Genomic DNA, 57,671 nt, shown 5'->3' with positions numbered 1-57,671 from the left:
GGCGCCGACGTCACCGAGATCGGCCTGTGCTCGACCGACGAGCTGTACTTCGCCAGCGGCGCCCTGAACCTGCCCGGCGCGATGTTCACCGCCTCGCACAACCCGGCCCAGTACAACGGCATCAAGATGTGCCGGGCCGGCGCCGCCCCCGTCGGCCAGGACTCCGGCCTCGCCGACATCCGCGCGCTGGTCGAACGCTGGACCACCGAGGGCGCCCCCGAGCCGGCCGCGACACCCGGCACCGTCGGCCGGCGCGACGTCCTCGGCGACTACGCGGCCCATCTGCGCACCCTCGTCGACCTGTCCGGCATCCGCCCGCTGAAGGTCGTGGTGGACGCCGGCAACGGCATGGGCGGCCACACCGTCCCCACCGTCTTCGAGGGACTGCCCCTCGAACTCGACGCCATGTACTTCGAGTTGGACGGCTCGTTCCCCCACCACGAGGCCAACCCGCTGGACCCCGCGAACATCGTCGACCTCCAGGCGCGGGTCCGCGAGGTCGGTGCCGACCTGGGCCTGGCCTTCGACGGCGACGCGGACCGTTGCTTCGTCATCGACGAGAACGGCGACCCCGTCTCCCCGTCCGCGATCACCGCCCTGGTCGCCGCCCGCGAACTGGCCAAGCACCCGGGCGGGACGATCATCCACAACTGCATCACCTCCTGGTCCGTCCCGGAGGTCGTCAAGGAGAACGGCGGCACACCGGTCCGCACCCGCGTCGGGCACTCCTTCATCAAGGAGGAGATGGCCAAGACCGGCGCGATCTTCGGCGGCGAGCACTCCGCGCACTACTACTTCCGCGACTTCTGGAACGCCGACACCGGCATGCTCGCCGCCCTGCACGTCCTGGCGGCCCTCGGCGGCCAGGACGGCCCGCTCTCCGGGCTGGTCGCCCAGTACGACCGGTACGCGGCCTCCGGCGAGATCAACAGCACCGTCGCCGACCAGGCCGGCCGCCTCGCCGCGATCAAGACCGCCTACGAGGGCCGCCCCGGCGTCACCCTCGACGAGCTGGACGGCCTGACCGTCACCGCCGACGACTGGTGGTTCAACGTACGCCCCTCGAACACCGAACCGCTGCTCCGCCTGAACGTCGAGGCCCGCGATGCCGCGACCGCCGAACGGGCCCGCGACGAGGCCCTGGCGATCATCCGCGGCTGAGCCCGCCGAGCCCCGACCGAAGACCGGCTCCGGTGGTGGGGCCGGGTGGCCCAAGCCCCCGACCCCACCACCGCACCTGCCCTCCGGGCAGGCCGTCCCCCGCCGTCCGGCGGTACGCTGGCCACGCCGCACCCACCCCGAAGGAGCACCCTCCATGCCGGTCGAAGCCAGCTTGATCGAGATCCTCGCCTGCCCGGCGTGCCACGCCCCGCTGGAGGACCGGACCGAGGCCGACCCCGCGGAGCTGGTCTGCACCTCCGGGGACTGCGGCCTCGCCTACCCCGTCCGCGACGGCATCCCCGTACTCCTCGTCGACGAAGCCCGCCGCCCCGCCTGACCCGGGCACCGCCGGGCCCGCCCCGGCACCGCCCGGCGCAATCCCGCCCGCACCGGCGATCGGAGGCCGCGCCCACCATGCTCGACGAGTCACTCCTCGACACCCCCGACGCACTGGCCGGTGCCGACCGGTTCGGACTGCTGCGCGGCGTCGCCGAATCCGGCGCCCGGGTCCGCACCGCCGCCCGCGGCGCCGCCGAATCCGGCATCCCGGAACTGACGCCCGACGGGCGGCCGCGCGCCGTCCTCGTCGCCGGCCCCGGCCCCGTCGCGGCCGGCGTCGCCGACCTCCTGCGCGCCCTCAGCGGCGGCACCAGCCCGGTCGGCCTCATCCAGCCCACCGGCGTCGCCCCGCTGCCCGGAGCGCTGCGCTGGACACTGCCCGGCTGGGCCGGCCCCCTGGACCTGCTGCTGCTCGCCGGCCCCGACGCCGCCGACCCCGGCCTCGCCGAACTGGTCGAACAGGCCTACCGCCGCGGCTGCTCCGTCGTCGCCGTCACCCCCGCCGGCGGCCCGCTCTACGACGCCGTCATCCAGGCCCGCGGCCTCGCCGTCCCGCTCGCGACCACGTCCTACGACGCCGAATTCGACGTCGAGGGCGCACCCCCGGCCGCCCCCGGCACCCTCTGGTCGGTGCTGATCCCGCTGCTCGCGCTCGCCGACCGGATCGGCCTGCTCAGCGCCCCACCGGACGCCCTGGGCAAGCTCGCCGACCGCCTCGACGAGATCGCCGAACGCTGCGGCCCGGCCATCCCCACCTACACCAACCCCGCCAAGGCGCTCGCCGCCGACCTCGCCGACTCCCTCCCGCTGATCTGGACCGAGGGCACCATCGCCGGCGCCGTCGGCCGGCACTTTGCCACCGAACTGGCCGGGCTCGCGGGCCGCGCCGCCCTCGCCGCCGAGCTGCCCGAGGCGCTCACCACCCACCGCGCCCTGCTGGCCGGCGCGCTGGCCGCCGGCGCCGACCCCGACGACTTCTTCCGCGACCGGGTCGATCAGCCCGCGGTGATGCACGCCAGGGTCGTACTGCTGCGCGAGGACGAGCCCGGACCGCTCTCCGCCACCAGCGCCGCGCACGCCCTCGCCGAGGAGCGCGACACCGCCGTCAGCGAATTGCAACCGGACACCGGCAGCGATCTGGAGAAGGCCGCGGAACTCCTCGCCATCGCAGATTTCGGTGCCGTTTACCTGGCGCTCGCCGGCACCGAGTGACCTTTGACGGCCGGCCGCGCACCCGCCGCGGCCGAACACCCCGTCCACCACGTACGACCCATCCGGTCACGTACGACGCGTAAGGAAGCGACAGCCCCCATGGACCGCCTCGCCAACACCGTGCGCCCCTACGCCTGGGGCTCCACCACCGCCATACCGGAACTCCTCGGCACCGCGCCGACCGGCGAACCCCAGGCCGAGCTGTGGATGGGCGCCCACCCCGGCGCCCCGTCCCGCATCGACCGCGGCGCCGGCCCCGTCTCCCTGGCCGAGGTGATCGACGCCGCCCCCGAGACCGAACTGGGCCCCGACACCGTCCGCGCCTTCGGCCCCCGGCTGCCCTTCCTGCTCAAGGTCCTCGCCGCCGGCGCACCGCTCTCCCTCCAGGTCCACCCCGACCTGGCCCAGGCCAAGGAGGGCTTCGCCGACGAGGAGCGGCGCGGCGTCCCCATCGACGCCGGCCACCGCAACTACAAGGACGCCAACCACAAGCCCGAGCTGATCTGCGCGCTCACGCCCTTCGACGGCCTGTGCGGCTTCCGCCACCCCGCGCGGACCGCCGACCTCCTCGAAGCCCTCGATGTCGACGACCTCAAGCCGTACGTCGACATCCTGCGCGCCAGCCCCGAGGAGGACGCGCTGCGCGAGGTCCTCACCGCCGTCCTGAGCGCCGAGCACCACGAGATCGCCCGCACCGTCGAGCGCGCCGCCCTCGCCGCCGAACAGCTCGCCACCAAGGGCGGCGAGCACGCCGACGCCTACGCCGCCTACGCCGGCCTCGCCCACCACTTCCCCGGCGACCCCGGCGTCCTCGCCGCCATGCTGCTCCACCACGTCCGGCTCCAGCCCGGCGAGGCGCTGTTCCTCGGCGCCGGCATCCCGCACGCCTACCTCAGCGGTCTCGGTGTCGAGCTGATGGCCAACTCCGACAACGTGCTGCGCTGCGGCCTGACCCCCAAGCACGTGGACGTCCCCGAACTGCTGCGGGTGGTCCGCTTCGAGGCCGGCGACCCGGGCGTGCTGCGCCCCGAGGCGGTCGACGGGGAGGAGACCTACGAGACCCCCATCGACGAGTTCCGGCTCTCCCGCTTCGTCCTGGCCCCCGGCGCCGCCCCCCGCCCGCTGCACTCCCGTACACCGCAGGTCCTGCTCTGCACGGCGGGCACGGTCCGGCTGCACAGCGCCGCCGGGGACACCGCGGCCGAGCTGACCCTGGCGCCCGGCGAGTCCGCGTTCGTACCGGCCGATGAGCGGCTCACGCTCTCCGGGGAGGGCACCCTCTTCCGCGCGACGGTCGTCGCGTAGGGGAGTAGCCGCCCGGGGCCGCGGGGAGGCAGGGGCGAGCAGCGCAATCCGTCCGGCAGGTGGCCTCGTGGCGGCCGCCCGCCGCCGGGCTGCAACAATGACCGCCGCACGGCATTAAAGGGGCGGTAAAGAGGCGAGCCCCGTCGACGGAAGGGACATGCGGCACCTATGAGTGCATCAGGCGGGACAAAGGCGATCGTTGCGGCGCTGGGCGCCAACCTGGCGATCGCCGCAGCGAAGTTCGTGGCCTTCGCCTTCAGCGGCTCGTCCTCGATGCTGGCCGAAGGCGTCCACTCCCTCGCGGACTCCGGAAACCAGGGCCTGCTGCTGCTCGGCGGCAAGAAGGCCAAGCGCGCGGCGACCGCCGAGCACCCCTTCGGCTACGGCCGCGAGCGCTACATCTACGGCTTCCTGGTCTCCATCGTCCTGTTCACCATCGGCGGCGTCTTCGCCCTTTACGAGGGCTACGAGAAGATCCACGAACCGCACGCGCTGGACAACTGGGTCTGGCCGGTCGGCGTCCTGGTCTTCGCGATCATCGCCGAGGGCTTCTCCTTCCGTACCGCCATCAAGGAGTCCAACGAGCTGCGCGGCAAGCAGACCTGGGCCCAGTTCGTCCGCCGTGCCAAGGCCCCCGAACTGCCGGTCGTCCTGCTGGAGGACTTCGGCGCACTGGTCGGCCTGGTCCTCGCGCTGGGCGGCGTCGGCCTCACCCTGGCCACCGGCAACGCCGTCTGGGACGGCATCGGCACCATGTGCATCGGCGCGCTGCTGGTGCTGATCGCCCTGGTCCTGGCCGCCGAGACCAAGTCGCTGCTGCTCGGCGAGGCGGCCGGCCCCGAGCAGATCGCCAAGATCCGTGAAGCCGTCGTCGACGGCGAGGTCGTCACCCGCGTCATCCACATGCGCACGCTCCACCTCGGCCCCGAGGAACTGCTGGTCGCCGCCAAGATCGCGGTCCGCAACGACGACACCGCCGCCCAGGTGGCCCAGGCCATCGACGCCGCCGAGGCCCGCATCCGCGAGGCCGTCCCGATCGCCCGCGTCATCTACCTGGAACCGGACATCTACGACGAGACCGCTGCGGCAGCAGCCGCAGCCGACACGACGAAGACCTCAGACGGTCACTGAGACCTCCCGACGGCCCCTGAGCACCGAGCCGGACGGCGCAGGCCGCGGCAAGGCCCCCGCACTCCCCAGGAGCGCGGGGGCCTTGCTGTCCGGGCGCGCGCTGAAGGGGACTGCGCCTGCTGCGGGACTACCGCAGGCCGCCGCCACTACGGCTCCCAGCCCGTCGACCACAGCCACACGACTCCCAGCCCATCGATCACGCCCGCACGACGCCGCGCCCGTACAGCTCCACACGTGCAGGCCATGCTCGTGCGGTTCTGCGTCTGAAGGCCACGCCCGCACGACTCCACGCCTGAAGGCGACGGTCGTACGACCCCACGCCCGTACGTCCCCACGCCCGCACGCCCCCACGCCCGGCGACCACGTCCTGTCGATCACGTGGCGAGATCCCGCCGACCACATGGCAAGCCGTGGCGAGCCCAGGAATACCGCCCCAGGCCCACCACGTTCTGGCCCGCAGGGGGCCCTCGCCTCCCCTACGGGATCCGTTCGCCCCCGCCCTAGTGGATCTCCCCCAGGACCCCCTACTGGATCTCTCCCAGCACCCGCAGAATCGCCGCCTCGTCCTCCGCGCCCTGCAACCGGGCCCGGAAGTCGCCGTCCATCAACTTCCGCGACAGCAGCGCCAGGATGCGCAGATGCTCATCCCCGGCCGCCTCCTGAGGCACCGCGATCATGAAGACCAGCTTGGCGAGCGTCCCGTCCAGCGAACCCCAGTCGATACCGTCCGCCGACCGCGCGAAGCCGACGACCGGAGCGGTCACCGCATCCGTCTTGGCGTGCGGGATGGCGATCTCCTCACCAAGCCCGGTGGTGCCCTGCGCCTCCCGAGCCAGCGCCACCCGCACCAGCTCGTCCACGTCCGCCACCCTGCCGGTACCGGCCGCCAGCTCGGCCATCTCCCGGATCGCGGCCTCCTTCTCGCCGGCTACGAGCTGCCGTCTGACGGTCCGCTCCGTCAGATAGCCGGACAGCACCTCGGTGCCGGCCGCGCCGCCGTCCGTATGGTCATCGGCGTCACCCTCGATGCCCCCACCCCCGGCGCCCTCACCCTCCGTACCGTCGCCGCCCGCCCGCTCACCGGCCGGCACCACCGCCCCGACCGTACGAGGCTCCGCCGCCACGCCACCACCGGCCGCGCCCCCGCCGCCGGCACCGACCCCAACGACCACCGGCTCCACCGCCGAATCACCAACAACGGCGGCATTACCAGCAACAGCGGCACCGGCCTCCGCCGCCCCGCCCTTCCTCCGCTCCGCGACGTCCACCAGTGTCACCGTCGTCAGCGCCGTCACCACGGTCCCGATCACCACGGCGAGGAAGAACATCGGCACCCCGCCGACCGCACCCAGCACCGCCACGATCGGCCCGCCGTGCGGCACCGCGTCCGTCACCCCGGCCATCCCCGCTACCGCACCGGCCACCGCGCCACCGAGCATGTTCGCCGGAATGACCTGCGCGGGCCGCGCCGCGGCGAACGGGATCGCGCCCTCGGAGATCCCGAACACCCCCATGAACAGCGCCGCCATGCCCGTCTCCCGCTCCTGCTCGGAGTACAGGCGCCGGCGGACCAGCGTGGCCAAGCCCTGCCCCAGAGGCATCACCGGGATCGCCGCGGCACACATGCCCATCACGGTCTGGTTGCCGGACGCGATCAGCCCCGCACCGAACAGGAACGCGGTCTTGTTGACCGGACCGCCCATGTCGAACGCGATCATCAGCCCGAGGATCGCGCCGAGCAGGATCGCACTCGACCCGGTCATCCCGCCCAGCCAGCTGGTGAGGTGCGTGAACACCCAGGAGATGGGCTTGCCGATGACGTAGATGAAGAACAGCCCGAGCGTTGTCGTCGCCACGATCGGGATCACGATGATCGGCATGATCGGCTGGACGAACCTGGGGACCTTGACCTTCTTGATCCACTGCACCAGATAGCCGGCCAGGAAGCCGGTGACGATCGCACCGATGAACCCAGCGCCCGCCTTGGAGTCGTACAGCGCGCCCGTATTGGCGATCCAGCCGCCGATCATGCCCGGCACCAGCGCCGGCCGGTCGCCGATCGCATAGGCGATATAGCCGGACAGGATCGGCACCATCAGCGTGAAGCCGATGACGCCGACGTCGTTGACGTGCTTCCAGAACGAACCGTCCGGGATCACCAGCCCGCCGTCGGCCTGCGGATGCCCGCCCAGCGCGAGCGAGATCGCGATCAGCAGCCCGCCGACCACCACGAACGGGATCATGTAACTGACCCCGTTCATCAGCGCCTTGTAGCCGACGCTGCGCTCCTTGCCGCCCCCGGGTTCCGCGGCCGCCCCGGTCCCCTCGCCCTCGTGGACCGGCGCGCTCCGGACCCGCTCGATCAGCCGCTCGGGATGGTGAATGCCCTCGGCCACACCGACCGCCAGCACCCTCTTGCCGACGAACCGGCTCCGGTCGACGTCCTTGTCCGCGGCGATGATGATCCCGTCGGCCTCTCTGACATCGTTGTCAGACAGTACGTTCTCAGCCCCGATGGACCCCTGCGTCTCCACCTTGATCTCATGGCCGAGCGACTCGGCGGCCTGGGTCAGCTTCTCCGCGGCCATATACGTGTGGGCGATGCCGGTCGGGCAGGCGGTCACTGCGAGCAGTCTCAGCCCCTGCCCGCCCCTCCCCGCACCCTGGGGCGCCCCGGCTGGACTGGTCGTCACGTGGTTCTCCTTACGCACATGCGCGCCGTCGTACAGACGTTCCGGTGTTCGCGCGCTCCAGGCATCCTGCATGACGTCCCGGCCGGGGCAAACCCCTCTGACACCCCGGCTTGCGGCGGCCCGGACCCGTCCGCCGCCGCCCTCCACCCCGGCCGCCGGACACCCGCCACCGCGCCCCTCCGTGGCCGGGACCGCACCGGTTCGGCCCATCCGGGCTGGGGTTCACTGGGCCGATCGGTGTAGATTCGTGCCCAGTGCCAGACGTCGCTGCTGATGGCGGTCGGTCGGCCCGCCCCGCGGACCGGCCGAGGGAGAGAGGGCCTCCGACGGACTGCGCTGCGGCCAGGGGAGAGGTGTGTCCGCTTCCGCGTACGCTCTTCCCCCAGCTCAAGCTGGGCCCCGGCCCGCGCCGCAGACTGCCAGCCCATCCACCTCGACGCTCGAGGAGCAGCCCGCATGACGACAGCAGCCACCGGCCAGGACTTCAAGGTCGCCGACCTCTCCCTCGCCGCCTTCGGCCGCAAGGAGATCACCCTCGCCGAGCACGAGATGCCCGGCCTGATGGCGATCCGCAAGGAGTACGCCGCCGCCCAGCCGCTGGCCGGCGCCCGCATCACCGGCTCCCTGCACATGACCGTGCAGACCGCCGTCCTGATCGAGACCCTGGCCGCCCTCGGCGCCGAGGTCCGCTGGGCGTCCTGCAACATCTTCTCCACCCAGGACCACGCCGCGGCCGCCATCGCGGTCGGCCCCGACGGCACGCCGGACAGCCCCAAGGGCATCCCGGTCTTCGCCTGGAAGGGCGAGACCCTCGAAGAGTACTGGTGGTGCACGGAGCAGGCGCTGACCTGGCCGAACTCGCCCACCGGCGGCCCGAACATGATCCTCGACGACGGCGGCGACGCCACCCTCCTGGTCCACAAGGGCGTCGAGTACGAGAAGGCCGGCAAGGTCCCCGCCGTCGAGACCGCCGAGAGCGACGAGCACCGCGCCATCCTGGAGCTGCTCACCCGCACCCTCGCCGAGGCCCCGCAGAAGTGGACGAACCTGGCCTCCGAGATCCGCGGCGTCACCGAGGAGACCACCACCGGCGTGCACCGTCTCTACGAGATGCAGCGCGACGGCGACCTCCTCTTCCCGGCGATCAACGTGAACGACGCCGTCACCAAGTCGAAGTTCGACAACAAGTACGGCTGCCGGCACTCCCTCATCGACGGCATCAACCGCGCCACCGACGTCCTGATCGGCGGCAAAACCGCCGTGGTCTGCGGCTACGGCGACGTCGGCAAGGGCTGCGCGGAGTCCCTGCGCGGCCAGGGTGCCCGCGTCATCATCACCGAGATCGACCCGATCTGCGCCCTGCAGGCCGCCATGGACGGCTACCAGGTCGCCACCCTCGAAGACGTCGTCGAGACCGCCGACATCTTCATCACCACCACGGGCAACAAGGACATCATCCTGGCCTCCGACATGGCGCGGATGAAGCACCAGGCGATCGTCGGCAACATCGGTCACTTCGACAACGAGATCGACATGGCCGGCCTGGCCAAGCTCCCCGGCATCGTCAAGGACGAGGTCAAGCCCCAGGTCCACACCTGGACGCACCCGGACGGCAAGGTGCTGATCGTGCTGTCCGAGGGCCGTCTGCTGAACCTGGGCAACGCCACCGGGCACCCGTCCTTCGTGATGTCCAACTCCTTCGCGGACCAGACGCTGGCCCAGATCGAGCTGTTCACCAAGCCGGAGGAGTACCCCACCGACGTCTACGTGCTCCCCAAGCACCTCGACGAGAAGGTCGCCCGTCTCCACCTCGACGCCCTGGGCGTCAAGCTGACCGAGCTCCGTCCGGACCAGGCCGCCTACATCGGCGTGCAGGTCGAGGGTCCGTACAAGCCCGACCACTACCGCTACTGAGCCCGGGCGTGCTCACGGCTGATCAGCACTGCTGATCTCCCGGCGCACTCCCACAGCAACCGGTAACCCAGGCCCTCGCCACTCACGGCGGGGGCCTGGCCCGTAAGGACCCCGCACCCACCCGTCCCCCCACCTGCCGGCCACCCCACCCGCCGGCCGCCGCTCGAAGGACTGCACTCCCATGCCCCGCGGCCACTACTCGCTCCACGACCCGCACGATCACACCCCCCTCGGTGAAGAGCACTTCCACTGCGCCACCGGCCCCTCCGGCTGGCGCTATGTCTCGCAGATCACCAACCCCGCCGGCGACCACGTCGGCTCCGTCGACCTCACCCTCGACGACCTCGGCCGACCCATCCGCCTGGAACTCCACGCCTCCGCCTGGCAGGTCCGCGGCGCCGCCCTGGACGGCGTCACCTGGGTACGCACCGACCCGACCGGCGAACACGCCACCGAAGGCAACGTCCCCGCCCACGCCTTCACCGGCGCGTCCCCCGCGTTCCTCATCGCGACCGCCCGGCTGCTGCGCCCCACCCTCGGCGGCGGCGCCATCCGCACCCGCCTCGTCGCCTTCACACCCCCCGTGCTCGCCCCCCGCACCCTCGATCAGTCCTGGGCCCTGCTCGCCAGCACACCACACGCCACTGACAACACCCCCCTCATCGCCGACGAATACCAGGTCAACGACCTCGAAACCGGTGAGCAGCACACCGTCCACATCGCCGGCGACGTAGTCCTCTCCGCCCCCGGCATCGAGCTCGAATCCCTCGAATCGCCACCGTCGACGTTCACCTGACCGCCCCGCCCTCCCGCAGCCGCCCGACGCCCGTCCTCGACGGCCGCGACCTCACACCGGCGGGGCGAACCCCGTACGCGGCGGTCGTCCACCCGCGTCGCCGATCCCCGCGCCGTTGCCGCCCTCCCGAACCGGCGGTCCCACAACCCCCGCACCGCCCGCGGCCGGCACTGTCCCTCCAGCCCCAGCCACCTCGGCTCCACCTCCACGTCCGCCGCCACCAGGCAGCGCCCAAGCCCCACCCGGCGCCGGTGCCGACGCCCCGTCCCCGCTCCCCACCACCACGGGTCCGGACACCCCCGCATCCCCGGCAACCCCCGCCGACGCACTGACCCCCACCGACGCACCGGCCACCGAAGGCACACCGGCCCAGGCCCCCGCGTCCCCGCTCCCGGGGGCGGCCACACCGGCCCCGGCCGGCGTCCCGAACGTCCGCCGCGCCTCCCGTGCCTGCCGCTCCGCGATCACCGCTCCCAGATACGCCGCCGGGTGCATCCCCGCCGGCCCCGGCACCCCGGTGAACCCCCGCAGGTCCTCCGCCAGACGCCCCGCCATCGCCGCACCGACCTGCGGATCCAGCTGCCCCATCCGCGCCAGGTACTGCCGCACGGTCAGCCACCACCCATCGGGCACCCGCGACAGATCCAGCGCCCCGAGCTCCGCCGCCAGCCAGGGAGGCGGAGGCGGCAGCGCACTCCCCACCTGCGCCGCGGGCATCCGCTCCCGGATGACCAGCGTCCCGGCGAACACATCCCCCATCCGACGCCCCCGCGCCGAGACCAACGAGGCGATGGCCGCCACCACCCCCATCGTCATCACGATCTCGATGGCCCCCAGGGCGCCCCGCACCAGCGCATGCCGGAACCGGATCGGTCCGCCGTCCGCCCGTACGACCCGCAGTCCGCACATGACCTTCCCCAGCGAACGGCCATGGCTCAGCGTCTCGACCGCGATCGGTATCCCGACCTGCACCAGCACGAACGTCGCCACCGACACCGCCGCCATCGCCGCGCTGTCCATCGACGACGTCGCGCTCACCAGCAGCATCGACACCGCGATGTAGATGCTCCAGGCCATGGCCACATCCACCGCCACCGCCAGACCCCGGCTCGGCAGCCTGGCCGGCCGCAGCCCCAGCACCACAGCTTCACCCGTTACGAGCTCACTCACGCCGTGCCCCACTCCTTCTCGATCCCCGAAATTCCGCCCACCCCGCAGCCGGACACGGCCAGTCTGCCAAGCTGACCCGGCACCCACCCACGGCGCTGCGAGGAGCGACCCCCTATGGACCTCGATGTCTTCACCACGGCACACCGAGCCGAATGGGACCGCCTCGAAGCACTCCTGCACCGCAAACGCCGCCTCACAGGCGCCGAGGCCGACGAACTGGTGGTCCTCTACCAGCGCACCACCACCCACCTTTCCCTGCTCCTCTCCAGCGCCCCCGACCCGGCGCTGACCAGCCGCCTCACCTCGCTCGTGGCCCGCGCCCGCAGCACGGTCACCGGCGCCCGCAAGGCCTCCTGGCGCGACGCCGCCCGCTTCTTCACCACCGCTTTCCCCGCCGCGGTCTACCGCCTGCGGCACTGGTGGATCCCCACCGCGATCCTCTCCACCGTGGTCGCCGCCCTCATCGGCTGGTGGATAGCCGCCCACCCCGAGGTCCAGGCGGCCATCGGCGCCCCGGAGGAACTCCGCGCCATGACCCGCCCCGGTGGCCAGTACGAGACCTACTACTCCAGCCACCCCGCCGCATCCTTCGCCGCCCAGGTATGGACGAACAACGCCCAGGCCGTGGCCCTATGCCTGGTTCTCGGCGCCTTCCTAGGTCTCCCCGTCCTGTGGATCCTTCTGCAGAACATGCTCAACCTCGGCATCGGCATCGGCCTGATGTCCTCCGCCGGCCGCCTCGACACCTTCCTCGGCCTGATCCTTCCGCACGGCCTCCTCGAACTGACCGCCGTCTTCATCGCCGCCGGCATCGGCCTCCGCCTGGGCTGGACCGTCATCGACCCCGGCCCGCGCACCCGCCGCACGGCCCTGGCGGAGGAAGGCCGCACGGCCCTGGGAGTCGCCATCGGTCTTGCCGCGGTGCTCTTCATATCCGGCGCCCTCGAAGGCTTCATCACCCCTTCCGGCCTGCCCACCTGGGCCCGCATCGGCATCGGTACCGCCGTCGAGCTGGCATTCCTCCTGTACGTCTATGTGCTGGGCGGCCGCGCCGTACGAGCCGGAGCGACCGGCGACGTCGACGCCACCGACCGCGACGCCACCCTCCCGACCGCCGCCTGATGCGCGTCGAGCCCCGCTGACCTGCTAATCTCCTCTTCGCCCCAGAACCCCGTTGACACGGGCAGCAGGGGGAGGTAGATTCGAACGGTTGCAACGAACTGGACAAGTTCATCTGCGACGGATAGTCTCTCCTCCGCTTCGGCCGGAATTTCAATTCGGCGAGGCGCAACCGACCACTTACCGGAAGCCCCGGTCGATTTAATTCGACCGCAGCACTTCTGATAAAGTCGGAATAGCCAAAAGGCTAACCCCCTCCGACGGGGAATCGGAAGCAAATTCGGACCGGCAACGGAACGAAGCGGATCTGATAGAGTCGGAAAGGCCGAAAAGCGAAAGCCGAACGGCCGACCCCGCTCCAGCAGGGGGCCAGAGACGGAAACGGATCTGGTAAGGTTGGAAACGCGAAGAGGCCGAAAGGCGGAAACGCACCGGCGAAAATCGGAGCCGCGAGGATCTGATAGAGTCGGAAACGCAAGACCGAAGGGAAGCGCCCGGAGAGCCTGGTGAAACAGGCACAAAGGAAGCGTCCGTTCCTTGAGAACTCAACAGCGTGCCAAAAGTCAACGCCAGATATGTTGATACCCCGTCGACCGGAAACATCCGGGAGATGAGGTTCCTTTGAAAGTCCTACCAGCACAATGTGCGGGTAGGCAACACACAGCGAGGACGCTGTGAACGAGCAGGCTTATTCCGCCTGCTTGTTCCGCTCAACGCGAGTGTCACCCGCCGTTTTTCATTAAACGCAGTCGGGTAAAGCATTCACGGAGAGTTTGATCCTGGCTCAGGACGAACGCTGGCGGCGTGCTTAACACATGCAAGTCGAACGATGAACCTCCTTCGGGAGGGGATTAGTGGCGAACGGGTGAGTAACACGTGGGCAATCTGCCCTTCACTCTGGGACAAGCCCTGGAAACGGGGTCTAATACCGGATATGACGCGCGACCGCATGGTCTGTGCGTGGAAAGCTCCGGCGGTGAAGGATGAGCCCGCGGCCTATCAGCTTGTTGGTGGGGTAATGGCCTACCAAGGCGACGACGGGTAGCCGGCCTGAGAGGGCGACCGGCCACACTGGGACTGAGACACGGCCCAGACTCCTACGGGAGGCAGCAGTGGGGAATATTGCACAATGGGCGAAAGCCTGATGCAGCGACGCCGCGTGAGGGATGACGGCCTTCGGGTTGTAAACCTCTTTCAGCAGGGAAGAAGCGAGAGTGACGGTACCTGCAGAAGAAGCGCCGGCTAACTACGTGCCAGCAGCCGCGGTAATACGTAGGGCGCAAGCGTTGTCCGGAATTATTGGGCGTAAAGAGCTCGTAGGCGGCTTGTCACGTCGGATGTGAAAGCCCGGGGCTTAACCCCGGGTCTGCATTCGATACGGGCAGGCTAGAGTTCGGTAGGGGAGATCGGAATTCCTGGTGTAGCGGTGAAATGCGCAGATATCAGGAGGAACACCGGTGGCGAAGGCGGATCTCTGGGCCGATACTGACGCTGAGGAGCGAAAGCGTGGGGAGCGAACAGGATTAGATACCCTGGTAGTCCACGCCGTAAACGTTGGGAACTAGGTGTGGGCGACATTCCACGTCGTCCGTGCCGCAGCTAACGCATTAAGTTCCCCGCCTGGGGAGTACGGCCGCAAGGCTAAAACTCAAAGGAATTGACGGGGGCCCGCACAAGCAGCGGAGCATGTGGCTTAATTCGACGCAACGCGAAGAACCTTACCAAGGCTTGACATACACCGGAAAACCCTGGAGACAGGGTCCCCCTTGTGGTCGGTGTACAGGTGGTGCATGGCTGTCGTCAGCTCGTGTCGTGAGATGTTGGGTTAAGTCCCGCAACGAGCGCAACCCTTGTTCTGTGTTGCCAGCATGCCCTTCGGGGTGATGGGGACTCACAGGAGACTGCCGGGGTCAACTCGGAGGAAGGTGGGGACGACGTCAAGTCATCATGCCCCTTATGTCTTGGGCTGCACACGTGCTACAATGGCCGGTACAATGAGCTGCGATACCGCGAGGTGGAGCGAATCTCAAAAAGCCGGTCTCAGTTCGGATTGGGGTCTGCAACTCGACCCCATGAAGTCGGAGTTGCTAGTAATCGCAGATCAGCATTGCTGCGGTGAATACGTTCCCGGGCCTTGTACACACCGCCCGTCACGTCACGAAAGTCGGTAACACCCGAAGCCGGTGGCCCAACCCCTTGTGGGAGGGAATCGTCGAAGGTGGGACTGGCGATTGGGACGAAGTCGTAACAAGGTAGCCGTACCGGAAGGTGCGGCTGGATCACCTCCTTTCTAAGGAGCACTTCTTACCAAGCCTGGCTTGGTCAGAGGCCAGTACATCAGCGAATGTCTGATGCTGGTTGCTCATGGGTGGAACGTTGACTATTCGGCACGATGGGTGAGAGGTCACTAGTACTGCTTCGGCGTGGAACGTGAGTCTTCGAACTGGTCGTGTCGGGCACGTTGTTGGGTATCTGAGGGTACGGACTGTGAGTCTGGACCTTCGCGATGCCGGCCCCAGTGAACTCAGCCTTCGGGTTGGGGTGGTGGGTGGCTGGTCGTTGCTTGAGAACTGCACAGTGGACGCGAGCATCTGTGGCCAAGTTTTTAAGGGCGCACGGTGGATGCCTTGGCACCAGGAACCGATGAAGGACGTGGGAGGCCGCGATAGGCCCCGGGGAGCTGTCAACCGAGCTTTGATCCGGGGGTGTCCGAATGGGGAAACCCGGCAGTCGTCATGGGCTGTCACCCATACCTGAACACATAGGGTATGTGGAGGGAACGCGGGGAAGTGAAACATCTCAGTACCCGCAGGAAGAGAAAACAACCGTGATTCCGGGAGTAGTGGCGAGCGAAACCGGATGAGGCTAAACCGTATTGGTGTGATACCCGGCAGGGGTTGCCAGTGCGGGGTCGTGGGAGTTCTCTTTCATCGTCTGCCGGCGATGAGACGAGTCAGAAACCGTTGATGTAGGCGAAGGACATGCGAAAGGTCCGGCGTAGAGGGTAAGACCCCCGTAGCTGAAACATTGACGGCTCGTTTGAGAATCACCCAAGTAGCACGGGGCCCGAGAAATCCCGTGTGAATCTGGCGGGACCACCCGTTAAGCCTAAATATTCCCTGGTGACCGATAGCGGATAGTACCGTGAGGGAATGGTGAAAAGTACCGCGGGAGCGGAGTGAAATAGTACCTGAAACCGTGTGCCTACAAGCCGTGGGAGCGTCGCGTTGAGTCTTCGGATTCAACGTCGTGACTGCGTGCCTTTTGAAGAATGAGCCTGCGAGTTTGCGGTATGTTGCGAGGTTAACCCGTGTGGGGAAGCCGTAGCGAAAGCGAGTCCGAATAGGGCGTTGAGTAGCGTGCCCAAGACCCGAAGCGGAGTGATCTAGCCATGGGCAGGTTGAAGCGGAGGTAAGACTTCGTGGAGGACCGAACCCACCAGGGTTGAAAACCTGGGGGATGACCTGTGGTTAGGGGTGAAAGGCCAATCAAACTCCGTGATAGCTGGTTCTCCCCGAAATGCATTTAGGTGCAGCGTCGTGTGTTTCTTGCCGGAGGTAGAGCACTGGATAGGCGATGGGCCCTACCGGGTTACTGACCTTAGCCAAACTCCGAATGCCGGTAAGTGAGAGCGCGGCAGTGAGACTGTGGGGGATAAGCTCCATGGTCGAGAGGGAAACAGCCCAGAGCATCGACTAAGGCCCCTAAGCGTGTGCTAAGTGGGAAAGGATGTGGAGTCGCAGAGACAACCAGGAGGTTGGCTTAGAAGCAGCCACCCTTGAAAGAGTGCGTAATAGCTCACTGGTCAAGTGATTCCGCGCCGACAATGTAGCGGGGCTCAAGCACACCGCCGAAGTCGTGTCATTGCAGCATGAGGGCCAACGCCCGCTGTGATGGGTAGGGGAGCGTCGTGTGCCGGGTGAAGCAGCCGTGGAAACGAGTTGTGGACGGTTCACGAGTGAGAATGCAGGCATGAGTAGCGATACACACGTGGGAAACGTGTGCGCCGATTGACTAAGGGTTCCTGGGTCAAGCTGATCTGCCCAGGGTAAGTCGGGACCTAAGGCGAGGCCGACAGGCGTAGTCGATGGACAACCGGTTGATATTCCGGTACCCGCTTTGAAACGCCCAATATCGAATCCATTAATGCTAAGGCCGTGAAGCCGGCCTGGAGTCTTCGGACAAAGGGACGTGGTGGAGCCGCCGATCCAAGGTGGTAGTAGGTAAGCGATGGGGTGACGCAGGAAGGTAGTCCAGCCCGGGCGGTGGTTGTCCCGGGGTAAGGGTGTAGGACGCTGTCTAGGCAAATCCGGACAGCATATAAGTCTGAGACCTGATGCCGAGCCGATTGTGGTGAAGTGGATGATCCTATGCTGTCGAGAAAAGCCTCTAGCGAGTTTCATGGCGGCCCGTACCCTAAACCGACTCAGGTGGTCAGGTAGAGAATACCGAGGCGTTCGGGTGAACTATGGTTAAGGAACTCGGCAAAATGCCCCCGTAACTTCGGGAGAAGGGGGGCCATTTCCGGTGATGGAATTTACTTCCTGAGCTGGGGGTGGCCGCAGAGACCAGCGAGAAGCGACTGTTTACTAAAAACACAGGTCCGTGCGAAGCCGTAAGGCGATGTATACGGACTGACGCCTGCCCGGTGCTGGAACGTTAAGGGGACCGGTTAGTCACATTTCGGTGTGGCGAAGCTGAGAACTTAAGCGCCAGTAAACGGCGGTGGTAACTATAACCATCCTAAGGTAGCGAAATTCCTTGTCGGGTAAGTTCCGACCTGCACGAATGGCGTAACGACTTCTCGACTGTCTCAACCATAGGCCCGGTGAAATTGCATTACGAGTAAAGATGCTCGTTTCGCGCAGCAGGACGGAAAGACCCCGGGACCTTTACTATAGCTTGATATTGGTGTTCGGTTCGGCTTGTGTAGGATAGGTGGGAGACTTTGAAGCCGTGACGCCAGTCATGGTGGAGTCATTGTTGAAATACCACTCTGGTCGTGCTGGATGTCTAACCTGGGTCCGTGATCCGGATCAGGGACAGTGTCTGGTGGGTAGTTTAACTGGGGCGGTTGCCTCCTAAAGAGTAACGGAGGCGCCCAAAGGTTCCCTCAGCCTGGTTGGCAATCAGGTGTTGAGTGTAAGTGCACAAGGGAGCTTGACTGTGAGACTGACGGGTCGAGCAGGTACGAAAGTAGGGACTAGTGATCCGGCGGTGGCTTGTGGAAGCGCCGTCGCTCAACGGATAAAAGGTACCCCGGGGATAACAGGCTGATCTTCCCCAAGAGTCCATATCGACGGGATGGTTTGGCACCTCGATGTCGGCTCGTCGCATCCTGGGGCTGGAGTCGGTCCCAAGGGTTGGGCTGTTCGCCCATTAAAGCGGTACGCGAGCTGGGTTTAGAACGTCGTGAGACAGTTCGGTCCCTATCCGCTGTGCGCGTAGGAGTCTTGAGAAGGGCTGTCCCTAGTACGAGAGGACCGGGACGGACGAACCTCTGGTGTGCCAGTTGTCCTGCCAAGGGCATGGCTGGTTGGCTACGTTCGGAAAGGATAACCGCTGAAAGCATCTAAGCGGGAAGCCTGCTTCGAGATGAGGGCTCCCACCTCCTTGAGAGGGTAAGGCTCCCAGTAGACGACTGGGTTGATAGGCCAGATATGGAAGCCGGGTAACCGGTGGAGTTGACTGGTACTAATAGGCCGAGGGCTTGTCCTCAGTTGCTCGCGTCCACTGTGTAGGTTCTGAAGTAACGACCGTTGAGTCATGCTCCGGTTGGTTGACTTCATAGTGTTTCGGTGGTCATAGCGTTAGGGAAACGCCCGGTTACATTCCGAACCCGGAAGCTAAGCCTTTCAGCGCCGATGGTACTGCAGGGGGGACCCTGTGGGAGAGTAGGACGCCGCCGAACTAATTTTGAAAAAGCCTCGTTCCCCGAGTTTCGACTCGGGGAACGAGGCTTTTTTGCGTTCTGGGACCGTGAGCCACCCACAGAGTTTGATACTCCGGGATCCGGGAGGGGAGAGACGGAACGGGTGGTGTCGCTCCCGTTCCCTTTGCTGGCCGGCTACCTTGTCCGCTTCCCCATGCATTGCTATCGGGGCACCCGTTCTATCCGGCATCCGTTGCGTAGGCTCAGGGGCCAGCCTCAGGCAACAAGCGCGATAGCTCTGATCTCCCGGCGCTTCTCGTCTCCCCATAGCCTCTGCCGTGACTTCAGTACACGTCGTGCGCTAGCGACGGGGGATCTCATGCTCGCTTATGTCATCGTCAACGTTGATGTGCTCGACGAGGAGGCTGGCTTGGCTTACGCAGCAGTGGCCCAAGAGTCCATCCACAGCCACGGTGGCCGTTACTTGGTCGCGGGTCCCACGCCCGAGCCCGTCGAAGGGACCTGGGATACCTCTCGGTTCGTTGTCATCGAGTTTCCCGACATGGACCGGGTCCGGGAGTGGTACGACTGCCCGGAGTACCGGCGTGCCCGGGCGATACGAGAAGGCAAGGTTCGGGTGGGGATGTTGTTCGTCGAGGGCACGTTGCCGGAGGGCTTTTCGCTCCCGGCTTAGGCCGTTTGAGCAGGGGAGGCGGGGCCGGTCTTACAGGCGGCCGGTGGACTTCAGGGTGAGGTAGGCGTCGGCCAGGTCGGGGGCCAGGCGGTCCGGGGTGGCGTCGATGACGGTGATGCCGTGGTGGCGGAGGCGGTCCGCGGTGCGGCGGCGGGCGGCGCGTGTTTGTTCTGCGGCTGCGGCGGCGTAGACGGACTGGGGGGTGTGGCGGCCGGTTGCCATCTCCTCGATGCGGGGGTCGGCGACGGCCGCGACGATGAGTTCGTTGCGCTGGGTGAGGCCGGGGAGGACGGGGAGGAGGGCTTCCTCTACGGGGGCCGCGTCCAGGCCGGTGAAGAGCACGATGAGGGACCGGCGCGCGGTGCGGCGGTGGATCGTGGCGGCCAGGCCGCGGGCGTCCGCCTCGACCAGTTCGGATTCGAGCGGGGCGAGTGCCTCGGTCAGGGCCGGGAGGACATCGCGGGCCGCGTGGCCTTGAACGGAGGCGCGTACGCGGCGGTCGTAGGCCAGCAGGTCCACGCGGTCGCCGGCGCGGGCGGCGAGGGCGCCGAGCAGCAGGGCGGCGTCCATGGACGCGTCGAGGCGAGGGATGTCGCCGACGCGGCCTGCGGAGGTGCGGCCGGTTTCCAGGACGAGCAGGATGCGACGGTCGCGTTCGGGGCGCCAGGTGCGGACGGCGAGGTCTTGGCGGCGGGCGGTCGCGCGCCAGTCGATGGACCGGGTGTCGTCGCCGGGGGTGTAGTCGCGGAGGCTGTCGAATTCGGTGCCTTCGCCGCGGGTGAGGATGCTGGTGCGGCCGTCGAGTTCGCGAAGTCTGGCGAGCTTGGCGGGGAGGTGCTTGCGGCTGTTGAAGGGCGGCAATACACGCAGCGTCCAGGGGACGTGGTGATTTCCCTGACGGGCTGCCAGACCGAGCGGGCCGTAGGAGCGAACGGTTACGCGGACCGCATGGTGGTCGCCGCGGCGGGTGGGGTGGAGCGCGGTGGTGAGCCGGCGCCGCTCGGAGGCGGGGATGCGCACCGTGTGGCGGGATGCGGGGATGTCCGAGCCGGGCTGGAAGGAGCTAGGAGGCCAGGCGTCGCGGATCTTGGCGCGCAGGGTGCGGCGGCTCGGGTTGGTGAGGGTGAGGTGGGTGTGGGCTTCGCCTGTTAGTCGAACGGTTGTGTCACCTGTGCGGGTGAAATGGAGCCTTCGCACTGGCGCGGCGAGCGCGAGATCGAACAAAATCGCTATCAGCAGGGCGAGTTGGACGGTGAGGATGCCGAGCCAGCTGGGCAGCACGAAGCCGACGAAGAGAGCTCCGACTGCGGAGATGAGGGCGGTGCGTCCGGTGAGGGCCACGGTGTCGTCTTAACGGGGGACGGGGAGATGCGCGAGTACGGCGTTGATCACGGAGTCCGCGGTGACTCCTTCCATCTCCGCTTCGGGGCGGAGCTGGACACGATGGCGGAGTGTGGGAAGAGCAAGGGCCTTCACGTCGTCAGGGGTCACATAGTCGCGGCCGGTTAGCCAGGCCCAGGCGCGTGACGTGGAGAGCAGGGCGGTGGCTCCTCGCGGGGAGACACCGAGTGCAAGTGAGGGGGATTCGCGGGTGGCACGGCAGATATCGACGATATAACCGGTGACTTCGGGGGATACCGAGGTCTTGGCGACGGCCTCCCGAGCCGCGTCGAGGTCGGCGGCGGAGGCGACGGGGCGCAAGCCTGCAGCGCCCAGGTCACGGGGGCTGAAGCCGGCCGCGTGGCGGGTGAGGATGTCGATCTCGTCATTGCGGGCCGGCAGCGGGACCGTCAGCTTGAGCAGGAACCGGTCGAGTTGGGCCTCGGGCAGTGGATAGGTGCCCTCGTACTCCACCGGGTTCTGCGTGGCGGCCACGAGGAAGGGCTCCGGGAGGGGGCGGGCAGTGCCGTCGACGGTCACCTGACGCTCTTCCATCGCCTCGAGCAAAGACGCCTGGGTCTTGGGAGGCGTGCGGTTGATCTCGTCGGCGAGCAACAGGTTGGTGAAGACGGGGCCCGGCTGGAAGGAGAACTCCGCGCTGCGGGCGTCGTAGACCAGCGAACCGGTGACATCACTCGGCATCAGGTCGGGGGTGAACTGGACGCGCTTGGTGTCGAGTTCGAGGGCGGTCGACAGGGCGCGTACGAGCAGGGTCTTGGCGACGCCGGGGGAGCCTTCGAGGAGCACATGACCGCGGCAGAGGAGGGCAACGACCAGGCCGGTGACGGCGGGGTCCTGGCCGACGACGGCCTTGGCTATCTCGGTGCGCAGGTCCTCGAGGGAGGCTCGGGCGCGGTCAGCGGTCGGGGTGCTCACGGGGGGCGTGCCTCTCTTGGGAAACGAGCGAGGATTTGAGTTCGTCGAGTTGGTCCGCGAGGTGGACCAGGGCCCGGTCGTCCGCGGGAGCCGGGCCGAACAGGAGGGTGTGGAGATCTGTTCCGGCGTCAGGGGACGAGGTCAAGTGTGCTTGTACGGCGGGGACGAGGACGTCGGGGGTGTGGGCGTGAGCCGGGGACACGCCTGCGAGGGGTGCGAGTCGGGTGCGGGTCGCGGAGCGCAGTACGGCTGAGGCCCGGTCACGGGCGTTGGCCTGTTCGTAGAGACGTGCGTGGCCTTCGGTGGTCTCGGCGGCCGGGACGGTGACGGGAAGCTTTTCCGGCACCAGGGGGCCGAGGCGGCGAGCCCGCCAGAGGGCTGCGAGTACGGCGGCGCAGGCGAGTTGGAGCAGGGCCCAGCGCCAGCCGGAGGGGATGAGGTCGAGGAAACCGCGCTGGTCTTCTTGGGCGGACGACGGGTCGCTGACGGAGGGGAGGTACCAGACCAGATGCTTGTGGGAACCGAGGAGTTGAAGTGCCAGCGAGGCGTTGCCGTCCTCGGAGAGGTGCTGGTTGTGCAGGAGATCGGCGGAGCCGAGGAGGACGGTGTCGCGGCCGGCGCCGGCGGCCGGCAGGCGGAGCAGGGTGGGCCTGCCGCCGACGAGGTAGCAGCGGTCGGCGCCGTCGGCGGGCGTGGCGTAGCGCAGACCGCCGAGGAGGGCGTTGCCGGCGCGGCGGGCATCGGGCAGGGAACAGGCCGGCGAGAGCGGGGTGTTGCCGACGGGGGTGCCCACCTGTACGTGCGGGGCGAAAACGTTGAGTGTCGAGGTGCCGGGGGCGAGCAGGACGGTGCGTCCGGGGGTGTGTGCGGTCGCGGTGTACAGGCCCGTCAGCTGGCGCTGCGTCAGTACGTCGGGGTCGGTGACGAGCAGGGTGGTGCCGGGGCCCGTCGCGGCGGCCGCCTCCTCGGACGTCGTCACGACCTGGGTGGAGACACCGCGGGCGGCGAGGAGTTGGGCCAGCGCCCGGCTTCCCGACCGGTCCGCCGAACGGGGGTCGAGCCGGCCGTACTGCTCCCCGGACTGCAGGGCAGCGAGGACGATTCCGCTGATGACGAGCAGGAGGATCGCGAGCAGGGGACCACGCGAGCGGGTCCACACCCGACGGGTGGCGGGGGAGAGCGCGAAGCCGTCCTTGGTGGACGTGGTCATCCGCGGCTCCTGGTCGCAGTGGCGGCCAGAGTGGGTTTGGCGCGCTGGAGGTCGGTGTCGAGGCCGGTCAGGAGGACGTATGCCTGCTCCGTGCCGGGGCGGCCGCCGTATGTGACGTCGTCGAAGGTGCGGGCGGCGGTGCGCAGTTGGTCGGCGTACGGGGGGAGCGCCCGGCCGGCTTCGGTGGCGGCCTCGTCGGCGGTGCGGCCGGGGCCGGGGGTGAGCAGGGCGCGCTCTTCGAGGGAGAGGACGAGGGCGCGCATGCGGTCCTGGATGGCCTGGTTCCAGTGGCCCGCGGCGGCGTGCCGGTCGGCGGCCGCTCGGTGTTCCGCGGCCGTGCGGGGGGTGTCGGCGAAGAGCGCGCCGCCGGTGGTGGGCGTGCGGCGTACCGCGCCGAGCCGGAGCCGGAGGGCGACGACCAGCAGCAGGACGAACGCGGCGATGGCGAGGAGCCCGATCCAGCCGCCCGGTGTGGTGCCGGCGGCCGCGCTGAACAACTCGTCGACGCGGTCCCAGAGCCAATCGAGCGCTCGCTGGATCGGGTTGGGGTCGTGCTGGTGGTACCGAGGATCGGACAGCTCGCGCTCGGCCGCCTCGCGGGCGGGGAGGCGGGGAGTCCGCACGGGTATGTCGTCGTCGGTACGCGCGATGAATCGTCCGAGTGCGGCCATGTTCCCCCCTGTGGTCACCGCATCAGCTTCCGGGAGCGGCGTCGGTGGGGTGCTGCCCGGAAGCGTCGGCGGGTGTCGTCGTGGCCGTCGGTGCTTCGTTGCCGGGGGCGTCGGTGCCGTAGCCGGGGAGGCCTGCGGCGCGGGCGAGTTCGAGGTCGAGGGCCTCGCGGCGGATGCGCTGGTCCATGTAGAGGAGTGCGGTGACGCCGGCGCTGATCGGGAAGGTGATGGTGGAACTGATGACCGCGCCGATGCCCAGCACGACCAGGAACGACCAGCCGGTGCTGGTGCTGGTGCCGTTCGCCCACGACATGAGGCTCTCGCCGCCGATGAGGAAGGCGATGAGGGTGGCCGGGATCTGGATGATGAACTCGACGATGGCGATCAGCAGGTAGGCCAGCAGCTGGGCGCCCAGCACCCGCCACCAGGAGCCCCGTACGAGCTTGGCGGAGCGCCGCATCGATGCGATGACGCCCTGCTTCTCCAGCATCAGCGCGGGGGAGGCGAGGCTGTAGCGGACCCACAGCCAGATGCTCACGATGGTGGCGGCCAGGCCACCGAGCATGGCGAGGAGCAGGCCGATGTCGAGGGTGCCGGTGGCGGCGAGGATGACGCCGGGAGCCACGCCGACCGCGAATATCGCGGTGACGATCGCCGGGAGCAGAACGAGCAGGCCGAGCAGGCGGGGGAGTTGGGCGCGGGCGTCGCGCCAGGCTTCCCCGGCGGTCACCGGGCGGCCCAGGACGGCACGGCTGACGACCATGGTGAGCAGGCCGGTGGCGATGATCGTGGCGAGCAGTCCGATCACCGAGGTGATGGCGCTGCCGGCGAGGGTGTCGCCGAGCTGGCGCATGGTGTCGCGGAGCGGCGGGACGTTGTCGTTCGAGATGGTGGTCGCGCGGCCGCCGTCCTGGAACCAGACGCCGGTGACGATGGTGACGGCGGTCTGCGCGACGACCGCGACGACAAGGGAGATGCCGAGGACGGTGCGCCAGTGGGCGCGCATGGTGGAGACCGCGCCGTCGAGGATCTCGCCGATGCCGAGCGGGCGCAGCGGGATGACACCCGGCTTGGCCGCTGGAGGCGTCGCGGCCCAGCCGCCGCCCCAAGGGGGCTGCTGGCCGGGGCCCGGTCGGCCGTCCCAGTCGGGCTTGCCCGAGGTGGACGAAGAAACGCGGGTGCGGTCGCCGGCCGTGCCCTGACCGTCGCTGCCGTGGGGGCCGCCCTGGCTGGGGATGCCGGCGGGAGCCGACCACTGGCCGGCGGGCGGCTGCTCCTTGGACCAGTTCGGCGGGGTGGGCTGCTCCGCGGGCTCGGGCTGCTCTTCCGGTGCCTGCCGGGTGGGCTGCTCCTGTGTGCCGCGGCCCGGTTCGTCGGAGGGCGTGGATCCGGGCGACGCCCAGCCCGGAGAGTTGTTCATCGTCGCTCCTTCTTACTGTCCGTCCGCCGGGACGGCCGGGGTCCGGGGTCCGCGGTGCCAGTCATCGTGTCATGGCGCCCGGCGTTGTGTACCCGCGCCCTGAGAGTGAGGGGACCTTATGTTCGAGGGCGGGTCGGCGGCAGACTGAATGGATGGGCGATCAGTACGAGGTATCCGAGGCGGGCGCCGGGGCGCTCGCGATCCCGTCGTTGCGTTGGGAGGAGCCGCCGGAGGGGCCCGTATTGGTCCTCCTCGACCAGACCCGCCTACCGGCGGAGGAGGTCGAGCTGGTGTGTACGGACGTACCGGCGCTGGTTCAGGCGATCCGGACGCTGGCCGTGCGCGGGGCACCGCTGCTGGGTATCGCGGGTGCCTATGGGGTGGCGTTGGCCGCGGCGCGGGGCTTTGACGTGGACGAGGCCACGGAGGCGCTGCCGCAGGCCCGGCCGACCGCGGTCAATCTGGGGTACGGCGTGCGCCGTGCGGCCGGCGCCTATCGCGCGGCGCTGGCCGGCGGGACCGATGCCCCGGCGGCGGCGCTCGCCGAGGCCCGGGCCGTACACGCGGAGGACATCGAGGCCAGTAGGGGGATGGCGCAGCACGGTTTGGCGCTGCTGGGCGAGCTGCTACCGGGCGGCGGTCACCGGATCCTCACGCACTGCAATACGGGTGCGCTGGTGTCCGGGGGCGAGGGCACCGCCCTGGCGGTGGCGCTCGCGGCGCATCGGGCCGGTGAGCTGCGGCGACTGTGGGTGGACGAGACGCGGCCGCTGCTTCAGGGGGCGCGGCTGACCGCCTATGAGGCGGCGCGGGCGGGCATGGCGTACACGGTGCTTTCGGACGGTGCGGCGGGGTCGCTGTTCGCCGGCGGCGAGGTGGACGCGGTGCTGATCGGGGCGGATCGGATCGCGGCGGACGGTTCGGTGGCCAACAAGGTCGGTAGTTATCCGCTGGCGGTGCTGGCGCGGTACCACCACGTTCCGTTCGTGGTGGTGGCGCCGACCAGCACGGTGGATCTGGCGACCGAGGAGGGGGCGGACATCGAGGTGGAGCAGCGGCCGGGGCAGGAAGTGACGGAGTTCTCGTTGCCCAGTGCGCAGGGGCCCGGGACTGCCGCGAGCGGTGCCATACCGGTCGCTCCGTTGGGCGCGCAGGCCTATAACCCGGCCTTCGACGTCACTCCGCCGGAGCTGGTGACGGCGATCGTGACGGAGGCCGGAGTGGTGTCGCCGGTGACCCGGGAAGCGCTTGCAGGGGTGTGTTCCACATCACGATGGAGAAAGTCACGATCAGGTAATGGGATGATGGCCAAATGAAGGGACGCGTCCTGGTCGTCGACGACGACACCGCACTGGCAGAGATGCTCGGCATCGTGCTGCGCGGCGAAGGCTTTGAACCGTCGTTCGTGTCGGACGGTGACAAGGCCCTGGCTGCCTTCCGCGAGACCAAGCCCGATCTTGTGCTGCTCGACCTGATGCTGCCCGGACGGGACGGTATCGAGGTGTGCCGGCTGATCCGGGCGGAGTCCGGCGTGCCGATCGTCATGCTGACGGCCAAGAGCGACACGGTGGATGTGGTGGTCGGGCTCGAGTCGGGCGCGGACGACTACATCGTCAAGCCGTTCAAGCCCAAGGAGCTGGTGGCCCGGATCAGGGCCCGGCTGCGGCGTTCGGAGGAGCCGGCCCCCGAGCAGCTGGCGATCGGTGACCTGGTCATCGATGTGGCTGGTCACTCGGTGAAGCGGGACGGGCAGTCGATCGCGCTGACCCCGCTGGAGTTCGATCTGCTGGTGGCGCTGGCGCGCAAGCCGTGGCAGGTGTTCACGCGTGAGGTGCTGCTCGAGCAGGTCTGGGGCTATCGGCACGCCGCCGACACCCGGCTGGTCAATGTCCATGTGCAGCGGCTGCGCTCCAAGGTCGAGCGGGATCCGGAGCGTCCGGAGATCGTGGTGACCGTGCGCGGGGTCGGCTACAAGGCCGGGCCCAGCTGAGATGGCCCGGGACGGTTCGACCCCGGAGGAAAAGCGGGGGCGCACCGTCGGTCCGGCGGGTGATATGTCCTTTTCGGGCAAGTTGTCTGCTCGCTTGCTGCGCGGTGGGCAACTGCTGCCCGACGGCGCGGTGAGCGGGCCGGTCCACCCCCTGCTGCGACTCTTCAGCCGCTGGGTACGCCGGCCGCTGCTGCCCGCCCTGCGGCTGTGGCGCCGCAACATCCAGCTGCGCGTGGTGGCGACCACCCTGCTGATGTCACTCGCCGTGGTCCTGCTGCTCGGCGTCGTGGTCGTCGGACAGGTCCGCAACGGCCTGCTCACGGCCAAGGCCCAGGCCGCGCAGAGCCAGGCGGTGGGCGGCTTCGGCGTCGCCCAGAAGATGGCCGACGGCGCCGACGACACCCGTAGCGACGACAGCGCTCGCACCGGCAACCGCGGCACCCAGGACTCCGCGACCTGGCTCACCGGCCTGGTCGAACAGCTCGCCAGCGGCGGCCAGGGCGTGTTCTCGGTCGTGGCGCTCAGCTCCGACTCCGACGAACCGTTCGGCGACTCCAGCCCCGGCACCCGCGGGCCGCGCGCCTCCGGGGACGTCGATCCCGAGCGCAGCGTGCCCGCCGAGCTGCGGCGGAAGCTGGAAACGAAGTCCGGGACGTTCCGCCAGTACACCCAGATCAAGCGCATCGGGTCGGACGACGGCGTCCCGGCGCTGATCATCGGCAAGCGACTCAACGACGTCAACAGCAATCAGTACCAGCTCTACTACCTCTTCCCGTTCAGCCAGGAAGCGGAGTCGCTCAAGCTCGTGACGGGGACGCTCGCGACGGCCGGGGTGTTCGTCGTGATCCTGCTCGGCGCGATCGCCTGGCTGGTCGTGCGGCAGGTCGTCACGCCCGTACGGATGGCCGCGGGGATCTCCGAGCGGCTGGCGGCCGGCCTGCTCCAGGAGCGGATGAAGGTCACCGGCGAGGACGACATCGCCCGGCTCGGCGAGTCCTTCAACAAGATGGCGCAGAACCTCCAGGTCAAGATCCAGCAGCTGGAAGAGCTGTCCCGGATGCAGCGCCGCTTCGTCTCCGACGTCTCGCACGAGCTGCGCACGCCGCTGACGACGGTGCGGATGGCGGCCGACGTCATCCACGAGGTGCGCGACGAGTTCGACCCGGCCACGGCGCGCTCCGCCGAGCTGCTGCGCGGCCAGCTCGACCGCTTCGAATCTCTGCTCGCGGAGCTGCTGGAGATCAGCCGGTTCGACGCGGGCGCGGCCGCGCTGGAGGCCGAGCCGATAGACCTGCGCGATGTGGTGCACCGCGTCATCGAGGGCGCCGAGCCGCTCGCCGAGGCGAAGGGCACCCGCATCCTGGTGCGCGGCGCCGAGCAGCCCGTCATCGCCGAGGCCGACACCCGGCGGGTGGAGCGGGTGCTGCGCAATCTCGTCGTCAACGCCGTCGAGCACGGCGAGGGCCGGGACGTCGTGGTGCGGCTGGCCTCCGCGGGCAGCCGCAGCGGCGGCGCGGTGGCCGTCGCGGTGCGCGACTACGGCGTCGGCCTCAAGCCCGGCGAGGCCACCAGGGTCTTCAACCGCTTCTGGCGCGCGGACCCGGCCCGGGCCCGGACGACCGGCGGTACGGGACTCGGTCTGTCCATCGCGGTCGAGGACGCCCGGCTGCACGGCGGCTGGCTGCAGGCCTGGGGCGAGCCGGGCGGCGGCTCGCAGTTCCGGCTGACCCTGCCCCGTACGGCCGGCGAGCCGCTGCGCGGCTCCCCGATACCCCTGGAGCCCGAGGACTCACGACGCAACCGCGGGCTGGACGAGACGGGGCAGCCGCGCGCCGGGACGGGGCGCAAGACGTCCACGATCCCGGTCCAGGCGCGGTCCTCGCAGTCCAGAGGTGCACAGCCGCTCGCCGCGGAGCCGCGGGCGATGGCCCGTGCGACCGCCGATCCCACGGCGCTGCCCGGCAGTGGCGCCCGTGTGATGCCGCAGAGCGGGGGCGCACGGAGCGAGGAGACAGCGCGCGACAAGAGTGCGCGCACCGACGTGCCGGCCGGTGACGGCGGGGCGGAGCGGGAAACCGGACGGGGCGTGGAATCGGAGGACGGGCTGCGTGGACACTGAGCGCGGAAGCGAGCGCGTAGTGGCGCCCACGTCCCGTACGCGTGCCCGCCGGGGAGCCGGGCGGGCACGCAAGCTGACCCTGCTCGGCTGTGCGGCGGCCCTGCTGGCCGGGTGCGCGTCGATGCCGGACAGCGGGGAGGTCACGGCGGTCGACCAGTCGCCGCGCTCCGAAGGCGACTCGCAGGTGCGGGTCTACGGCGTACCCCCGCAAGACGGGGCGCAGCCGACCAACATCGTGCGCAGCTTCCTCGACGCGACGACCAGCGACGAGGCCGATTTCCGGACGGCCACGCAGTATCTGGCCAAGTCGGCGAAGCGGACCTGGCGGCCCTTCCAGGTCACCAAGGTGCTCCAGGAGCGGCCCAAGCCCGAGCCGAAGGTGCAGCCCAACCGCGAGGACGTCAACGGCTACACGGTCACGCTCTCCGGCAGCCAGGTGGCGTCGGTGGACGACCACCACGCCTACGCCCCGGAGGAGAAGCCGTACCGCCAGACGATCCACCTCATCAAGGAGGACGGTCAGTGGCGGATCGACCGGCTGCCCGACGGGCTGGTGCTGGGCCTGTCCGACTTCCAGCGCATCTACCGCTCCGTCAACAAGTACTACTTCGCCTCGTACAAGTCGGAGTCCGAGGAGCCGAAGGCGAGCCGCAACGTGCTCGTCGCCGACCCGGTCTACCTGCGGCAGCGAATAAAGCCGATCACGGCCAGTGTGGAGGCGCTGCTGTCCGGGCCCACCGACTGGCTGAACCAGGTGACCACCTCGGAGTTCCCCCGCGGCACCCGGCTCGCGGCGAGTGATCTGGCGCTGGACGACTCCAACGCACTGCGGGTCAAGCTCAGCAAGGCGGCGGTCAACACCGACACCACCCAGTGCAAGCGGATGGCCGCTCAGCTCTTCTTCACCGTCCAGGACATGACACGCGCCTCGAAGATCAGCGAGGTGGAGCTCCAGGACGACGGCGGTAACTCGCTGTGCGTGCTGTCCCAGGACCAGGCCGAGCGCGACTTCGCACCGCCGCAGCCCACCGGGCGCGCCCCCAAGGAGTACTTCATCGACGCCGACCACAAGGTCGTCGCCATGTCGGACTCGGCTACCGAACCGACGCCGGTGCGCGGTCCGTTCGGTACGGGCAGTACGCCCCTGCGCTCGGTCGCCATCTCGCGCGGCGAGAACGCCGCGGCCGGGGTCTCCGGCGATGGCCGGTCCCTGTACGTGGCCGCCATGGAGGACGGCGTCGAGCGCGGCGGAGCGCTGCTGACCAGCGCAGGCTCGGCCAAGCACGCCGACGAGGGGCTGACCGCGCCGAGCTGGGACGGGCTGGGGGACCTGTGGATCGCGGACCGCGACGCCCACGGCTCCCGGCTGCTGCGGATACGCGAGGGCAAGGGCGACCCCGAAGAGGTCGCGGTGCCCGGTCTCGGCGGGCGGCGGATCAAGGCGATCAAGGTGGCCGCGGACGGCATCCGGATCGCGGTCCTGGTGGAGGACAAGGGGCGTACGACGCTCCAGCTCGGCCGGGTCGAGCGGGGCGGCAGTTCGGCGCATCCGGTGCTGTCCGTGCAGGAACTGCGGCCGATCGCTCCGCAGTTGGAGGACGTGGTGGCCGCGTCCTGGGCGGGCGGCAGCCGGCTGGTGGTCGTCGGGCGGGAATCCGGCGGGGTGCAGCAGATGCAGTTCATGGAGACCGACGGCTCGGCGTCCAACGCGCAGACGCTGCCCGGCGTCAACGGCGTCAAGGCGGTCGCAGCCTCGGAGGACGAGACCAGGCCGCTGATCGCCGACGCCACCGAGGGCATCGTGCGGCTGCCTCCGGACGCGAACTGGAAGACCGTGGCGAAGGACGGGACGGCGCCGGTCTATCCCGGGTGACGGGATGATGGGCCGGCGGGGTGACCGGGTGGCGCCATGGCGGGGCGGCAGCGCGGGCCACGGGCGGCGCGGACACCCGTGCCGTGTCCCGGGCGGCCCGTTCATCTGTTCCGCGCCCGGACGGCCCGTGCGACAGGCAGGCACGGTCTGCCGGGGGTTCCGGCTGCTGACGGGCTCGGCCCGCTCGACCGGCCGCACCAAGGGACCAAGGGTCCAAATCGCTGACCTGCCTCACCGGCCCGCCTGACCCCGCGCCCGGGCGCTCCGCGAGGTTATCCACAGGGGTGGCGGCCGGACGCGGACCGCAGGAAAGTGGAGCCATGCAGGGGGTGTGGCGCGAACTGGCCGGTCTGATCCTGCCGGTCGCCTGTGCGGGGTGTGGTCGGCCGCGTACGGAGCTGTGCGGGGAGTGCCGCCGGGCGCTCGCGCGGGACGGGCGCGGGGCACGTCGGGTGCGGCCGCGGCCGGAGCCGGCGGGGCTGCCCAGGGTGTGGGCGGGTGCGCCGTATGCCGACGAGGTACGAGCCGTGCTGCTGGCGCACAAGGAACGGGGCGCGTTGCGGCTGGCCGGGCCACTGGGGGAGGTGCTGGCCGGGGCGGTGCGGGGACTGCGGCCCGGCGGTGGGCCGCTGCCGCTGGTGCCGGTGCCGTCGGCCCGCAGGTCGGTGGCCGGGCGGGGGCATGATCCGGTGCGCCGGATCGCGCTGGCGGCGGCCGGCGCGCTCAGGAAGGCGGGGGAGGGGGCGGGGGCCCGAGTCCTCCCCGTACTACGACAGCGGCGCCCCGTGGCCGACCAGGCGGGCCTGAGCGCCCGGCAGCGGCTGGTGAACGTCACGGGTGCGGTGGAGGTGCGGGGCGGGGCCGCAAGGCTGCTGACGGGGCAGCCAGTGGTGCTGGTGGACGATCTGGTGACGACCGGGGCCACGCTGGCCGAGGCGGCGCGGGCGATCACGGCGGCCGGTGGCCGGGTGACCGGCGCGGCCGTGGTGGCGGCGCCGGGCAGTGCTTTTGAAATCGATGTGCACCGCGCGGTCGACCGGGGAATGGAATTCCCACATGGTCGGTAGTTGGCTGGGAAAAGTCACCCAAACGGAGCTGAGGGCTCCGAGGGGGTGCCGACATCCGCCCAGGAGAGCTATGTTCGGTTGTGAGGACTTGGCGGATGTTTTGCCTCGGATGTCGCGATGAATGCGTTCAGGGGCGTTTGCAGCGACCCTGAAAACGGGGGGCGTGGAGATCTTGTCGTCGGGGGAGGAGGAGGTGAAAGTCGCCAAGTCCGAGGCTTCGGCAACTACCGGAGCCTGGTGCAAGAAGGAATTGCTCCGCCGGATGGGCGGAGCGATCCGGGAACGGAGTTCTGCGTGGACATCGTCGTCAAAGGCCGCAAGACCGAGGTGCCCGAGCGGTTCCGCAAGCACGTGGCCGAGAAGCTGAAGCTGGACAAAGTCCAGAAGCTCGACGCCAAGGTGATCAGCCTGGACGTCGAGGTGTCCAAGGAGCCCAACCCGCGGCAGGCCGACCGTTCCGACCGAGTGGAGATCACGCTCCGCTCCCGTGGCCCGGTGGTCCGGGCCGAGGCGGCCGCTGCCGACCCGTACGCCGCGCTGGACCTGGCGACCGCCAAGCTGGAGGCGCGGCTGCGCAAGCAGCACGACAAGCGCTTCTCCCGTCGCGGAAACGGCCGCATTCCGGCGAGTGAGGTCGCTGTCACCGTGCCCGACGCCGCGAGCCTGAACACCAACGGCGAACTTGCCACAGAAGCCGATCAGACGGTGCCGACCACGAGGATGGGGTCGATCGACGTCCAGGGCGAGGGCCCCCTGGTCGTCCGCGAGAAGACCCACTCGGCCGCACCGATGACGCTCGACCAGGCGCTCAACGAGATGGAGTTGGTCGGACACGACTTCTATCTCTTCGTCGACGCCGACACCAAGCTGCCGAGTGTCGTCTACCGGCGGCACGCATACGACTACGGCGTCATCCACTTGAACCCCGATTCGTTCGGGGAGGAGGAGCCCGGCGGCGCAGGCGGCGCGCTGGGCGGCTGAACCCCACCCGCTCGGTGCCCCCGGTGTGCGCCGGGGGCACCATCGTGCCCGGAGAAAGCAGGAGTTGAAGCCGTATAGTGTTTGTGCCAGCCAGGGGAGTTCGTGGACACGAAACGGCGAAATGCCGGGGAGACGGTCGTATGGCATTGATCGGGCTGGTCGCAGGGGGCTGTTGTCAACCAGCCTTATTTCCAAGCTCCGGCCTCTCGGCCGAGTAGTTGACGGGGAGGATCAATGGGGGACAGTTTCGGTCCCGTGCGCGGTGACGCGGACGACGACGAAAGCGGTGTCGGGGGCGACGAGCGGGCCGTGAGCGTGCCGCGCAAGGAGCCGATCCGGGTCCTGGTGGTGGATGACCACGCGCTTTTCCGGCGAGGGCTGGAGATCGTGCTGGCCCAGGAAGAGGACATCCAGGTCGTCGGTGAGGCGGGGGACGGCGCGGAGGCGGTCGACAAGGCCGCGGATCTGCTGCCCGACATCGTGCTGATGGACGTACGGATGCCCAAGCGCGGTGGGATCGAGGCGTGCACCTCCATCAAGGAGGTGGCCCCCAGCGCCAAGATCATCATGCTGACGATCAGCGACGAAGAGGCCGATCTCTACGACGCGATCAAGGCCGGCGCCACCGGCTACCTCCTCAAGGAGATCTCCACCGACGAGGTGGCGACCGCGATCCGGGCCGTGGCGGACGGCCAGTCGCAGATCAGCCCGTCGATGGCGTCCAAGCTCCTGACGGAGTTCAAGTCGATGATCCAGCGGACGGACGAGCGCAGGCTGGTGCCCGCGCCCCGGCTCACCGACCGTGAGCTGGAGGTCCTCAAGCTGGTCGCCACGGGCATGAACAACCGCGATATCGCCAAGGAACTCTTCATCTCCGAGAACACGGTGAAGAACCACGTCCGCAACATCCTGGAGAAGCTGCAGCTGCACTCCCGGATGGAAGCGGTGGTCTACGCGATGCGGGAGAAGATCCTCGAGATCCGCTGAGCGGTCGGTGCGACCGCTCAGCGGGGTGTGTCCCTGCGCGCCCGGCCGGGTCAGTCCTGCGCGGCCAGCTCAGTGCGCAGGGCGGCGGCCAGCCGGGCGTCGTCGCAGCGCTCCACGCGGACGGCATCGCAACCGACCCACGTCGCGGCCTCCCGGAGTGCCTGGGCCATCGGGGCGACGGCCTTGTGGTTCTGCAACGAGACCTGGCGGGCGACGAGGGTGGTGCCCTCACGGGCCGGGTCCACCCGGCCCACCAGCCGGCCGCCGGCCAGCAGAGGCATCGCGAAGTAGCCGTGTATCCGCTTGGGGCGGGGGACGTACGCCTCCAGGCGGTGGGTGAAATCGAAGATCCGTTCCGTGCGCGGCCGGTCCCAGATCAGGGAGTCGAAGGGCGAGAGCAGGGTGGTGCGGTGCCGGCCGCGGGGTGCCGAGGCCAGCGCGGCAGGATCGGCCCAGGCGGGCTTTCCCCAGCCCTCGACCTCGACCGGGACCAGACCGGAGTCCGCGAGGACGGCGTCGACCTGCTCGGCCTTGAGGCGGTGGTAGTCGGCGAGGTCGGCGCGGGTGGCCACCCCCATGGCGGCCCCGGCCTGGGCGACCAGGCGGCGCAGGCACTCGGCGTCGTCCAGATCGTCGTGGAGCAGGCCGTCCGGGACGGCGCGCTCGGCGAGGTCGTAGACGCGCTTCCAGGCGCGGCGCCTCGTGCAGACCACGTCGCCGGTGTCCAGCAGCCACTCCACCGCGATCTTGGTCTCGGACCAGTCCCACCACTCGCCGCCGTTGCGGCCGCCGCCCAGCTCGGAGGTGGTCAGCGGGCCGTCGGTCCGCAGCCGCTCCAGGACGGCGGCGCAGGAGCGCTCGGAATCCTGCATGACATGCCAGCGGTGGCCCTTGGCGCGCCGGGCGCGGCGCCGGAAGGCGAAGTGCGGCCACTCCTCGATGGGCAGGATGCAGGCGGCGTGCGACCAGTACTCGAAGCTGTGGGGCCGGGCCGCCGACGTGCCGCCGGGCGGCTCGGTCCAGTAGGCGGCCTCGACTGCCGGGCGGCCGACGGCGCCGAGGCGGGCGTAGGGCACCAGCTCATGGGAGCGGGCCAGCACCGAGATCGTGTCCAGCTGCACCGCGCCCAGGGCCCGCAGCACTCCGCGCACTCCCGCCCGGCGGTCCGGGGCGCCCAGCAGGCCCTGGGCCCGCAGTGTCAGGCGGCGGGCGTCGTCGCGGGACAGGCTCGTCACGGGCTGCGGCAGGGGCGAAGGCTGCGTCACGGCGGTCATGCCCGACAGCGTAGGGGCGGGCACTGACAACGGGCCCGTGCCCTTCCCCGGGCCCCGGGGAAGGGCACGGGCCCGTGGTCGACCGGCGCCGCGCGGTGTCTCAGCCGGGATAGGGCAGGTACGGCGTGGCGTCCGGGAGGCCGGACGGTCCGGGCTCCGCGTCGCCCAGGTCGGAGGGGAGGAGGGAGCCGATCCACACGTCCCGGCGGGTGCCCCCGTACAGCAGCTTGGCGCGCAGGGTGCCCTCCCTGTGGAAGCCGAGTCGGCGGGCGACCGCCCAGGAGCCGTCGTTGCCGGCCTCGGCGAGCCACTCCATGCGCTCCACGCCCAGATCGCGAAAGGCCCAGTTCAGCACCGCGCGGGCCGCCTCGACGGTGTACCCCCGGCCGCGCTGTTCCTTGGCGGTCCAGAAGCCCAGCTCGGCCTGCCGCTCCGGGGTGCGCAGATGGTCGAGGCGTACCAGGCCCATCGCGCCGACCAGCGAGCCGTCCGCCTTGGTGACGACGGCGAAGTTGTAGCTCGTGTCGTCGCGCCAGCCCTCGGGGGCGATCGTCCCGACGAACTGCTCCGCGTCCTGGACGCCGTACGGCGAGGGGACGCTCGTCCAGCGCGGAATATCGGGCTCCTGGCAGGCGGCGTGGACCGCGGCTGCGTCGGACGGCTCGAAGGGCCGCAGCACGAGGCGCTCGGTGGTGAGGGTGAGGGGCTTCATGAGGTGAGTCTGCTCGGTCGGGGAAAGGGCCGCTAAGGATTTTCGCGTGATTCCCGGCACCTGCCCGGCACCTTCTCGCGGCCTTGTGCGTTCACGTGGGGAAGGGGATAGCGGGGTTCGCGGCGGCGGACCTCCCGGCTCGGCAGCGTCCTCCTTTACGATGGCCGTTGCGGCGGGGCCTGCCCCCTTGGAAATATGCCGCGCCCGCGCACTCGACCGTGCAGGCCCGACCGGCAAGGAGACCAGCCCAAGTGTCCGTCTTGACGAAGATCATGCGTGCAGGCGAAGGAAAGATCCTGCGCAAACTGCACCGCATCGCGGGCCAGGTCAACTCCATCGAGGAGGACTTCGCGGCCCTCTCCGACGCTGAGCTGCGGGCACTCACGGACGAGTACAAGGAGCGCTACGCGGACGGCGAGAGCCTCGACGACCTGCTGCCCGAGGCGTTCGCCACGGTCCGCGAGGCCGCCAAGCGAGTGCTCGGCCAGCGCCACTACGACGTGCAGCTGATGGGCGGCGCAGCCCTTCACATGGGGTACGTCGCCGAGATGAAGACCGGTGAGGGCAAGACCCTGGTCGGTACGCTCCCGACGTACCTCAACGCGCTGTCCGGCAAGGGCGTCCACCTGATCACGGTGAACGACTACCTGGCCGAGCGCGACTCCGAGATGATGGGCCGGGTCCACAAGTTCCTGGGCCTGACCGTCGGTTGCATCCTCGCCGACATGACGCCCGCCCAGCGCCGCGAGCAGTACAACTGCGACATCACGTACGGCACGAACAACGAGTTCGGCTTCGACTACCTGCGGGACAACATGGCCTGGTCGCAGGACGAACTCGTCCAGCGGGGCCATAACTTCGCGGTGGTCGACGAGGTCGACTCGATCCTCGTCGACGAGGCCCGTACGCCGCTGATCATCTCCGGCCCGGCGGACTCGGCCACCAAGTGGTACGGCGACTTCGCCAAGTTGGTGGTGCGCCTCAAGAGGGGTGAGGCCGCCAATCCGCAGCGCGGCATCGAGGAGACCGGCGACTACGACGTCGACGAGAAGAAGCGCACGGTCGGCATCCACGAGTCCGGTGTCAGCAAGGTCGAGGACTGGCTGGGCATCGACAACCTGTACGAGTCGGTCAACACCCCGCTCGTCGGTTACCTCAACAACGCGATCAAGGCCAAGGAGCTCTTCAAGAAGGACAAGGACTACGTCGTCATCGACGGCGAAGTCATGATCGTCGACGAGCACACCGGCCGTATCCTCGCCGGCCGCCGCTACAACGAGGGCATGCACCAGGCCATCGAGGCGAAGGAGGGAGTGGAGATCAAGGACGAGAACCAGACGCTCGCCACGATCACCCTGCAGAACTTCTTCCGCCTCTACAGCAAGCTCTCCGGCATGACCGGTACGGCCATGACCGAGGCCGCCGAGTTCCACCAGATCTACAAGCTCGGCGTGGTCCCGATCCCGACCAACCGCCCGATGGTCCGGATGGACCAGGCGGACCTGATCTACCGCACCGAGCCGGCGAAGTTCGACGCGGTGGTCGAGGACATCGTCGAGAAGCACGCCAAGGGTCAGCCGATCCTGGTGGGCACGACCTCCGTGGAGAAGTCCGAGTACCTCTCCCAGCAGCTCAACAAGCGCGGGGTGCCGCACGAGGTCCTCAACGCCAAGCAGCACGACCGGGAGGCGTCGATCGTCGCCCAGGCCGGCCGCAAGGGCGCCGTGACGGTCGCCACCAACATGGCCGGCCGCGGTACGGACATCAAGCTCGGCGGCAACCCCGACGACCTGGCCGAGGCCGAGCTGCGCCAGATGGGCCTGGACCCGGTCGAGCACGTCGAGGAGTGGGCGGCCGCGCTGCCCGCCGCCCTGGAGCGCGCCGAGGCCGCGGTCAAGGCGGAGTTCGAGGAGGTCAAGGAGCTCGGCGGGCTGTATGTGCTCGGCACGGAGCGGCATGAGTCGCGCCGGATCGACAACCAGCTGCGCGGTCGCTCCGGCCGTCAGGGCGACCCCGGCGAGTCGCGGTTCTACCTCTCCCTGGGCGACGACCTGATGCGGCTGTTCAAGGCCCAGATGGTCGAGCGGGTCATGGCGATGGCCAACGTGCCGGACGACGTCCCGATCGAGAACAAGATGGTGACGCGGGCGATCGCCTCCGCCCAGTCGCAGGTCGAGCAGCAGAACTTCGAGACGCGCAAGAACGTCCTGAAGTACGACGAGGTGCTCAACCGCCAGCGCGAGGTCATCTACGGCGAGCGCCGTCGCGTCCTGAAGGGCGAGGACCTGCAGGAGCAGATCAAGCACTTCATGGACGACACCATCGACGCCTACATCCAGGCGGAGACCGTCGAGGGCTTCGCCGAGGAGTGGGACCTGGACCGCCTGTGGGGCGCGTTCAAGCAGCTCTACCCGGTCAAGGTGACCGTCGAGGAGCTGGAGGAGGAGGCCGGCGACCGCGCGGGCATCACCGCCGAGTTCATCGCCGACGCCGCGAAGGACGACGTCCACGAGCAGTACGCCGCCCGTGAGGAGCAGCTCGGCTCGGACATCATGCGCGAGCTGGAGCGCCGGGTCGTGCTGTCCGTCCTGGACCGCAAGTGGCGTGAGCACCTCTACGAGATGGACTACCTCCAGGAGGGCATCGGCCTGCGGGCGATGGCCCAGAAGGACCCGCTGGTCGAGTACCAGCGCGAGGGCTTCGACATGTTCACCGCGATGATGGAGGGCATCAAGGAGGAGTCCGTCGGCTACCTGTTCAACCTGGAGGTCCAGGTCGAGCAGCAGGTCGAGGAGGTCCCGGTGCAGGAGGCCGAGCAGGAGGCGGTCCCCGCCGGCGCGGGGCGCCCCGAGATCCACGCCAAGGGCCTGGAGGCGCCGCAGCGGCCGGACCGGCTGCACTTCACCGCGCCGAAGGTCGACGGTGACGGCAGCGTCGTCGAGGGCGACTTCATCAGCGACGAGGAGGCCGGCGGCCCGGCCCGGTCCGAGGCCGACGGGCTGACCCGCGCGGAGCGGCGCAAGGCCCAGAAGAGCGGCGGTCGCCGCCGCAAGAAGTAAGCGGTGACGTGGCTCCGGCAGGACATGCCGGGGCCGCGCAGCAGCGGGGCGCCCCGGCCGGAGCACGGCCGGGGCGCCTCTGCGTGCGGTGGTCACGGCGCCGGGCTCGGCAGGGCCGGAGCCGGGCCGATGTCCAGCGCGGCGCACCGCCACCGGGCGTCGGCGCCCAGCTCCAGCCGGAAGGCGAGGGCTCGCAGCCGCTCACCCGCCGCGATCCGGGCGAACGCCTCGATGACCCCGCTACGCGGCCGGCACAGTCCGCACTCGCGCAGGGTCGGGACCGCGCCGCGCCGCCCCGGGGCGGGAAGGGGCCGCAGCGGCGCCAGCGGGGCCAGCTCCACCAGCCGGTCGTAGGCGGCCGGCAGCGCGTGTCCCAGCAGCGCGTGGACGGGCTGCTGCCCGCTGAGCGTGCGCACCAGCTGATGGGCGAACCAGTGATGCGGCCGGCTCTCGTGGGCCCGGCGCTGCGCCCCGACGGTCGGCAGCGGGGTGCCGGGCGCGGCGGGGCGGCCCGGGCGCCCGACGGTGCGGGTGGTGCCCCGGCCGGCCTGGGCGGGACCGCTGCCTGCCGGGCCGGCCGGGCGCCGGCCCGCGGGGGCGCGCCGGGGCCGGGGAACGGTCGGGGCCGCGGGGCCGGTGGCCCTGGTGGCCCTGGTGGTGCCGGTGGTCGCCGTGAGGCCAGTGGTTGTCGCGGGGTTGGTAGTTGTCGCGGGGCCGGTGGTCGGCGGCGTGCCGGTGGTCGTCGCGGGGTCGTTGGTCCTCGTGCCGCCGGCGTCGGTCGCGGCCCGCGTGGTGATGGTCGTCGTGGTGTGGTTTCCGGTCATGGTGGTGATCGCCCCCGTTGTGCCGGGCCCAGTGGATTACTGGGCGGTAGCTTTTGGTGGGGAACTTCGTATCGGCGGACGCGGGCCCGCAGCAAGGCGCGCGGCGGCCGGGGTGAGGGGCGGTCGGAGTTCACCCGTCCGTGGCACGGGGCCGGATTTCAGCCGCTGCGGCGGGGTGCGGGAGGGGCCCGGAGCGGGCGGTGCGGGTCCCCTGGGGGCGGCACGATGGGGGACGCACGCCCGTATGCTGGCGGGACAATCTTCAGAGTCGAGCGAATCGAGCGGAAGCGGCTGCCATGCGCGTCTATGTCCCCCTGACCCTCCCCGGTCTCGCAGAGGCGCACAAGAACGGCGAGCTGGGCCCCGCCGCCCTCGGGGCGTACGCCGTCACGCCCGCGCTGCGCGAGTGGTACGTCTCGGACGACATCGAGGAGCTGGAGTACGCGGCGCTGAACCGCGCGGCCCAGGCCTCGCTGCGGCTGCTCGCCGGAAACCCCGGGGTAGCGCGGCGCCGGGTGGTGGTGGCCCTGGACGTCCCGGAGGGCGCGGCGGTGGCGGACCCCGACCGGGGGCTGGACCAGTCGGCGCTGGGCGAGGTGCGGATCACCGGGCCGGTGCCGCTGTCGAAGGCCGCGGCGGTGCATGTGGACGCCGCCGACGCGGAGCCGGATGTCGCGGCGGCCGCGGCGGCGCTCGGCGCGGCGGACCAGGGCGATGACGACGCGCAGTTCACCGTGGACGGTGCGGAGGACCACGATCTGATGTGGTTCGCCGTGCAGGAGATCCCCGAACTGATCCGCTGAGCGCCCACGCCGGCCCGTCCGCCGCGTTGTCAGTGGAGCCGGGTACGTTCTCTGCATGGGGAAGCACGCGACACACATCGTCTGGGACTGGAACGGCACGCTGTTCCACGACATCGACGCCGTCATCGGGGCGACCAACTCCGCGTTCGAGGAGATCGGGCTGGCGCCGATCACCCTGGAGATGTATCGGGAGCTGTACTGCGTGCCCATCCCGCGGTTCTACGAGCGGCTGATGGGGCGGCTGCCGACGGACGCGGAGTGGCTGGTCATGGACGAGGCGTTCCACCGGCACTACAGCGAGCACCGGCTGGGCTGCGGTCTCGCCGAGGGCGTGGATCTGCTGCTGGCGGAGTGGCAGGCGGCCGGGCGGAGCCAGTCGATCCTGAGCATGTTCGGGCACGACGAGCTGATACCGCTCGTCCGCGGCTTCGGTATCGAGTCGCGGTTCGTGCTGGTGGAGGGCCGGACCGGACCGTCCGGGGGCACGAAGAGCGCGCAGATGGCACGGCATTTCGCGGCGCTGGAGCAGGTGGTCCCGCAGCGCACGGTCGTGATCGGCGACGCGGTGGACGATGCGGTGGCCGCGCGGGACGCGGGGGCGTACGCGGTGCTCTACACGGGCGGGTCGCACAGCCGCGGGAGCCTTCAGGCCGCCGGGGTGCCGGTGGTGGACAGCCTCGCCGAGGCCGTGGAGCTGGCGGAGACCCTGGTCCACTAGGGCACGCCCGCCAGGACCCCTGTGCGGCCCTGCCGCCGGCGGGGGCCAGGCCCGGCTCCTCTCCTGCCGGGCCCGGGGTGCCCGCTTCCGGCGCGCACGCATACGCCGGCCCGGCGTAGCGTTGTCCAGAAGGTCTAAGTTCGGACCGGGGATTTGTACGTGGAAGGCCCATGACGGCACCCGTGGAGGGAGCGATAGCCTTGCACCGTGATCAGCGCGATAACCCGCGGGGGCATCGAGGCCCCTGCCGTGCGCCCGGGGCACCACCGTGACCGGGCGGTCGCTGGTCTTTGCGGCCAACACTCCATGTCGACTTCGTCAAAGATTGTCGAATGCGGCACGGCCCTCTCTCATCGCGGCATAGCGTCGACAGCGACAGGACACCTCGCGTCGCGGCGGCGTTGTGCGGCTTCCACAGTTCTTCCCACGTATTTCCACAACGTCACGCAACGGCGCGCGACAGGAGCCAGAGGACATGCAGACCAAGCTGGACGAAGCCAAGACAGAGCTGCTCGCCAGGGCGGCCCGGGTCATTGAAACGAGCCAGGCCGGGGGGAAGCACCCGGTACGCGGCCTCGACCCGGACACCCTTGCCGGATACCTCCAGCGCTACTACCTGCACACCGCCCCTGAAGACCTGATCGACCGTCACCCGGACGACGTCTTCGGTGCCGCGCTCTCGCACTACCGCCTCGCGGAGACGCGACCGCAGGGCACCGCCAACGTCCGGGTGCACACCCCGACCGTCGAGGAGAACGGCTGGACCAGCAGTCACTCCGTCGTCGAGGTCGTCACCGACGACATGCCCTTCCTGGTCGACTCGGTCACCAACGAGCTCTCGCGGCAGGGCCGCGGCATCCACCTGGTGATCCACCCGCAGGTGATCGTCCGCCGCGACGTCACCGGCAAGCTCATCGAGGTCCTCGACACCAACGGCGACACCCGCGCCACCACCGGCAAGGCCAGGACCGCCGACCTGCCGCACGACGCGCTGACCGAGTCCTGGATCCATGTCGAGATGGACCGCGAGACCGACCGCGAGGACCTCAAGCAGATCACCGCGGATCTGCTGCGGGTGCTGTCCGACGTCCGCGAGGCCGTCGAGGACTGGGAGAAGATGCGCGGCGCCGCGCTGCGCATCTCCGAGCAGCTGCCCGCCGAGCCGGTCGCCGACGACCTGCGCGAGATGGAGATCGAAGAGGCCCAGGAGCTGCTGCGGTGGCTGTCCGACGACCACTTCACCTTCCTCGGCTACCGCGAGTACGAACTCGCCTCCGCGCCCGGTGAGGGCGGCGCCCAGGAGGACGTGCTGACCGCCGTGCCCGGTACGGGGCTGGGCATACTGCGCGCCGACCCGCCGCACCGCGAGACCGCCGACGGCCACCCCGTCTCACCGTCCTTCAACCGGCTGCCCGCGGACGCCCGCGCCAAGGCCCGCGAGCACAAGCTGCTGATCCTGACCAAGGCCAACAGCCGCGCCACCGTGCACCGCCCCTCCTACCTCGACTACGTCGGGGTCAAGAAGTTCGACGAGCAGGGCAACGTCATCGGGGAGCGGCGCTTCCTGGGCCTGTTCTCCTCGGCCGCGTACACCGAGTCGGTGCGCCGGGTCCCGGTGATCCGCCGCAAGGTCGCCGAGGTCCTCGAAGGCGCGGGCTTCAGCCCGGACAGCCACGACGGCCGCGACCTGTTGCAGATCCTGGAGACCTACCCGCGCGACGAGCTCTTCCAGACGCCCGTCGACGAACTGCGGTCCATCGCCACGAGCGTGCTCTACCTCCAAGAGCGCCGCCGGCTGCGGCTCTTCCTGCGCCAGGACGAGTACGGCCGCTACTACTCCGCGCTGGTCTACCTCCCGCGCGACCGCTACACCACCAACGTCCGGCTGCGCCTGATCGACATCCTCAAGGAGGAGCTCGGCGGCACCAGCGTCGACTTCACGGCCTGGAACACCGAGTCGGTCCTCTCCCGCCTGCACTTCGTCATCCGCGTGCAGCCCGGCTCCGCCCTCCCCGACCTCACCGACGCCGATGTGGACCGCATCGAAGCCCGGCTGGTCGAGGCCGCCCGCTCCTGGGCCGACGGCTTCGCCGAGGCGCTGATCGCGGAGGTCGGCGAGGAGCGCGGCGCCGAGCTGCTGCGCCAGTACGGCCACGCCTTCCCCGAGGGCTACAAGGCCGACAACAACCCGCGCAGCGCGGTCGCCGACCTCCAGCACCTGGAGAAGCTCACCGGCGAGCCGGGCAAGGACTTCGCGGTCAGCCTCTCCGAGCCGGTCGGCGCCGGCCCCGGCGAGCGCCGCTTCAAGATCTACCGCAGGGGCGAGCCGGTCTCGCTGTCCCGGGTGCTGCCCGGCCTGAACCGCCTGGGCGTCGAGGTCATCGACGAGCGCCCGCACGAGCTGCGCGGCGCCGACTCCACCGTCGCCTGGGTCTACGACTTCGGGCTGCGGATGCCGGAGCACGTCAAGGGCGACGACGCCCGCGAGCGCTTCCAGGAAGCCTTCAACGCCGTGTGGACCGGCGCGGCCGAGAGCGACAACTTCAACAAGCTGGTGCTGCGCGCGGGCCTCAACTGGCGCCAGGCGATGGTCCTGCGGGCCTACGCCAAGTACCTGCGGCAGGCCGGGTCGACCTTCAGCCAGACGTACATGGAGGACACCCTCTCCAACAACGTCCACACCACCCGGCTGCTGGTCTCGCTCTTCGAGGCGCGGATGTCCCCCGGGCGCCAGAGCGCGGGCACGGAGCTGACCGACGGGCTGCTCGAAGAGCTGGACGGGGCGCTGGACCAGGTCGCCTCCCTGGACGAGGACCGGATCCTGCGGTCCTTCCTGACCGTCATCAAGGCGACGCTGCGCACCAACCACTACCAGAAGAACAGCCAGGGCAAGCCGCACGGCTACCTGTCCATGAAGCTGGACCCGCAGGCCATGCCGGACCTGCCGGCGCCCCGCCCGGCCTACGAGATCTGGGTGTACTCCCCGAAGGTCGAGGGCGTCCACCTGCGGTTCGGCAAGGTCGCCCGCGGCGGTCTGCGCTGGTCGGACCGCCGGGAGGACTTCCGTACGGAGATCCTCGGCCTGGTCAAGGCGCAGATGGTCAAGAACACCGTCATCGTGCCGGTCGGTGCCAAGGGCGGCTTCGTCGGCAAGCAGCTGCCGGACCCGTCGCAGGACCGGGACGCCTGGCTGGCCGAGGGCATCGCCTCCTACAAGACCTTCATCTCCGGTCTGCTGGACATCACCGACAACCTCGTCGGCGGCGAGGTCGTCCCCCCGAAGGACGTCGTCCGCCACGACGAGGACGACACCTACCTGGTCGTCGCCGCCGACAAGGGCACCGCGACGTTCTCCGACATCGCCAACGAGGTCGCCGAGTCGTACGGCTTCTGGCTCGGTGACGCCTTCGCCTCCGGCGGCAGCGCCGGCTACGACCACAAGGGCATGGGCATCACCGCCCGCGGCGCCTGGGAGTCGGTCAAGCGGCACTTCCGCGAGCTGGGCCACGACACCCAGACCCAGGACTTCACCGTGGTCGGCGTCGGCGACATGTCCGGCGACGTCTTCGGCAACGGCATGCTGCTCAGCGAGCACATCCGGCTGGTCGCCGCCTTCGACCACCGGCACATCTTCCTCGACCCGAACCCGGACGCGGCGACCTCCTACGCCGAGCGCCGCCGGCTGTTCGAACTGCCGCGCTCGTCCTGGGCGGACTACCACACCGAGCTGCTCTCGCAGGGCGGCGGCATCCACCCGCGCTCGGCCAAGTCGATCCCGATCAACGCGCAGGTACGGGCCGCCCTCGGCATCGAGGCCGGCGTGAAGAAGATGACCCCGGCCGATCTGATGCGGGCCATCCTCAAGGCACCGGTCGACCTGCTGTGGAACGGCGGCATCGGCACGTACGTGAAGTCCTCGGCGGAGACCCACGCCGACGTGGGCGACAAGGCCAACGACGCCATCCGCGTCGACGGCGAGGAGCTGCGGGTCAAGGTCGTCGGCGAGGGCGGCAACCTGGGCCTGACCCAGCTGGGCCGGATCGAGTTCGCCATGGCCGGCGGGAGGATCAACACCGACGCGATCGACAACAGCGCCGGCGTCGACACCTCCGACCACGAGGTGAACATCAAGATCCTGCTCAACGCCGTGGTCGCCGAAGGGGACATGACGGTCAAGCAGCGCAACAAGCTGCTGGCCGAGATGACCGACGAGGTCGGCGCGCTGGTACTGCGCAACAACTACGCGCAGAACACCGCCCTGGCCCTGGCCCTGGCCCAGTCCTCCAGCATGCTCCACGCCCAGCAGCGCTTCATGCGGCGCCTGGTGCGCGACGGCGACCTCGACCGGGCGCTGGAGTTCCTGCCGACCGACCGGCAGATCCGCGAGCGGCTGAACACCGGCCGCGGCCTGACCCAGCCCGAGACCGCGGTGCTCCTGGCGTACACCAAGATCACGGTGGCGGAGGCGCTGATCCAGACCGGGCTGCCGGACGATCCGTACCTGGAACGGCTGCTGCACGCCTACTTCCCCTCGGCGCTCTACGACCGCTTCGCCGAGCAGGTCGACGGGCATGCGCTGCGCCGCGAGATCATCACCACGGTCATGGTCAACGACACCGTCAACAGCGGCGGTACGAGCTTCCTGCACCGCATGCGGGAGGAGACCGGCGCCTCCCTCGAAGAGGTCGTCCGGGCGCACACCGCGGCCCGCGCGATCTTCGGGCTCAACCAGGTCTGGGACGACGTCGAGGCGCTGGACAATGTCGTCGCCGCCGAGGTCCAGACCCGCATCCGGCTGCACTCGCGCCGACTTGTCGAGCGCGGCACCCGCTGGCTGCTCAACAACCGCCCGCAGCCGCTGGAGCTGTCGACGACCATCGACTTCTTCACCGAGCGGGTCGCGCAGGTCTGGGCGGAGCTGCCCAAGCTGCTGCAGGGCGGCGACTTGGAGTGGTTCCAGACGATCCTGGACGAGCTGACCGGCGCGGGCGTGCCCGAGCCGCTGGCCGTCCAGGTGTCCGGCTTCTCCTCGGTCTTCCCGGCGCTGGACATCGTCGCCGTCGCGGACCGCATGGGCAAGGAGCCGCTGGAGGTCGCCGAGGTCTACTACGACCTGGGCGACCGGCTGCGGATCAACCAACTCCTCGACCGCATCCTGGAGCTGCCGCGCAACGACCGCTGGCAGTCGATGGCCCGCGCCTCGATCCGCGAGGACCTCTTCGCGGCGCATGCGGCGCTGACCGCCGATGTGCTGTCGGCGGGCAACGGCTCCGCGACGCCCGAGCAGCGGTTCAAGGCCTGGGAGGAAGCGAACGCGGCGATCCTCAGCCGTGCCCGGGCGACGCTGGAGGAGATCCACGGGTCCGAGGGCTTCGATCTGGCGAACCTGTCCGTCGCCATGCGGACCATGCGGACGCTGCTGCGTACGCACAGCTGATGCGTAGGCACCGCTGAACGGAGGGGCGGGCGCCTCGGCGCCCGCCCCTCCTCTCTCAGATGCCGGACGGGCTGGAATGCGTCGGACGGACTGAAAACGCCGGACGGGCTGGAGTACTTCCAGCCCGTCCGGCGTTCTGCCGCGTGTGCGGCGCTACTTGCCCGTTTCCTTCTCGTACGCCTTGATGACCTCGTCCGTGGGGCCGTCCATCAGCAGTTCGCCGCGCTCCAGCCACAGGACGCGGTCGCAGGTGTCGCGGATGGACTTGTTGTTGTGGCTGACCAGGAAGACCGTGCCGGCTTCCTTGCGCAGCTCGCGGATGCGGGCCTCGGAGCGCTTTTGGAAGGCGCGGTCGCCGGTGGCCAGGGCCTCGTCGATCATCAGCACGTCGTGGTCCTTGGCGGCGGCGATGGAGAACCGCAGCCGGGCGGCCATACCGGAGGAGTAGGTGCGCATCGGCAGCGAGATGAAGTCGCCCTTGTCGTTGATGCCGGAGAAGTCGACGATGCCGTCGTAGCGCTCGCGGATCTGCTCGCGGGACATGCCCATCGCCAGGCCGCCGAGGATGACGTTCCGCTCGCCGGTCAGGTCGTTCATCAGGGCCGCGTTGACGCCCAGCAGGGAGGGCTGGCCGTGGGTGTAGACCCGGCCGCGCTCCGCGGGCAGCAGCCCGGCGACCGCCTTGAGCAGCGTCGACTTGCCCGAGCCGTTGGAGCCGATCAGGCCGATCGACTCACCCCGGTAGGCGGTGAAGGACACGCCCTTGACCGCGTGCACCTCGCGCACACCGGTCGAGGGCTTGCGGCGGACGATGCGGTTGAGGGCCGCGGTGGCACTGCCCTTGCCCGCGCCGGTGCCGTAGACCCGGTAGACGATGTGCAGATCGTCCGCGATCACCGTCGGGACACCGGCGCCGGGGGCCTGGGCCGGCTGGACGCCACTCTTCTGTTCCGTCATGACCTCAGCCACGTCCGTACCGCTCCTCAGCCTTCCAGAAGTACACAAAGCCGATGACACCGGCAATCAGCGCCCAGCCGACGGCGAACGCCCACACGTGGTGGGGCAGCTCCCGCCTGGTGAAGCTGTCGATCAGCGCGAAGCGCATCAGGTCGATGTAGACGGCCGCCGGATTGCCGGTGAGCAGCACCTCCACGATCTTCGGGAGGTGCTTGCCCTTCAGGATCACACTGAGGCTGAACATCACGCCGGACGCGTACATCCACGTCCGCATGACGAACGGCATCAGCTGCGCCAGGTCCGGGGTCTTCGAGCCCAGCCGCGCCATGACCATCGCCAGGCCGGTGTTGAAGACGAACTGCAGCGCCAGCGCGGGGAGCACCAGCAGCCACGACCAGGTCGGCAGCTGCCCGAAGCCCAGCAGGATGACCATCAGCACGCCCATGGAGAACAGCAACTGCTGCAGCTGCATCAGGCAGAACGAGATCGGCAGACAGGCGCGCGGGAAGTGCAGCGCCCGCACCAGACCCAGGTTGCCCGAGATCGCCCGCGTACCGGCCATCACCGAGTTCTGCGTGAAGGTGAAGACGAAGACGCCGGTCACCAGGAACGGGACGTAGTCGGGGACGTGGTTCCTCGTGCCGAGCAGCACACCGAAGATCAAGAAGTAGACACCGGCGTTGAGCAGCGGCGTCATCACCTGCCAGAGCTGGCCGAGCTTGGCCGTGGTGTACGTCGCGGTGAGCTTGGCGGTCGCGAACGAGGCGATGAAGTGCCGCCGGTGCCACAGCTGCCGGACGTACTCGGGCAGCGGGGGACGGGCGCCGCTCACCGTCAGGCCGTGGCGTTCGGCCAGAGCGCGCAGCTCGGTATCGGAGGCTGCGCCGGCTCCCGGCACCCGGGCGGGCGCCGGGGTCGGGGGAGCGAGGGTCTGGGGCATGAGGGCCGCTTTCGCTTGCGTACGGGGGCCGCAGAACGGGTCCAGCGACGGAACGGGTCCGTATCGTCGTGACGCCGACACTAAAGGGAGCTCACGTCGAAACGCAACCGTAGCGTCGTGACGCTAAGCTCATGGCATGGCAAAAGAAGGCAGCGGGAGCGGGCCCGCGGCGCGCCGGGCCCCGGCGGGCGCCGCCGTACTGCGCGAGGACAAGACCGAGGCGATCCGCGCCGCGGTCTTCGAGGAACTGGCCGCGGTGGGCTTCGCCCGGATGTCGATCGAGGGCATCGCGCGGCGGGCGGGCGTCGGCAAGACCGCCGTCTACCGGCGGTGGCGCTCCAAACTGCACCTGGTGCTGGACGTGGTCTCCGCGGTGGCCGCCGCCGGGCTGCCGGCGCCCGACACCGGTTCGCTGCGCGGCGACGTACGGATGCTGCTGGAGGTCGCGGCCCGGGCGCTGAAGCACCCGATGGCCTCGCAGATCATCCCGGACCTGCTGGCGGAGGCGGCCCGCAGCCCGGAGCTGGCGCAGGCGCTGAAGACGGCGCTGCACGACAGCCAGCAGGGTGTGGCGGCCGCGGTGGTGGCCCGGGCGGTGGAGCGCGGTGAGCTGCCGCAGGACGTCGATGCCCACCTCGCGCTGGATCTGCTGACCGGGCCGCTGTACTGGCGGCTGCTGGTCGTCCGCGACGGGCTGCCCAAGGGGTACCTCGATGCGCTGTCGGGCTCGGTGGTGGCGGCGCTCGGGGCGGAGTGAGGGGCGGACGGGGGCGCCCCCGGGGGTTTCCCTAGGGCGGGGGCGAACGCATCCCGTAGGGGGTGCGAGGGCCCCCTGCGGGGCCACAACGAGGAGGGGCGGGGCGGGTATTCCCGTGGGCTGCGGCGGGGGCCTTGGCCTGCGGTGCACGTGGGACCTGCGGCGGGAACGCACCGCTGCCCCCGGCCGGGAGATCCGGCCGGGGGCAGCGGTGCGTGCGTCTGCGTGCCTGCCTGCGGCGTCCGTGCGCGCAGGACCGGCGTCTCAGCCCGCCATCTCGATGTCCGGGCCGCCCGGGGCCGTCACGTTGTCGTCCGCCGCGGTGCGCGGGGCCGGCAGCTTGACCAGGCCGGCCGCCGCGGCCGCGGCGCGCGGGGACGGGGCGACGGTGCGCTCGTCCTGCGGCAGCGGCTCGGGGAGCGTCTGCTGGCCGAGGAGGACCCGGCGCACCACGCGCTCGGCGGCGTTTCCGTCGTCCCACTGGCAGAACCGCGCGCGGAACGCGGCGCGCAGCTCGGTCGCCCGCTCGTCGTCCCAGCGGCCGCTGCGGAACGCCTCGATCAGCTCGTCCTCGGTGGTGGCGAGCACGCCCGGGGTGTCGCCCGGCTCGCCGGAGAGCAGGTCGAAGGTGACACCGCGGGAGCGGACGTAGGTGTCCCAGTCGTCGGCGTAGTTGATGATCGGCCGGTCGAGGTTGGCGTAGTCGAACATGATCGACGAGTAGTCGGTGACCAGCGCGTCCGCGGCCAGGCACAGCTCCTCGACGACCGGGTGGCCGGAGACGTCGATCAGCGCGCCGCGCTCCTGCAGCTCCTGCAGGCCCGGGTCCTGGTCGTAGAAGTAGTGGGTGCGCACCAGCAGTACGAAGTCCTGGTCGCCCGAGCCCAGCTCGCGGGAGATCTTCTCCAGATCGAGCCGGGGCACATAGCCGACCTGGTAGTCGCGCATGGTCGGCGCGTAGAGGACGGCCGTCTTGCCGGGGGCGATGCCCAGGCGCTCGCGGATGTCCAGGACGTCCTGCGCGGTGGCGCGGTAGTAGACGTCGTTGCGGGGGTAACCGGCGTCCACCGACTCGAAGTTGCAGGGGTAGACGCGCTCCCACTGCTCGGTGGTGTGCTGGTTGGAGGAGACCGAGTAGTCCCAGCGGTCGGCGCGGGCCAGCAGTTTGCGGAAGCTCATGCCCTTGGCGGCGGCCGGGTAGCGCTTCTGGTCGACGCCCATCGACTTCAGCGGGGTGCCGTGGTGGGTCTGCAGGTGGACCTGGCCCTCGCGCTTGACCACGCCGTCGGCGAAGTTGACGTTGTTGACGAGGTACTTGGCGCGGGCCATGACCTCCCAGTAACGCGGCGAGTTCAGCACCACGTGGTCGACGCCCGCGGGGACCTGGTCGGCCAGGTGCGCCTTGACGACCCAGACGCCGTGGACGTCGGGGGCCAGCTCCTTGGCCTTCTCGTAGATCGCCAGCGGGTTGCAGGACGGCAGCCGGTTCCAGTACGCGGAGTAGACCGCGAGCTTGTCGTCCAGGGGCTGCCGCAGCAGGGCCTGGTAGCGCAGGTCCATGGCCTTCTTCTTGGCCTGCTTGACCTTCTTGCCCGCGTGCTTGCGCACCGTGCGCTGCACCTTGCCGGCGACCTTGAGGCCGGCCAGCGCGGGGTAGGCGTCCTTGGCCAGCAGCGCGTACTTGCCGCCGGCCATGCCGGTGGGGCGGACGAAGCCCGCCGGGATGCGCATGCGGTAGTCGCGGGCGGCGCGGTGGAAGAACTCGGCCTGGGCGTTGTGCGGCAGCCGGCCGGGCTTGTCCAGCACGGTCAGGTAGTGGTCGATCATCTTGCGGAACATGTGTGGGCGCCAGCGCGACAGTTCGGGGTGCGCGTCGAGGTAGGCGAAGACCCGCGCGTACTGGTCGAAGACGTCGAAGTGCTTGCGGCTGGTGGTGCGCAGGATGTTGCCGCCCTGGCGGCGCTGGCGGTAGTGCAGGCAGACCCGGTCCAGGACGGCGATCCGCGCGGCGGTGATCAGCGTGCAGAACGTCCAGGGAGCGTCCTCGTAGTAGCCCACCGGGAACTCGAAGCCGTGCTCCTCGACGAAGTCGCGGCGGTAGGCCTTGTTCCAGACGATCTGCAGCAGTTCGAGGATCTCGGGGCGCTCGGCGAGCGAGAAGGCCGGCGCGCCGGACTCGTCGAGCAGCTCGGCGAGCGCGTTGCGGCGGGCGGAGCCGTCCCAGTAGGTCCGCGCGTAGTCGAAGATCAGGATCTCGGGGTCCTCGGTGGCGTCCAGCCGCTGGGCCAGCGCGCTGAGCGCGCCGGGCACGAGGGTGTCGTCGCTGTCGAGGAAGAGGATGTAGTCGCCGCGGACCTTCTCCAGGCCGGCGTTGCGGGCCAGGCCCAGGCCGACGTTCTCCGGCAGGTGCAGGACCTGGACGCGGTCGTCGCGGGCGGCGTATTCGTCCAGGATGGCGCCGCTGCGGTCGGGTGAGCAGTCGTCGACGGCGATCAGCTCGAAGTCCGTGTGGTCCTGCGTCAGCACCGAGTCCATGCACTCGCGCAGGAAACCCTGCACTCTGAACACGGGGACGATGATGCTGAAGCGGGGTACGGCGTCGAGGTCTGTCTCGGACATGCGGTGCTTACTCCTCGTGGCGAGCTGAGTACAGAACGCAAAAAAGCCCCAAAGGGGTCTCTTACATTGTCAGCCTTCTGACTCGCGTTAACCCAAAAAGGTTGTTGTTCGTAACCTGAAAGTTCTGTGGCGCTCATCACGTAAGTGGTCAAGTGGTGAACTTTCGGGCGAGCGGGATCGCCGGCGCGACCGAATACTGAGGGAGTGTCATCCACGCCCCCACCCCGCGTCTCCCGCCGCCGGCTGCTCCAGGCCGCCGGCGGTGGGGCGCTCGCCGCGGCCGCGGGCACGGCCATCCGCTCCTGGCATCTGACGGACCGCCACCCGGCCGCGCCGGGCGGCCCCGGACGGATGCTGGTGGACCCCGCGGACCAGTGCTTCGTCCAGGTCGTCGCGCACGCCGACGACGGACTGTTCTTCATGAACCCCGATCTGGAGCAGTCCCTGCGCTGCGGGGCGCGCTCGGTGACGGTCTGTCTTACGGGCGGCGAGGCCGACGGACGCAACGTCAGCCCGGCCGCCCTCCAGCCCGGCAGCGTCCCCGAGGACCGGGCCGCCTTCGCCCGCGCCCGCACCAACGGGCTGCGCGCCGCACACGCCGCGATGGCCACCGGCAACCCCGCCGCGCCCTGGGACGTCGCCGCGGTGTCGCTGCTGCCCGGCTTCCAGGTGGAGGTCCACACGCTGCAGGGCGCCCCGCACCACCGGCTGGTCTTCCTCCAGCTGGTGGAGGCCCGGGCCGTCTGGCAGGCCCGCACCACGAGCCTGCGCGGCCTGTGGCTGGGCGCCGCCGGCACCCTGCCCACGCTGCGGCCCGCCGGCACCCCCGTAGAGCGGCAGTTGCACTACACCCGCGACCAGGTCGTCCAGACCCTGCTGGCGGTGCTCGAACGGGTCCGGCCCACCGTCGTACGGACCCTGGACCCGAACGCGGCGCACTCCCGCAAGCGCCCGCCGGCCACCGCGGACCACGACCCCCGGCTGGCCGGCCTGCGCTACTACGACCATCAGGACCACATCGCCTCCGCCTACTTCGCGCAGGCCGCGCTGGCCGCCCACCGGGGCGGCGCGCCGCACCACCCGGCCATCGTGGAGAACTACCTCGGCTACGAGGCCGGCGCGCTGCCCCACGACGTCGACGCCGCCACCGCCCGCCGCAAGGCCCGGGTGCTGTCCGTGTACGGGTGGGCCGACCGCCGCCGCTGCGGCGACCCGGCCGGCTGCGGCGACCGCAAGGTGGGCGGCTCGGCGCTCAGGGGCACCTCCCGCAACTGGACCCGCTCCACCCGGCTGCGCGCCCCCGGCTCCAACGGCTGGCTCCGCGCCGCCCACGACGGCCGGCTCGCCGCCTTCGCGGTGCTGGGCGGCGCGGCGTACCGCTGGGCCGAGACCCGGCCGGGCAGCGGCCGCTTCGGCGCGCCGCTGCCGGCCGGCGGGGAGCTGCTGCAGGGGCAGATCCACGCGGTGCGCCGGTCCGACGGCGCGCTGGTGCTGTTCGCCTCCCGCACCGTGCTGCCGGGCCGTCACACCGACCACCGCCGTGAGGTGGTGACGGCGGTGCAGCGCGGCACCGCGGCGGACGGCGGGCCCGCCTTCGGGCGCTGGGAGCCGCTGGGCTCCCCGGACCCGGACCCGGTCCGGTCGCTGGAGATCGGCTTCCCGGCGGCGGTGGCCACCCCGGACGGCACGGTGCATGTCTTCGTCCGGACCTGGGACGGCAACATCGCCCACCGGGCCGTGACGCTCCCCGGGCCCTTCTCGCCCTGGGAGCGGCTGGAGGGCCCGGTCAGCGCGCTGCAGGCGTCCCCGGGGATCGTCGACGACATCGATGCGTGCGTGGACTCCGACGGGCTGATCCATCTGGTCGCCCCGAGCGCCCGGACCGTGCAGCACTGGGTGTCGAAGCGGGCCGGGCAGACCCCCCGGCCTGCCGCTGCCACCGGGCTGCCGCAACCGGCCGGCCCGGTCAGCGCCGTGCCGCTGGCCGGCGGCGTGGTCCGCCTCGCCTACCGCCGCGCGGACACCGCGCAGGTGCTGATCGCCGAGCGGCAGCGGACCATCGGCGGATGGCGGGTGTCGGCGCAGTGCGAGGCGGTCGGCGGCTACGGGCGGGTGGCGGCGGCGCCGATCGGCGGCGGCGACCGGATGGTGCTCGCGGCCCGCGACGACGACGGCGAGCTGCGGACGGCGATGGCCCAGGACGCGCCCAAGCCCTGGCAGCGCGGCCGGGTGGCGCACTCGGCGGCCGCCGGGGCCGCCCAGGACGTCGCCGGACGCGCGGTGGTCGTCGTCCTGGGCAACGACGGCCGGCTCTATACGACCCGTCAGACCGGAGCCGGGCAGAGCGCGCCGTTCGGGCGCTGGCGGGCTCAGGACGAGGGACCGGCCTGAGCCGCCGGGCGCAGCAGGATGCGCCGGGAGAGGAGGTAGGTGAAGGGCAGCGCACAGCCGGCCGCCGCCAGCGGCGCCACCGTCGTGCTCACCCCCAGCCAGCTCACCAGCGCCACCAGTCCCGCGCTCTGCACCCCGTAGTTGGTGGCCTGCGTCAGCGGGAACAGCAGGAACTTCCGCCACGTCGGGCGGGTCCGGTAGGTGAAGCGGGCGTTGAGGAGGAACGAGCAGACCATGCTCAGCGCGAAGCTCGCGGTGTAGGCCGCGAAGTACGGCAGCAGGCGGTGCAGCGCCAGATAGCAGGCGTAGAACGTCGCCGTGTTGACCCCGCCGACGGCGGCGAAGCGCACCATCTGGCCCCAACGGACGGGGGCCCGCTCCACGGCCGGCATCAGCCGGTCTGCGAGCCGGCGGTGGCGGCGCCGGCCGGCTCGGGGACCGGGGCGGCGCTGTCGCTCTCCTTGACCAGGAAGTGCGGCCGCCGCTTGGCCTCGTAGTAGATCCGCCCGATGTACTCGCCGATCAGCCCCAGCATCACCATCTGCAGCCCGCCCAGCCCCACGATGATCGCCACCAGCGTCACATAGCCCGGGGCGGTGACCCCGCCGGCGACGGCCGCGCCGATGATCCACAGGGTGTAGAGCGCGGCGAGCGAGGCCAGGCCCAGCCCGGCGTAGATGGCCGCCCGCAGCGGGCGGCAGTTGAACGACAGCATGCCGTCGATGCCGTAGTTGACCAGCGACCCCAGGCGCCACTTCGTCTCGCCGGCCTCCCGGGCGGCGTTGCGGTAGTCGAAGGTGATGGTGTCGAAGCCGATCCAGGAGAACAGGCCCTTGGAGAAGCGGTTGTACTCCGGCAGCGACAGCAGCGCGTCCACGGCCTTGCGGGACAGCAGCCGGAAGTCGCCCACGCCGTCGGCGAGTTCGACCTCGACCCAGTTGTTGACGGCGCGATAGTACAGCCGGCTGAGCGCGGTCCGCAGCCGCCGGTCGCCGTCCCGGCTGCGCCGGGCGACGACCTGGTCGTGGCCGAGCTGGTAGAGGTCGAGCATCTTCTCGACGAGCGGCGGCGGATGCTGCAGATCCGCGTCCATGATGATCACCGCGTCGCCGGTGGCCGCCCGCAGGCCGGCCAGTATCGCGGGCTCCTTGCCGAAGTTGCGGCTGAAGGACAGGTAGCGGGTGGTGCCGCGGTGCTGCTGGGCGAGGCCGCGGAGCCGGGCCAGGGTGCCGTCGGAGCTGCCGTCGTCGACGTAGACCAGCTCGTAGGGGACGGCGAGGCGCTCCAGGACCGCGCGGATCGCGGCGTCGAAGCGGCCGAGCACGGCCTCCTCGTTGTAGCAGGGGACGACGACGGACAGCCTCATCGGCCAACCTCCTGGTGGGAGTGAAGCCGTGGGCGGCTCCGTAGACGTCCCCCGAGCGCGACCATGGCCAGCGCCAGCGCGGCCGCGCCGCTCGCCGCCAGCCCCGACTTCAGGCCCGGCGGCTCATACGCGCACGTCAGCCGCCGGGCACCGGAGCCCAGCGGGACGGCCAACAGCCCGCCGAACGAGGACGGGGCCCCCAACGGCCCGCCGTCCACCGAGCAGCCCCACCCCGCGACGGCCGGCACCGCCAGCACCGCGTGCCCCCTGCTGCCCCGGGGCAGCAGGGCCGTCAGCGCGTGCCCGCCGGCCGTCAGTTCGCGCGGCCCCCGCAGGGCGCGCACCGCCGCGGCCAGCCGGGCCCGCGACAGGCACCCCAGGGCGTGCTCGGGCACCAGCTGGCGGCCCCGGCCGGTGAAGCGCACCACGACCGTGCCGTCGGCGGGCACCCGGCCCAGCGTCCGCACCGGATTGGCGGTGCGGTCCCGGGCGCCGATCCCCTTGGTGCGCCCGCCCAGCCCGCCGACCCGCCCGGAGAACCACGGCGCGGACCACACGACGGTGCCGCCCGGGGCGCACCGGGCACGGAAGGCGGTGCCCGCGCCGCCGTGGTCCGCCGCGTCCGGCAGCAGCCAGCCGCCGCGGGTGGGCGCCGGGGCCGGGCCCGCGGCGGGCGCCAGGTCCGGCACCTCGTAGACCCGGGCGCCCAGCACCCGCTCCTGGCGGGCGAAGACGGTCCGCTCGCCGGTGAGCGGACCCGGCAGCCGGTCGCGGACGGTCAGCAGCGGGGCCGGGGGCCGCGCGCGGTGCGGGACGAACGGCCGGCGGCGGTCCGGGCCCGGCGACAGATAGCTGCCCACACCCATGATCGCCTGCCCCACCGGGTCCTCGAAGCTGAGCGTGTGACGGCCCCTCATGTACCAGCCCGCGCCCAGGTCGCGCAGCGCGCGGGCGGTGGCCGCGGGCACATAGCTGCTGTAGTACGAGCCGCCCTCGCCGCCGATCAGCAGCGGATCGTTGTTGGCGAACTCGTGCGGGCCGGGGTCGGTGCGCCGCCGCGGCCAGTCGCCGCGCGCGCCCAGCACGTCCCGGGCCGCCAGCGACACCGGGTCCAGCGTGGGCTTGGGCCGAAACCACGCGATCTTGTCCCGTACCGCCGTCACCGAGAAGGCCGTGTACGCCGAGGTGAGCAGGACGGCGGCGGTCAGCGCGGCGGTGACGGCCCGGCGCGCACGGGGCGCGCGCAGCGCCGCGAGCGCGCCCAGCCCCAGGAGGGTCGCACCGCCCCCGCCGGCCACCAGGATCCAGGTCGCGGTGCCGGCCGCCCCCTGGTCGCGGCTCAGCCACGCCAGCAGCGCGACCAACGCCCCGCCCGCGGCCAGTTCGCCGATCCGCGGGCGGTGCGCGAGCGCCAGCCAGGAGATCATCACCAGGATCCCGCTGAGCACGAAGGCGGCCCGGTAGGGACTGCCGTTGGGCAGCGCGAAACCGTGCCACAGCAGGATCGCCGGCTCCCAGACGAACGAGGCGCCCACGCCCGCCGCCAGGGCGTACCAGCCGATCCGCACCCGCGCCGGCACCCCGCGCACGAACGGGAACGCGGCGACCAGCAGCAGCCCCGCCACCCCGATGGAGACATTGGGCGCCGGCGCCCCGCCATGGCCGCCGGGCAGCAGCTGCGCCACCTGGTAGAGCGGGGCGGGCCGGTCGCCGTAGCGGACCTCGGGCGCCGGCTGGGCGACCCGGCTGGCCTCCAGCGAGACGGTCAGCACCG

38 protein-coding genes and 3 rRNA genes (2 of these 41 cut by a window edge) are annotated in these 57,671 nt (G+C 70.3%); 25 read left to right on the top strand and 16 right to left on the bottom strand.

Features of this window, described 5'->3' with window-relative positions; all coding sequences use genetic code 11:
• The 5 genes from WAB15_RS16780 to WAB15_RS16760 all read left to right on the top strand — a co-directional run.
• A protein-coding gene (locus WAB15_RS16780; protein WP_399150880.1) for a phosphomannomutase/phosphoglucomutase crosses the window boundary here: on the top strand, positions 1-1,161 show its 3' portion. The gene continues 198 nt to the left of window position 1, outside the view; 1,161 of the gene's 1,359 nt are visible here — the last part of the coding sequence; the start codon falls outside the window, past its left edge; the stop codon is at positions 1,159-1,161.
• Between the two features lie 154 nt (positions 1,162-1,315).
• Positions 1,316-1,498 carry a Trm112 family protein gene (locus WAB15_RS16775; RefSeq protein ID WP_399150879.1) on the top strand — a complete coding sequence of 61 codons (183 nt, stop codon included), beginning with the start codon at positions 1,316-1,318 and terminating at the stop codon, positions 1,496-1,498.
• Between the two features lie 77 nt (positions 1,499-1,575).
• Positions 1,576-2,712 carry an SIS domain-containing protein gene (locus WAB15_RS16770; protein WP_407286749.1) on the top strand — a complete coding sequence of 379 codons (1,137 nt, stop codon included), beginning with the start codon at positions 1,576-1,578 and terminating at the stop codon, positions 2,710-2,712.
• Between the two features lie 99 nt (positions 2,713-2,811).
• A complete protein-coding gene (gene manA, locus WAB15_RS16765) occupies positions 2,812-4,017 on the top strand; it encodes a mannose-6-phosphate isomerase, class I (protein WP_407286748.1) in 1,206 nt (401 codons plus the stop codon).
• A gap of 168 nt (positions 4,018-4,185) precedes the next feature.
• Positions 4,186-5,148 (top strand): cation diffusion facilitator family transporter, encoded by a 963-nt coding sequence (locus tag WAB15_RS16760; protein WP_399150876.1) that lies wholly within the window; start codon positions 4,186-4,188, stop codon positions 5,146-5,148.
• A 524-nt stretch (positions 5,149-5,672) separates the two neighbouring features.
• Here WAB15_RS16760 and WAB15_RS16755 read toward each other — a convergent pair.
• On the bottom strand, positions 5,673-7,772 hold the full coding sequence (locus tag WAB15_RS16755; RefSeq protein WP_407289238.1) for a fructose-specific PTS transporter subunit EIIC: 2,100 nt from the start codon (positions 7,770-7,772) through the stop codon (positions 5,673-5,675).
• 525 nt (positions 7,773-8,297) lie between these two features.
• On the opposite strand from WAB15_RS16755, the gene ahcY reads away from it, so the two are divergent.
• Together ahcY and WAB15_RS16745 are read left to right on the top strand one after the other, a co-directional pair.
• Positions 8,298-9,755: an adenosylhomocysteinase gene (ahcY, locus tag WAB15_RS16750; protein WP_399150875.1), complete on the top strand. Its 1,458-nt coding sequence runs from the start codon at positions 8,298-8,300 to the stop codon at positions 9,753-9,755.
• 181 nt (positions 9,756-9,936) lie between these two features.
• On the top strand, positions 9,937-10,551 hold the full coding sequence (locus tag WAB15_RS16745; RefSeq protein WP_399150874.1) for a hypothetical protein: 615 nt from the start codon (positions 9,937-9,939) through the stop codon (positions 10,549-10,551).
• Positions 10,552-10,602: 51 nt separating this feature from the next.
• On the opposite strand, the gene WAB15_RS16740 is transcribed toward WAB15_RS16745, so the two are convergent.
• Positions 10,603-11,721: an RDD family protein gene (locus WAB15_RS16740; RefSeq protein WP_407286747.1), complete on the bottom strand. Its 1,119-nt coding sequence runs from the start codon at positions 11,719-11,721 to the stop codon at positions 10,603-10,605.
• A gap of 114 nt (positions 11,722-11,835) precedes the next feature.
• Here WAB15_RS16740 and WAB15_RS16735 point away from each other — a divergent pair, with 114 nt between their 5' ends.
• The 5 genes from WAB15_RS16735 to WAB15_RS16715 all read left to right on the top strand — a co-directional run bounded on the left by WAB15_RS16735 (position 11,836) and on the right by WAB15_RS16715 (position 19,406).
• Positions 11,836-12,843 (top strand): stage II sporulation protein M, encoded by a 1,008-nt coding sequence (locus WAB15_RS16735; protein WP_407286746.1) that lies wholly within the window; start codon positions 11,836-11,838, stop codon positions 12,841-12,843.
• Between the two features lie 758 nt (positions 12,844-13,601).
• Positions 13,602-15,130: ribosomal RNA gene (locus WAB15_RS16730) — 16S ribosomal RNA — on the top strand.
• A 305-nt stretch (positions 15,131-15,435) separates the two neighbouring features.
• Positions 15,436-18,558 (top strand): 23S ribosomal RNA (locus tag WAB15_RS16725).
• Between the two features lie 76 nt (positions 18,559-18,634).
• Positions 18,635-18,751 (top strand): 5S ribosomal RNA (rrf, locus tag WAB15_RS16720).
• The 16S, 23S and 5S rRNA genes sit together here, the layout of an rRNA operon.
• Positions 18,752-19,091: 340 nt before the next feature.
• The gene (locus WAB15_RS16715) at positions 19,092-19,406 is read left to right on the top strand and encodes a DUF1330 domain-containing protein (RefSeq protein ID WP_407286745.1); all 315 of its coding nucleotides are present in this window, start codon (positions 19,092-19,094) and stop codon (positions 19,404-19,406) included.
• Between the two features lie 30 nt (positions 19,407-19,436).
• Here WAB15_RS16715 and WAB15_RS16710 read toward each other — a convergent pair whose 3' ends face one another.
• The 5 genes from WAB15_RS16710 to WAB15_RS16690 are packed head-to-tail and all read right to left on the bottom strand — an operon-like array spanning position 19,437 to position 25,023.
• Positions 19,437-20,747 (bottom strand): DUF58 domain-containing protein, encoded by a 1,311-nt coding sequence (locus tag WAB15_RS16710; RefSeq protein WP_407286744.1) that lies wholly within the window; start codon positions 20,745-20,747, stop codon positions 19,437-19,439.
• A 9-nt stretch (positions 20,748-20,756) separates the two neighbouring features.
• The gene (locus tag WAB15_RS16705) at positions 20,757-21,722 is read right to left on the bottom strand and encodes an AAA family ATPase (RefSeq protein WP_384441473.1); all 966 of its coding nucleotides are present in this window, start codon (positions 21,720-21,722) and stop codon (positions 20,757-20,759) included.
• Complete coding sequence (locus tag WAB15_RS16700) at positions 21,703-22,932, bottom strand: DUF4350 domain-containing protein (RefSeq protein WP_407286743.1); 1,230 nt, start codon at positions 22,930-22,932, stop codon at positions 21,703-21,705. Before WAB15_RS16700 ends, WAB15_RS16705 begins: the two co-directional genes overlap by 20 nt.
• Positions 22,929-23,603 carry a DUF4129 domain-containing protein gene (locus WAB15_RS16695; protein ID WP_407286742.1) on the bottom strand — a complete coding sequence of 225 codons (675 nt, stop codon included), beginning with the start codon at positions 23,601-23,603 and terminating at the stop codon, positions 22,929-22,931. The genes WAB15_RS16700 and WAB15_RS16695 overlap by 4 nt, the downstream gene beginning before the upstream one ends.
• Before the next feature lie 22 nt (positions 23,604-23,625).
• Positions 23,626-25,023, bottom strand: coding sequence for a hypothetical protein (locus WAB15_RS16690; protein ID WP_407286741.1), 1,398 nt, complete (start codon positions 25,021-25,023; stop codon positions 23,626-23,628).
• 152 nt (positions 25,024-25,175) lie between these two features.
• Between WAB15_RS16690 and mtnA the strand changes: the two genes are divergently transcribed.
• The 7 genes from mtnA to WAB15_RS16655 all read left to right on the top strand — a co-directional run bounded on the left by mtnA (position 25,176) and on the right by WAB15_RS16655 (position 34,040).
• Positions 25,176-26,339 carry an S-methyl-5-thioribose-1-phosphate isomerase gene (gene mtnA, locus WAB15_RS16685; protein ID WP_407286740.1) on the top strand — a complete coding sequence of 388 codons (1,164 nt, stop codon included), beginning with the start codon at positions 25,176-25,178 and terminating at the stop codon, positions 26,337-26,339.
• Positions 26,336-27,013, top strand: a complete 678-nt coding sequence (gene mtrA, locus WAB15_RS16680; protein WP_030416996.1) for a two-component system response regulator MtrA — start codon at positions 26,336-26,338, stop codon at positions 27,011-27,013. Before mtnA ends, mtrA begins: the two co-directional genes overlap by 4 nt.
• A gap of 64 nt (positions 27,014-27,077) precedes the next feature.
• Entirely contained in the window at positions 27,078-29,132 is a 2,055-nt protein-coding gene (mtrB, locus tag WAB15_RS16675) for an MtrAB system histidine kinase MtrB (RefSeq protein ID WP_399151051.1), read from the top strand.
• On the top strand, positions 29,122-31,005 hold the full coding sequence (locus tag WAB15_RS16670; protein WP_399151052.1) for an LpqB family beta-propeller domain-containing protein: 1,884 nt from the start codon (positions 29,122-29,124) through the stop codon (positions 31,003-31,005). The genes mtrB and WAB15_RS16670 overlap by 11 nt, the downstream gene beginning before the upstream one ends.
• A 320-nt stretch (positions 31,006-31,325) precedes the next feature.
• Positions 31,326-32,072, top strand: a complete 747-nt coding sequence (locus tag WAB15_RS16665) for a ComF family protein (RefSeq protein ID WP_399151053.1) — start codon at positions 31,326-31,328, stop codon at positions 32,070-32,072.
• A 294-nt stretch (positions 32,073-32,366) separates the two neighbouring features.
• Entirely contained in the window at positions 32,367-33,053 is a 687-nt protein-coding gene (hpf, locus tag WAB15_RS16660) for a ribosome hibernation-promoting factor, HPF/YfiA family (protein ID WP_407286739.1), read from the top strand.
• 234 nt (positions 33,054-33,287) lie between these two features.
• Positions 33,288-34,040, top strand: coding sequence for a response regulator (locus tag WAB15_RS16655; RefSeq protein WP_384441502.1), 753 nt, complete (start codon positions 33,288-33,290; stop codon positions 34,038-34,040).
• A gap of 50 nt (positions 34,041-34,090) precedes the next feature.
• Here the strand turns inward: WAB15_RS16655 and WAB15_RS16650 are convergent, their stop codons facing one another.
• Positions 34,091-35,314, bottom strand: a complete 1,224-nt coding sequence (locus tag WAB15_RS16650) for a winged helix-turn-helix domain-containing protein (RefSeq protein WP_407286738.1) — start codon at positions 35,312-35,314, stop codon at positions 34,091-34,093.
• 100 nt (positions 35,315-35,414) lie between these two features.
• Entirely contained in the window at positions 35,415-36,026 is a 612-nt protein-coding gene (locus WAB15_RS16645) for a GNAT family N-acetyltransferase (protein ID WP_407286737.1), read from the bottom strand.
• Between the two features lie 251 nt (positions 36,027-36,277).
• Between WAB15_RS16645 and secA the strand changes: the two genes are divergently transcribed.
• The gene (gene secA, locus WAB15_RS16640; RefSeq protein ID WP_407286736.1) at positions 36,278-39,085 is read left to right on the top strand and encodes a preprotein translocase subunit SecA; all 2,808 of its coding nucleotides are present in this window, start codon (positions 36,278-36,280) and stop codon (positions 39,083-39,085) included.
• A gap of 92 nt (positions 39,086-39,177) precedes the next feature.
• Here the strand turns inward: secA and WAB15_RS16635 are convergent, their stop codons facing one another.
• On the bottom strand, positions 39,178-39,909 hold the full coding sequence (locus tag WAB15_RS16635) for an Rv3235 family protein (protein WP_407286735.1): 732 nt from the start codon (positions 39,907-39,909) through the stop codon (positions 39,178-39,180).
• A 296-nt stretch (positions 39,910-40,205) separates the two neighbouring features.
• Here WAB15_RS16635 and WAB15_RS16630 point away from each other — a divergent pair, with 296 nt between their 5' ends.
• From WAB15_RS16630 to WAB15_RS16620, 3 genes are all read left to right on the top strand, one after another.
• Positions 40,206-40,712: a DUF6912 family protein gene (locus WAB15_RS16630; protein ID WP_407286734.1), complete on the top strand. Its 507-nt coding sequence runs from the start codon at positions 40,206-40,208 to the stop codon at positions 40,710-40,712.
• A 55-nt stretch (positions 40,713-40,767) separates the two neighbouring features.
• The gene (locus tag WAB15_RS16625) at positions 40,768-41,430 is read left to right on the top strand and encodes an HAD family hydrolase (protein WP_407286733.1); all 663 of its coding nucleotides are present in this window, start codon (positions 40,768-40,770) and stop codon (positions 41,428-41,430) included.
• 475 nt (positions 41,431-41,905) lie between these two features.
• Entirely contained in the window at positions 41,906-46,867 is a 4,962-nt protein-coding gene (locus tag WAB15_RS16620; RefSeq protein WP_399151060.1) for an NAD-glutamate dehydrogenase, read from the top strand.
• A gap of 153 nt (positions 46,868-47,020) precedes the next feature.
• Here the strand turns inward: WAB15_RS16620 and WAB15_RS16615 are convergent, their stop codons facing one another.
• Entirely contained in the window at positions 47,021-47,824 is an 804-nt protein-coding gene (locus tag WAB15_RS16615) for an ABC transporter ATP-binding protein (RefSeq protein WP_407289237.1), read from the bottom strand.
• Positions 47,825-47,828: 4 nt separating this feature from the next.
• Positions 47,829-48,764: an ABC transporter permease gene (locus WAB15_RS16610; RefSeq protein ID WP_399147003.1), complete on the bottom strand. Its 936-nt coding sequence runs from the start codon at positions 48,762-48,764 to the stop codon at positions 47,829-47,831.
• A gap of 136 nt (positions 48,765-48,900) precedes the next feature.
• Between WAB15_RS16610 and WAB15_RS16605 the strand changes: the two genes are divergently transcribed.
• On the top strand, positions 48,901-49,521 hold the full coding sequence (locus tag WAB15_RS16605) for a TetR/AcrR family transcriptional regulator (protein WP_399147002.1): 621 nt from the start codon (positions 48,901-48,903) through the stop codon (positions 49,519-49,521).
• Positions 49,522-49,785: 264 nt separating this feature from the next.
• On the opposite strand, the gene WAB15_RS16600 is transcribed toward WAB15_RS16605, so the two are convergent.
• On the bottom strand, positions 49,786-52,140 hold the full coding sequence (locus WAB15_RS16600) for a CDP-glycerol glycerophosphotransferase family protein (protein WP_407286732.1): 2,355 nt from the start codon (positions 52,138-52,140) through the stop codon (positions 49,786-49,788).
• Between the two features lie 204 nt (positions 52,141-52,344).
• Between WAB15_RS16600 and WAB15_RS16595 the strand changes: the two genes are divergently transcribed.
• Positions 52,345-54,531, top strand: a complete 2,187-nt coding sequence (locus WAB15_RS16595; RefSeq protein WP_407286731.1) for a PIG-L family deacetylase — start codon at positions 52,345-52,347, stop codon at positions 54,529-54,531.
• On the opposite strand, the gene WAB15_RS16590 is transcribed toward WAB15_RS16595, so the two are convergent.
• The 3 genes in view from WAB15_RS16590 to WAB15_RS16580 are tightly spaced (at most 38 nt apart) and all read right to left on the bottom strand, a layout consistent with a single transcriptional unit that may run on beyond the window.
• Positions 54,510-54,884, bottom strand: coding sequence for a GtrA family protein (locus WAB15_RS16590; RefSeq protein ID WP_407289236.1), 375 nt, complete (start codon positions 54,882-54,884; stop codon positions 54,510-54,512). The genes WAB15_RS16595 and WAB15_RS16590 overlap by 22 nt on opposite strands.
• A 38-nt stretch (positions 54,885-54,922) precedes the next feature.
• Positions 54,923-55,897: a glycosyltransferase family 2 protein gene (locus WAB15_RS16585; protein WP_407286730.1), complete on the bottom strand. Its 975-nt coding sequence runs from the start codon at positions 55,895-55,897 to the stop codon at positions 54,923-54,925.
• Positions 55,894-57,671, bottom strand: the 3' portion of a protein-coding gene (locus tag WAB15_RS16580) for a YfhO family protein (protein ID WP_407286729.1). Its footprint extends 742 nt past the window's final position; only the last 1,778 of its 2,520 coding nucleotides appear in the window; the start codon falls outside the window, past its right edge — the gene reads right to left on this strand; it ends in the stop codon at positions 55,894-55,896. The genes WAB15_RS16585 and WAB15_RS16580 overlap by 4 nt, the downstream gene beginning before the upstream one ends.

This window comes from Streptomyces sirii (genome assembly GCF_045690365.1).
GTDB lineage: Bacteria > Actinomycetota > Actinomycetes > Streptomycetales > Streptomycetaceae > Streptomyces > Streptomyces sirii.
Note: the sequence above shows the minus strand (reverse complement) of the source record. Positions and strands in the feature narration are given on the sequence as shown.

Excerpts from the sequence above, each read along its gene's own strand:
- WAB15_RS16775 (WP_399150879.1), top strand. The coding sequence starts at position 1,316 with ATGCCGGTCGAAGCCAGCTTGATCGAGATCCTCGCCTGCCCGGCGTGC.
- WAB15_RS16770 (WP_407286749.1), top strand. The coding sequence starts at position 1,576 with ATGCTCGACGAGTCACTCCTCGACACCCCCGACGCACTGGCCGGTGCC.
- manA (WP_407286748.1), top strand. The coding sequence starts at position 2,812 with ATGGACCGCCTCGCCAACACCGTGCGCCCCTACGCCTGGGGCTCCACC.
- WAB15_RS16760 (WP_399150876.1), top strand. The coding sequence starts at position 4,186 with ATGAGTGCATCAGGCGGGACAAAGGCGATCGTTGCGGCGCTGGGCGCC.
- ahcY (WP_399150875.1), top strand. The coding sequence starts at position 8,298 with ATGACGACAGCAGCCACCGGCCAGGACTTCAAGGTCGCCGACCTCTCC.
- WAB15_RS16745 (WP_399150874.1), top strand. The coding sequence starts at position 9,937 with ATGCCCCGCGGCCACTACTCGCTCCACGACCCGCACGATCACACCCCC.
- WAB15_RS16735 (WP_407286746.1), top strand. The coding sequence starts at position 11,836 with ATGGACCTCGATGTCTTCACCACGGCACACCGAGCCGAATGGGACCGC.
- WAB15_RS16715 (WP_407286745.1), top strand. The coding sequence starts at position 19,092 with ATGCTCGCTTATGTCATCGTCAACGTTGATGTGCTCGACGAGGAGGCT.
- WAB15_RS16700 (WP_407286743.1), bottom strand. The coding sequence starts at position 22,932 with ATGACCACGTCCACCAAGGACGGCTTCGCGCTCTCCCCCGCCACCCGT.
- WAB15_RS16695 (WP_407286742.1), bottom strand. The coding sequence starts at position 23,603 with ATGGCCGCACTCGGACGATTCATCGCGCGTACCGACGACGACATACCC.
- WAB15_RS16690 (WP_407286741.1), bottom strand. The coding sequence starts at position 25,023 with ATGAACAACTCTCCGGGCTGGGCGTCGCCCGGATCCACGCCCTCCGAC.
- mtnA (WP_407286740.1), top strand. The coding sequence starts at position 25,176 with ATGGGCGATCAGTACGAGGTATCCGAGGCGGGCGCCGGGGCGCTCGCG.
- mtrA (WP_030416996.1), top strand. The coding sequence starts at position 26,336 with ATGAAGGGACGCGTCCTGGTCGTCGACGACGACACCGCACTGGCAGAG.
- mtrB (WP_399151051.1), top strand. The coding sequence starts at position 27,078 with ATGTCCTTTTCGGGCAAGTTGTCTGCTCGCTTGCTGCGCGGTGGGCAA.
- WAB15_RS16665 (WP_399151053.1), top strand. The coding sequence starts at position 31,326 with ATGCAGGGGGTGTGGCGCGAACTGGCCGGTCTGATCCTGCCGGTCGCC.
- WAB15_RS16655 (WP_384441502.1), top strand. The coding sequence starts at position 33,288 with ATGGGGGACAGTTTCGGTCCCGTGCGCGGTGACGCGGACGACGACGAA.
- WAB15_RS16650 (WP_407286738.1), bottom strand. The coding sequence starts at position 35,314 with ATGACCGCCGTGACGCAGCCTTCGCCCCTGCCGCAGCCCGTGACGAGC.
- WAB15_RS16645 (WP_407286737.1), bottom strand. The coding sequence starts at position 36,026 with ATGAAGCCCCTCACCCTCACCACCGAGCGCCTCGTGCTGCGGCCCTTC.
- WAB15_RS16635 (WP_407286735.1), bottom strand. The coding sequence starts at position 39,909 with ATGACCGGAAACCACACCACGACGACCATCACCACGCGGGCCGCGACC.
- WAB15_RS16630 (WP_407286734.1), top strand. The coding sequence starts at position 40,206 with ATGCGCGTCTATGTCCCCCTGACCCTCCCCGGTCTCGCAGAGGCGCAC.
- WAB15_RS16625 (WP_407286733.1), top strand. The coding sequence starts at position 40,768 with ATGGGGAAGCACGCGACACACATCGTCTGGGACTGGAACGGCACGCTG.
- WAB15_RS16620 (WP_399151060.1), top strand. The coding sequence starts at position 41,906 with ATGCAGACCAAGCTGGACGAAGCCAAGACAGAGCTGCTCGCCAGGGCG.
- WAB15_RS16615 (WP_407289237.1), bottom strand. The coding sequence starts at position 47,824 with ATGACGGAACAGAAGAGTGGCGTCCAGCCGGCCCAGGCCCCCGGCGCC.
- WAB15_RS16610 (WP_399147003.1), bottom strand. The coding sequence starts at position 48,764 with ATGCCCCAGACCCTCGCTCCCCCGACCCCGGCGCCCGCCCGGGTGCCG.
- WAB15_RS16605 (WP_399147002.1), top strand. The coding sequence starts at position 48,901 with ATGGCAAAAGAAGGCAGCGGGAGCGGGCCCGCGGCGCGCCGGGCCCCG.
- WAB15_RS16600 (WP_407286732.1), bottom strand. The coding sequence starts at position 52,140 with ATGTCCGAGACAGACCTCGACGCCGTACCCCGCTTCAGCATCATCGTC.
- WAB15_RS16590 (WP_407289236.1), bottom strand. The coding sequence starts at position 54,884 with ATGGTGCGCTTCGCCGCCGTCGGCGGGGTCAACACGGCGACGTTCTAC.
- WAB15_RS16585 (WP_407286730.1), bottom strand. The coding sequence starts at position 55,897 with ATGAGGCTGTCCGTCGTCGTCCCCTGCTACAACGAGGAGGCCGTGCTC.